This is a genomic window from Tumebacillus lipolyticus, assembly GCF_042682745.1.
GTDB classification, from domain to species: domain Bacteria; phylum Bacillota; class Bacilli; order Tumebacillales; family Tumebacillaceae; genus Tumebacillus_A; species Tumebacillus_A lipolyticus.
This window is the reverse complement of sequence record NZ_JBHUIO010000019.1, coordinates 1-57,671: the sequence shown is the minus strand read 5'-3', so window position 1 is coordinate 57,671 and position 57,671 is coordinate 1. Positions and strand designations below refer to the sequence as shown.

At 56.2% G+C, this 57,671-nt stretch carries 36 protein-coding genes (1 of these 36 running past the window's edge); 19 read left to right on the top strand and 17 right to left on the bottom strand.

What is annotated here, in order from left to right; all coding sequences use genetic code 11:
- The 5 genes from ACFSOY_RS19975 to ACFSOY_RS19955 all read right to left on the bottom strand — a co-directional run.
- Positions 1–274, bottom strand: the 5' end (the start) of a protein-coding gene (locus ACFSOY_RS19975) for a hypothetical protein (RefSeq protein WP_386049617.1). The gene continues 533 nt to the left of window position 1, outside the view; the window shows 274 of its 807 coding nt (coding positions 1–274); its start codon is at positions 272–274; its stop codon lies beyond the left edge, outside the window.
- Positions 267–986: an ATP-binding cassette domain-containing protein gene (locus ACFSOY_RS19970; protein ID WP_465337049.1), complete on the bottom strand. Its 720-nt coding sequence runs from the start codon at positions 984–986 to the stop codon at positions 267–269. The genes ACFSOY_RS19975 and ACFSOY_RS19970 overlap by 8 nt, the downstream gene beginning before the upstream one ends.
- Before the next feature lie 39 nt (positions 987–1,025).
- Positions 1,026–2,843 carry a TolB-like translocation protein gene (locus ACFSOY_RS19965; protein WP_386049615.1) on the bottom strand — a complete coding sequence of 606 codons (1,818 nt, stop codon included), beginning with the start codon at positions 2,841–2,843 and terminating at the stop codon, positions 1,026–1,028.
- A 519-nt stretch (positions 2,844–3,362) separates the two neighbouring features.
- Positions 3,363–4,328 carry a helix-turn-helix domain-containing protein gene (locus ACFSOY_RS19960; RefSeq protein ID WP_386049614.1) on the bottom strand — a complete coding sequence of 322 codons (966 nt, stop codon included), beginning with the start codon at positions 4,326–4,328 and terminating at the stop codon, positions 3,363–3,365.
- 351 nt (positions 4,329–4,679) lie between these two features.
- Positions 4,680–5,450: a GTP cyclohydrolase II gene (locus ACFSOY_RS19955; RefSeq protein WP_386049613.1), complete on the bottom strand. Its 771-nt coding sequence runs from the start codon at positions 5,448–5,450 to the stop codon at positions 4,680–4,682.
- 346 nt (positions 5,451–5,796) lie between these two features.
- On the opposite strand from ACFSOY_RS19955, the gene ACFSOY_RS19950 reads away from it, so the two are divergent.
- From ACFSOY_RS19950 to ACFSOY_RS19940, 3 genes are all read left to right on the top strand, one after another.
- Positions 5,797–6,444 (top strand): class I SAM-dependent methyltransferase, encoded by a 648-nt coding sequence (locus ACFSOY_RS19950; RefSeq protein ID WP_386049612.1) that lies wholly within the window; start codon positions 5,797–5,799, stop codon positions 6,442–6,444.
- A gap of 118 nt (positions 6,445–6,562) precedes the next feature.
- Positions 6,563–7,363, top strand: coding sequence for a formylglycine-generating enzyme family protein (locus ACFSOY_RS19945; protein ID WP_386049611.1), 801 nt, complete (start codon positions 6,563–6,565; stop codon positions 7,361–7,363).
- A gap of 28 nt (positions 7,364–7,391) precedes the next feature.
- Entirely contained in the window at positions 7,392–9,176 is a 1,785-nt protein-coding gene (locus ACFSOY_RS19940; RefSeq protein WP_386049610.1) for a WD40 repeat domain-containing protein, read from the top strand.
- 151 nt (positions 9,177–9,327) lie between these two features.
- On the opposite strand, the gene ACFSOY_RS19935 is transcribed toward ACFSOY_RS19940, so the two are convergent.
- Positions 9,328–9,813, bottom strand: coding sequence for a hypothetical protein (locus ACFSOY_RS19935; protein WP_386049609.1), 486 nt, complete (start codon positions 9,811–9,813; stop codon positions 9,328–9,330).
- A 276-nt stretch (positions 9,814–10,089) separates the two neighbouring features.
- Here ACFSOY_RS19935 and ACFSOY_RS19930 point away from each other — a divergent pair, with 276 nt between their 5' ends.
- The 11 genes from ACFSOY_RS19930 (at position 10,090) to ACFSOY_RS19880 (ending at position 42,648) form a co-directional block, all read left to right on the top strand.
- On the top strand, positions 10,090–10,530 hold the full coding sequence (locus ACFSOY_RS19930) for a hypothetical protein (RefSeq protein WP_386049608.1): 441 nt from the start codon (positions 10,090–10,092) through the stop codon (positions 10,528–10,530).
- A gap of 75 nt (positions 10,531–10,605) precedes the next feature.
- Positions 10,606–10,908: a hypothetical protein gene (locus ACFSOY_RS19925; protein ID WP_386049607.1), complete on the top strand. Its 303-nt coding sequence runs from the start codon at positions 10,606–10,608 to the stop codon at positions 10,906–10,908.
- A gap of 11 nt (positions 10,909–10,919) precedes the next feature.
- Positions 10,920–11,657: a TerC family protein gene (locus tag ACFSOY_RS19920; RefSeq protein ID WP_386049606.1), complete on the top strand. Its 738-nt coding sequence runs from the start codon at positions 10,920–10,922 to the stop codon at positions 11,655–11,657.
- Positions 11,658–11,809: 152 nt separating this feature from the next.
- Positions 11,810–11,980, top strand: a complete 171-nt coding sequence (locus ACFSOY_RS19915; RefSeq protein ID WP_386049605.1) for a hypothetical protein — start codon at positions 11,810–11,812, stop codon at positions 11,978–11,980.
- A 16-nt stretch (positions 11,981–11,996) separates the two neighbouring features.
- Positions 11,997–12,596, top strand: a complete 600-nt coding sequence (locus ACFSOY_RS19910) for a class I SAM-dependent methyltransferase (protein WP_386049604.1) — start codon at positions 11,997–11,999, stop codon at positions 12,594–12,596.
- Between the two features lie 72 nt (positions 12,597–12,668).
- Positions 12,669–13,043: a hypothetical protein gene (locus ACFSOY_RS19905; protein WP_386049603.1), complete on the top strand. Its 375-nt coding sequence runs from the start codon at positions 12,669–12,671 to the stop codon at positions 13,041–13,043.
- Between the two features lie 149 nt (positions 13,044–13,192).
- Positions 13,193–19,729: a MupA/Atu3671 family FMN-dependent luciferase-like monooxygenase gene (locus tag ACFSOY_RS19900; protein WP_386049602.1), complete on the top strand. Its 6,537-nt coding sequence runs from the start codon at positions 13,193–13,195 to the stop codon at positions 19,727–19,729.
- Between the two features lie 16 nt (positions 19,730–19,745).
- Positions 19,746–24,281, top strand: coding sequence for a type I polyketide synthase (locus tag ACFSOY_RS19895; protein WP_386049601.1), 4,536 nt, complete (start codon positions 19,746–19,748; stop codon positions 24,279–24,281).
- Between the two features lie 3 nt (positions 24,282–24,284).
- On the top strand, positions 24,285–30,845 hold the full coding sequence (locus ACFSOY_RS19890) for an amino acid adenylation domain-containing protein (protein ID WP_386049600.1): 6,561 nt from the start codon (positions 24,285–24,287) through the stop codon (positions 30,843–30,845).
- Between the two features lie 37 nt (positions 30,846–30,882).
- Positions 30,883–41,376, top strand: a complete 10,494-nt coding sequence (locus ACFSOY_RS19885; protein WP_386049599.1) for a non-ribosomal peptide synthetase — start codon at positions 30,883–30,885, stop codon at positions 41,374–41,376.
- Positions 41,377–41,604: 228 nt separating this feature from the next.
- Positions 41,605–42,648 (top strand): TauD/TfdA family dioxygenase, encoded by a 1,044-nt coding sequence (locus ACFSOY_RS19880; protein WP_386049598.1) that lies wholly within the window; start codon positions 41,605–41,607, stop codon positions 42,646–42,648.
- 166 nt (positions 42,649–42,814) lie between these two features.
- Here ACFSOY_RS19880 and ACFSOY_RS19875 read toward each other — a convergent pair whose 3' ends face one another.
- Entirely contained in the window at positions 42,815–43,111 is a 297-nt protein-coding gene (locus ACFSOY_RS19875; protein WP_386049597.1) for a VOC family protein, read from the bottom strand.
- A gap of 77 nt (positions 43,112–43,188) precedes the next feature.
- Here ACFSOY_RS19875 and ACFSOY_RS19870 point away from each other — a divergent pair, with 77 nt between their 5' ends.
- A complete protein-coding gene (locus ACFSOY_RS19870; RefSeq protein ID WP_386049596.1) occupies positions 43,189–43,698 on the top strand; it encodes a TetR/AcrR family transcriptional regulator in 510 nt (169 codons plus the stop codon).
- Positions 43,699–43,918: 220 nt separating this feature from the next.
- Here ACFSOY_RS19870 and ACFSOY_RS19865 read toward each other — a convergent pair whose 3' ends face one another.
- The 9 genes from ACFSOY_RS19865 to sigY all read right to left on the bottom strand — a co-directional run bounded on the left by ACFSOY_RS19865 (position 43,919) and on the right by sigY (position 53,730).
- Positions 43,919–45,127: an MFS transporter gene (locus tag ACFSOY_RS19865; protein ID WP_386049595.1), complete on the bottom strand. Its 1,209-nt coding sequence runs from the start codon at positions 45,125–45,127 to the stop codon at positions 43,919–43,921.
- A gap of 64 nt (positions 45,128–45,191) precedes the next feature.
- On the bottom strand, positions 45,192–46,082 hold the full coding sequence (locus tag ACFSOY_RS19860) for a LysR family transcriptional regulator (protein ID WP_386049594.1): 891 nt from the start codon (positions 46,080–46,082) through the stop codon (positions 45,192–45,194).
- 375 nt (positions 46,083–46,457) lie between these two features.
- Positions 46,458–49,553, bottom strand: coding sequence for an efflux RND transporter permease subunit (locus ACFSOY_RS19855; protein WP_386049593.1), 3,096 nt, complete (start codon positions 49,551–49,553; stop codon positions 46,458–46,460).
- Between the two features lie 77 nt (positions 49,554–49,630).
- Positions 49,631–51,001, bottom strand: a complete 1,371-nt coding sequence (locus ACFSOY_RS19850; protein ID WP_386049592.1) for a sensor histidine kinase — start codon at positions 50,999–51,001, stop codon at positions 49,631–49,633.
- Positions 50,998–51,669, bottom strand: coding sequence for a response regulator transcription factor (locus tag ACFSOY_RS19845; protein ID WP_386049591.1), 672 nt, complete (start codon positions 51,667–51,669; stop codon positions 50,998–51,000). The genes ACFSOY_RS19850 and ACFSOY_RS19845 overlap by 4 nt, the downstream gene beginning before the upstream one ends.
- Positions 51,670–51,739: 70 nt before the next feature.
- Positions 51,740–52,696: an alpha/beta hydrolase family protein gene (locus ACFSOY_RS19840; RefSeq protein ID WP_386049590.1), complete on the bottom strand. Its 957-nt coding sequence runs from the start codon at positions 52,694–52,696 to the stop codon at positions 51,740–51,742.
- A complete protein-coding gene (locus tag ACFSOY_RS19835; RefSeq protein ID WP_386049589.1) occupies positions 52,693–52,896 on the bottom strand; it encodes a sigmaY antisigma factor component in 204 nt (67 codons plus the stop codon). The genes ACFSOY_RS19840 and ACFSOY_RS19835 overlap by 4 nt, the downstream gene beginning before the upstream one ends.
- Positions 52,893–53,204, bottom strand: a complete 312-nt coding sequence (locus tag ACFSOY_RS19830) for a YxlC family protein (RefSeq protein ID WP_386049588.1) — start codon at positions 53,202–53,204, stop codon at positions 52,893–52,895. Before ACFSOY_RS19830 ends, ACFSOY_RS19835 begins: the two co-directional genes overlap by 4 nt.
- Positions 53,194–53,730, bottom strand: coding sequence for an RNA polymerase sigma factor SigY (gene sigY, locus ACFSOY_RS19825; RefSeq protein WP_386049587.1), 537 nt, complete (start codon positions 53,728–53,730; stop codon positions 53,194–53,196). The genes ACFSOY_RS19830 and sigY overlap by 11 nt, the downstream gene beginning before the upstream one ends.
- 279 nt (positions 53,731–54,009) lie before the next feature.
- Here sigY and ACFSOY_RS19820 point away from each other — a divergent pair, with 279 nt between their 5' ends.
- The 3 genes from ACFSOY_RS19820 to ACFSOY_RS19810 all read left to right on the top strand — a co-directional run bounded on the left by ACFSOY_RS19820 (position 54,010) and on the right by ACFSOY_RS19810 (position 56,731).
- Entirely contained in the window at positions 54,010–54,696 is a 687-nt protein-coding gene (locus ACFSOY_RS19820; protein WP_386049586.1) for an AlkZ-related protein, read from the top strand.
- 102 nt (positions 54,697–54,798) lie between these two features.
- A complete protein-coding gene (locus ACFSOY_RS19815; RefSeq protein WP_386049585.1) occupies positions 54,799–55,422 on the top strand; it encodes an acetyltransferase in 624 nt (207 codons plus the stop codon).
- Positions 55,423–55,834: 412 nt separating this feature from the next.
- Positions 55,835–56,731, top strand: coding sequence for an EamA family transporter (locus ACFSOY_RS19810; RefSeq protein WP_386049584.1), 897 nt, complete (start codon positions 55,835–55,837; stop codon positions 56,729–56,731).
- A gap of 73 nt (positions 56,732–56,804) precedes the next feature.
- On the opposite strand, the gene ACFSOY_RS19805 is transcribed toward ACFSOY_RS19810, so the two are convergent.
- Positions 56,805–57,239, bottom strand: coding sequence for a hypothetical protein (locus ACFSOY_RS19805; protein WP_386049583.1), 435 nt, complete (start codon positions 57,237–57,239; stop codon positions 56,805–56,807).
- A gap of 87 nt (positions 57,240–57,326) precedes the next feature.
- Between ACFSOY_RS19805 and ACFSOY_RS19800 the strand changes: the two genes are divergently transcribed.
- Positions 57,327–57,512 (top strand): hypothetical protein, encoded by a 186-nt coding sequence (locus tag ACFSOY_RS19800; RefSeq protein WP_386049582.1) that lies wholly within the window; start codon positions 57,327–57,329, stop codon positions 57,510–57,512.
- Positions 57,513–57,671 lie beyond the last annotated feature (159 nt).

Genomic DNA, 57,671 nt, shown 5'->3' with positions numbered 1-57,671 from the left:
TCAGATCGCTCTGTTGACGACCGATGCCTTTGAGTCCGATCAGCATCCAGAGCGGATAGGACAGCAAGGAGTAGACGACGAGCGTTTTCCACTGATAGCCGGCGAGGGAGCCGGAGGAGTACCACAGAAAGCAGTCGGTGACTAAGACGAGAGCCAAATAGTAGAGCAGCAGGCTCCATCCGATATCAAAAGGGGTAGCTCCGCGCGCCACGAGGTACACGCTCCGCAAGCGCAACGCGAGGGAGTATCGCGTCTGCAAAAGCTTCTCAGCCACTTCCGTACACCTCCCGGAAGCGATCTTCGAGAAGTTCTGAGTTCACATTCTGACTTGTGAAGAAATCGGAGACGATTCCCTGCTGCAAGAATCCTCCCCGCTCACAGATCTCCGTGATATCCTTCAGGTTGTGCGAGGTCAGGATTCCGCATCCCCCTTTAGCCTTTAAGTAGGCCTTGATGGCGTTGCGGACAAGCGAGATAGCCATCGGGTCCAAGCCGACGGTTGGCTCGTCTAAGATCAGCACTTCTGGGCAACAAGCCAGCGTCAGCGCAAGTTCGAATTTGGTGCGCTCACCAAAGGAGATCATGGTGGGGCGCTTGTGCAGCTTATCCTGAATTTGAAACTCTTCCAACTGCCGTTCAAACCAGACAGAATCAAAAGTGCGATACAGGTTTTTATAGAGCACGATGTGTTCGTGCAGATCCACCGTGGCGAACAGACGCGTCGCCGCGCCGGAGACCAGGCCGATTTTTTCCGACCAGTTGCCGTTGCTCAGGTTGGGGCGACTGTTCTGATACAGGACCTCACCGCGATCTGGTGGATAGACTCCGATGATCAGCTTGGTCAAGGTCGTCTTGCCAGAACCGTTGGGCCCCACCAGTCCGAACATTTCCCCCGCCTCGATCTGCAGATTTACCCCGTGCAAGACGGGCGTGACCGTTTCCTCCCGCCTGAACCAACGCTTTCGAGCGCGATAGGAGTAGTGCACATCCTGTAGGACTATCACTTTGTTTCCTCCACACTTTTTTTATAAGAATAATTCACGAACTTTATGAGGGACTCCTTCTTGGAGCAGGTAAACAGCCACATAGGGAGCACGACCACCGACGAGAAGCAAAGATTCACCCGTTTCCGCCTTTCGGGCTGCTATCCCTTTTGGAAAGTCGTGCGTCGAAAGCTGCACGTCGAAACCGTCTGTGCTCTCGTAATCGTAGCTGCAAATCATCAGATTATAACTGACCGTGTAAACGTTCTGCTCAAAGACGATCGCATTTTCTACAGTGGTCGTCACCCAATCGGTCCAGCGCTTGACCACTTCCTTCGTCGAGGTGTCAATTTCACAAACTCCCTCTGGGCCATTCATCAGAATGTTGCCGTTTTCCAATCGGCGGAAGCGCTTCACGTTGTCGCGGGGATAGATCTCGCTGACCGAATCAAAATCATCTTTATCAAGGATGAGGATTTTCTGATTCCGACAACCGATGTAGCGATTTCCTTGGTGGTCATAGGTGACCGCCCATACGGGCAGGTCGCACTTCAGCTCTTGGAGGAGCTCACCCGTTTCGACATCGAGCTCGGCCGCGTACTGCGCTTCTGTGCCGATCAACGCCTTAGTAAAATCGACGTTTAGGTCGACATCGCGCACGATGCCTGGCACTTGGCGACGCCAGCGGATGGTTCCCTCACCAGAAGCGAGAAACACCGTTCCACTGGTCGTGACCGCCAGATAGGAACCGTCTGGCAACGGGCGCGCCCGACGGACTCGACCGAATGCATATCGATGCCGCGTGACCTCGGAGAGTTCCACGGTCTGATAGCTCCCGATTCCATAGCGAACGATCGAAACGCTTCCATCTTCCAAAGCGCAGTACACGAGGCTGTCATCTTCAGGATGGGCGTCAACGCCCCACACGCAATTCCCCTCGAACGAAGTTTTCTCCAACTGGTTGCCATATTGGTCGATCTGATAGATCTCGCCAGACTCTAGCAAGATGTAGATCTGATGGTCTGACACATAGAGCACCTGTTTCAACTGGAACTTGAAAGGGCCGATCACCCGTTTTAACTCCGCTTGCTCGTTTTCGTTCGAATACACATAGAGGTGATGATCAAAGCAGGCGATGTACGCGGACGAATGCGATTCATCAAACGTGATCCATTCCACGTCGTCCAACGTCATTTTGTAATGCTGTTTCTCCTTGCCGTCAGCCGACACGATCGAAAAGCCGTAGGAGTTGTCGGTCGATGCCCAGTAGCGGTCATGGCGCTTGTCATACCGAACGCAATGGACAGGTCCGCGATCGACCCGAATGCGCTTTTCAAACTCCCCGGTTGAAAGATTGCCGAAGTAAAGCCAGCCTGAAAAGTCGGACAACACATGCGTATCGGGGCGCGACACTTCAATCGTTTCGATGAACGACGCTTTGTTCGGGTCGAGCACGCGCAGCAGTCGGCAGGTGTTCGGATCGATTTCCAACAGTTGCCCAAAGCCATTCAGGGCATAGACCTTACTGTCGAACAGGGTGAGCGCATGGTTGATGCTCGGCGTGATGGAGTCGTCCTCATCGAGCATAGCACGATCGGCATAAGCGCCCTCATACAGGATATCGATCGGACGGAGCGTATATAAGTCCCAGCGAACGATCTGACCGAAATTGCTTCGGGTGAAGATGTATCGATCGGTCGCAACCATCGCCGAGATCGGCCTGATGTTGTCAGTCTTCATCGAAGCTTGTACGCAGTTCAAATTTTGGTCGAGAAAATAGATGCCACCTTTCCTGCCCGAAACGAGCAACCCGTTCCGCTCTTTGGAGTACAGCATGTACTGAAAACGTTCTTGGACCATAATCAAGCCTCCTGAAAAGTATAGAATTGAAGCGATGGTTAGAATCTGGATTCGAAAATGAGTGAAAGGAGCTTGCTCCTTTCACTCATTTTCGAATTTCTTAGTCAGGGGTGACTTCACCTTTGCCAGCGATGCGCTTCGGCTGTTTTTTCATCGATCTCGACCTCCTTTCCACGCGGAATTCGAATTTCTTAGTTATCGGTAGGTTCACCTTTGCCAGCAACGCGTTTCGGTTGTTTTCTCATCGACCGACACCTCCTTCTGATTATTCTGAACTACGAAAATAGTCCGCAAATAAATATTATCCTTCCGTAAATATGGATTCAAACTGGGTGTTGATGACTCCTGATTCCTCCGTTAGTTTCGGGTACAGGAAAACCCTCTCATCGCAAGAAAGGACAAGGTCGGGAGTATGACTCACTATTTTTCTGAAAATACAGAATATTAACCATGAACAGAAATCCAAGCGGGATCTCCAAGCTTAGGAACCGGATGGCTCTCCCTACTGCGGTGGAGTGATCAAAAATATTGAGAGCTGTGAAACAAATCTTGGTGGTCAAATTGTGGGGACTCGACAGCTATTTTCGAAAACGTCGCATCTTTTTCTTGGCAATCCATCGCGAGATAGCAGTTGGAGATCAGGTGATGCGAAAGAGACGCTTTTTCTACATTGCCTGTAAACGTGTGGTAGGCGACCGCTTTTTCATAGTAGGGGATCGCTTGATCATAGATGTTCATCTTTTCGTAGCAGGCCGCAATCAAGGCACTGATCTCACCGTACATAAACATCGAGTTGTTCTTTAACAGTTGATCCAAACGAGTTATTAAGATGCGAACCACCTGGTGGAACTTGCCTTGACCATACAATGCTCGACCGAGACCGTAATAGATTTTTGTATGGGTGGAAAGAGGTAGCTCTTTGGGAATCGAGGAGAGCAATTTTTTGTATATCGCTTCCGATTTCTCGTATTTCCCAATCAAGTTCTTTAAGGCACCTAAGGAGATGTTTACCTCGGCTAAGATTTGCTGGTCGCGGCATTCTTCCGCATATTCGTGCGCTTTGCGCAAGTGGGCTTCGGCGCGTTCGTATTGCTCTTTCAACGCTTCAAGAATTCCAGCGTAACGAAAGAGGACCGCCATTTTACTTGGGGACTCCACGATGTCAGGGTGGCGCAGATGCTTGCGTATGAGCACCGAGCCATCGTAATATTGGCAATCATGGATCAGCGCCGCGATATGTTCAATCAGCAGGTCGAAAGAGAAAGAAGCCTCGCGGGACGGTGGAGTTACCTCTTGCAGAAGGTCGGGAAGCGCAAGCTGCAGCCTGGCTGCAATCTTTTCTAACAGGAGAATCGAGGGGGTGCACTTTCCAGCTTCGATCATGCTGATGTGGCTGCGATCACAAATTCCTTTGGCAAGTTGTACCTGTGTTAATCCTTGACGCATACGAAGTTTTAAAATCTTCGCACCGATAGGCTCTTTCATCAAAAAACTCTCCTTTCTGATCGGATGGAGCACGAAAGAATCGCTTTTTCATAAAATATTTTTGAGTGTTTTAAAAATCTGTTTAATTTATCGACAGAATATCAACATAAATCACGTTTGTCAATAATATTCTGTAAATTATGATCATATTTTCCTGATGTGAAAAAATTTGTATGGGGATTTGGGGTGATTTGAACGTGAATCGGATCACGTTTTTTATTTTGCGAAGACGTGATATCTCACATAGACATCAAGAAACCTAGAAGCGTCGTTATATGACGAATCCAGGTTTCGTTGTAGCTGCCGATCGCACAGAGAGATCGATGAAGTTGTCGAGATCGAGCTGTCCGTTTAACGATTTTCTGCGGGCTGTAGGAGCAAGGATTGCTGCTCTTCATTCATCTGGTGACCAGATTTCTTGATTTTAGTTTTGATGTAGTTCTGGTTATACTGCGTGACATCGCCCCACAGGCTAACCATCTTTGTTTCCTGTAGGCCTGCGTTGCGTAATGCGTTCAGCTTATTGGGGTTGTTGGTCAAGAGTGTCACCTGACCTTTTCGCAAATGCTGTAAAACGGTCAGCGCTTCCTCGTAGGTGCGAGCATCCTCTGGGAATCCGAGTGCAAGATTTGCCTCGACAGTATCGAGACCTTGCTCTTGGAGCAAATAGGTGAATGCTTTGCTAAAAAGTCCGATGCCTCGACCTTCATGATTGGCCAGATAGAAGAGCGCCCCTGAGCCAAACTCGATGATCTGTTGCAGCGATTTGCTCAGTTGTGATCCGCAGTCGCAGCGTTTGCTGCCAAAGATATCACCCGTATGGCAGATGCTGTGCATGCGGATCACAGCATTACTGCTCGACTTGAAATTTCCATATACAAGTACAGACGATTGCTGGAAGTTCTCCAATTGTAGTGATGGCAAGCGCTTCAGTAGAGTGCCGCAATCTTCTGGCAAATTCTCGCCTGACAACCAGGAATACCATTGAAAGGTTACCGTCTCTCCCTCTAGGGTGATCGGCAATTGAACCGGCCCAACTAGAAAGAGTTTCGTTCTCCCGCATTCCAGTTGCTGTACATGATCTTTCAGCAATTGAGAAAAATGATTGATTTGGTTCGCCATTCTGATCACCACCTCTTCCTTTTGCTCATCCATTCTTGTTCCTATACTACTACAGGAGCAAATCTGACAATGTTAACCTGTTACGCTCCGATCAGCTATGGAGTTGCAGTATTGACAACGATCAATCCATCTCTGCTGAAGGAGAGGGATGTGTAAAGGATTCACATATATTTTGAATTTTCAATTATATAGTGAGTTCCTTCCACACTTCTATCCAAGTATGGAGATCCTTTCGCCCAAGACGCACAACGACTCTTCAGATAATCGCATATGATCCTTCTGGGAAACGGCTGGGAATCAATCTTCCTATACTAAAGGATATTAAGTGGCAGAAGGGAGGGACATTATGGTTGAGAGGCATTCCCACCATGATGTTGAGCGGTATAAAACGGTGATAAAAGAAGCGTTCACCAAGCATTACGAAGAAGGGAGCGATGTCTGGTCGAACGATGCGTCGTTGGTGGATGCAACCAAGATCGCATTTGATACAGCCTTCAAGCGATTGAATCGTCGCCTTCATCTGTTGGACATCGGTTGCGGAAATGGACGACATCTGATGTCGCTGCCAAATCTGGCTTCCTATACAGGTATTGACCTGTTTCACCATGAAAATTGGGAATCTTATGATGGAACGAAACCATTTGAAGTGAAATTCATTCAAGATGATTTTCTAGCATGGGCCATGCGGCAGACTCAAAAATTCGATCTGATCGTCGACAATGGCTGTTTTCATCATCAACATCCGGATGAACATTTTGATTATCTGCAACAAATTTCCGAGTGTTTGCAGTCAGATGGACTGTTCAGTGTCGTGGTATGGGGCGAAGTTTTTCGAGAGGGAAACATTGACGATTATGGGCGCTATCACTGCTATTTCTCTCCTGAATCGATCGTTCAATTGATTGAAAGCACTCCGCTTGAAGTATTGCGAGTCATCGAATCGAAGGCGTTGATCGGCAAGAGTCAACTGCAGGTGATCGCGCTTAAGAAGTAAGCGTGATCGTTCATCAGCGATTCGGTCAAAAGCTAGATGATAAATTTTCTGAAAAATGAATCGAATTCGTCATGTTTATGTGCAATCCTATAATCTTTCAGTTCGAGAGAGGGGTATTATGCGCAAAGTCACAATAACTCACTTGGAGTGGATACGGATTCCGGCAGGACGAGCGAGAATCGGTAGCACTTTAGCAGAAATTGATCGTGCAAATGAAGAATGGAAGTCTCGCTTGCTTGAACCCCGATATGTCGAAGTGTTCAGAGACTGGTTGCTGAAAGAATACCCACAGCACGAGGTATGGTTGGGCAGTTTTGAGATTTCTGACATTCTCGTGACCAACCGCATGTATCGCGAGTATTCGGAGGCGACAGGAAACAGGTTGCCCGAAAGCATCTGGAGCCCCGAACTTGCAGGAATGGATGATCATCCGGTCTGGGGCGTGACTTTTGAAGAGGCGAAACAATATTGCGTGTGGTTGAGCGAGCAACTTGGATACGAGGTACGCCTTCCGAGCGAAGCAGAATGGGAATACGCAGCGCGTGGCGGAACTGATCGTGAATATCCTTGGGGCTCAGGGTTTGATCCGGCGCTTTGCAACACTCATGAAGCGGGAGTCGGCAAGACGACTTCGGTGCGCCATTATTCGGAAGGTCGATCCTTGTTTGGTTTGTACGACATGGGAGGCAACGTGGAAGAATGGGTCGACGACCTGTACGCGCCTTACCGAGGAGGCGATCTGGTCGTAGATGATCTGGTCGAAGCGCTTGGCATGAAGTACCCGGTGCTCAAAGGAGGCTCATTCGCGCGAGGAGGCGATTTGGCCCGGGTCGCACGGCGTCATGGAGGGTTTCCCGATCCTGTTTTCCGCTTTACCGGTTTCCGCTTGGTGCGCGATGCGCAAGGGGAGGGCAACTGAATTCTTAAAGTTGAAGGAGGAGATGAACTTGCATACTGGACCGATTACTGCCGTATTGGCGAGCAAGGATGGAAAAGAAGTCTACACAGCCGGATATGGTAAAGAGATCTATGTGTGGAACCGTCAAACTGGTCAATGCGAATTGCTTGGCAAGCACGAACATCTGATCAACTCTCTCGCTCTATCCGAAAGTGGAGAGCTGTTGGCGAGCGCATCGTCAGACTATACGATCAACGTTTATGATTTGAAGTCGCGCGCTTTGATCCGAACTCTGTTCGGACATGCTGACGATGTGGAAGCGCTCGCTTTTGCCGAGCACGATACTCTGCTGGTCTCAACTTCACGCGACAGACGGGCTATGGTGTTCAACCTCACGACTGGAGCGATTCAGACCGTATTTCAAGGTCACAGCAAAGATGTGCTCTCGTTGTGGGTCAATCAGGGACGTGCTTTTACAACAGGTGACGACGGACGAGCTTTGATCTGGGATCTTGCAACAGGTGCGGAACTAGGGGAAATCGGACCGTTTGACTGTGAGTTGGATGCTGTTTCGGGAAACGAATCGATCGACGCTTTTGCGATCGGGGCGGACGATGGACGTGTGATGATCTACAATGCGTCCTCTCTCCAATTGCAATCGACCTTGCCAGCGCATGATTTCGGCGTGAAAAAAGTGGTCTTCTCACCGACTGGACGCTTGTTGCTGACCGCGGGCTATGACCATCTGATCAAAATATGGTCTACTGCAACGGGCGAGTTGGTGAAAGAGCTTTCGACCTATAAATACCAATGGGAGCGCGCGCTGGCCTGGACGACAGATGAGCGGTCGATCCTCGGTGCGAGCTTCGGTGTGCGTTACTGTGAATGGTCTTTGGCGACTGGAGAACTGATTAGCCCGAAATGGGAATTGGCAACTCCTTCGATCAACGACCTCGCGATCTCCGAGAAATTTGAGTTCGCTACCGCTTCTGATGATGGTCGATTCCGCATCGACGGAAAAGATCTTGGAAGAGTACATGGCACGCTGACAAACGGTGTAGGCATTTCAGACGATGGACAGTATGTCGTGTGGGGCGATCACGCGAGCGAAGCGCACATCATGGATCGTACACACGAAGCACAGATTCGAACGATTCGCCTTGGCAGCGGCCCTGTCAACAGCGTCTTCTTCTGTTCAGAGGATCAAAAGTTCTATGTCGGGACGTATGGCGGTCATGTGCATGTGATCGACCCTGTCCGCGCTGAAGAAGTCGTCTCTTGGAAAGCGCATGGCGGTGCTGTAAAAGCGGTTCAGGCTGATGGACAATATGTGCTGACCTGCTCGTCCGACAACTCGATTCATCTATTCCAGAAAGGTGATCTGAAGAAGGCAACACGCGAATTTTTCGGCCCTACTGCCATCGTCAATGACATTTTTTTGGACAGTGTGAACGGTCGAGTGATCTCCGTTTCCCGTGATAAGGTTGTCCGCATCTACGATCTTGATTCTGCTAGGATTATCGCTCAACACGACGTACATCGCTATTCGATCAAGTCGGTGACGGTCACTGAAGATGGTCACATCGTATCGGCCGACTACTGGGGCTATGTTGTCATCTGGAATCCTCGGACAGGGATCTTGACGTCTGCCATTCGCGTGGCGGAGAACGGGATTAGCGCTCTTCGACGAAAGGGGAACTCCGTGTACGCATCCTCTTATGATGGAGGTATTTATATGATCAGTACGGATGGAACCACAAAGGAAGAATTGCGTTTGTTTCAGCAAGGCGATCCCAGCTCCTTGCCGAACACCCCGAACCTTCAAGCGATATAGCTGGTCGTTACACGATCCGCGACAATTGAAGAGCTTGTTGTCGCAGCGCCGAATCGAAACAAACACCCTGCAGTACCGTGAACGGATCTGCAGGGTGTTTTGTATTCTTCCCAGCTGTTTGATACGGGAAGGCATCTCGTTGGAAGGACGATTAAAAAGAGGTAGTAGCGACGTAGATGGTCACTGCCGGGTTGTTGCCCTCGAAATTCCCGATGAACGCTCGATAGTAACCGCTTCCGTCGCTAGGCGTAAACAGGGTCGCTGAGTCGCTGCCATTAAAAATGTTTGTTTGCGCGACGTATTCAAGATTGCTCGAGTCCATAAGACCCACTTGTAAGGTGGCTGTAGCAGGAGTCCACGAGGCGGTGAAGGTGACGGGAGAACCTGCTGGCAGATTCATCGGCCTGCCCATTTTTAAATAACCGTATGGAAGGTTCACGATGGTGCCGTAGAGAAGGTCTTCGGTTCCGAACATGGAAGCATCACGACCGCTGTTCTGATACAGATACGAGCTCCACGGTGCTTTCGTTTGTACGGCAGAAATTTGCAGGGGAGCGTCGATTGCTGCCAGCGAAGTTCCCGGTGCAAGTCCTGCCGCTAAAGCTGCTGCGATTGCAAAACATGTTAGCTTTCTCACAAGATCATCTCCTTTGCGATTGTGAGGTAGGTCGTCTTTGATCTATTTTATCATTTAAATAAAAAATAACAAGATGAAATATTGCGAGATTATTTGCTGAGAGAGTCTCAGTCGGCAGGCGGACTTTATGATATGCATAGAAGAATACATTTGAATGTATTGCGACGAGCAGGGGACGCGAGAGGATCATAATAAACCGACGCGGATGTCTATCGGAAAATCAAGAAATATCTGAATAGAGTAGAATGATATAAAAATATTAAGGAGTTGATGAAGATGAAGAAATTTGCAATTCTACTCACTGCACTGTCTCTTTCCGCGTTGATCGCGCCCACAGCATCGGCGCAAGTTGGTACGATGGACATCAAGATGGAGATTGAAAATAACAATAGTATGACGTATGCGACCAAGTGTCCATTCAAGTGTATCGGCACAATTTCCACGATTGACGATGTCGACTGGTATTCAGTCCAAATCGGATCCTTGTCAACAGCGACTTCGTTCACCTTCACATTGACTGACGTCCCGACTGGTAAGGATTACGATCTGTTCGTCTACAATGAAACGGGTCAATTGCTAGGCAAGTCCACCAATATGGGTTCTGCTTCCGAAATGGTCACGTTTCCAATCACTGCGGGGAAGAGTTACTACGCAAAGGTCTTTTCCGTTAGCGGATACAGTACGAGCGCCTTCTACATGCTCTCGGCAGATTTCTAAGCGTGACGCGACTCCACGAAAGCACCCGTAACGGGTGCTTTTTCGATTGCGACTTGTTCACTGGACGAAGTCTTTTTGCTGTATGAAATCGCCTTTCCATTGGCCAACCTCGATCGATTAATAGACTTTAGGCGATATGACGAGCATCGTGTACTGCTCAGAACAAAGAGATTGGGCGAAGTCGAGCAAAAAATTGATCGAAGGGGCATCTGTGATGCGGCTGGGCCAGCCGCATTGGACGGTCAACAAAAGCAGACATCGCCGATTGATAAATCCCAAATGACCGCTCCGAATGTTTCCGCCGAGCCAGAGCCGCATCTTTTGCTGTCGGCTCTTCTTTTTTTCTTCCGTCGCCATATCCATTGTAGAGATGGCTGACAAGCAGGAAGGTGGAGGAAGAGATGCTCGCCGATTCGTTTGTAACCGATTTGCTCAAACTGATCTTGATCAACGTCGTCCTGAGCTGTGACAACGCCCTGTTGATCGCCTTGGTCTGCCGCAACTTGCCCCCGCAGGTGCAGAAAAAGGCGTACTGGTGGGGCAGCATCGGGACGGTGGTGCTGAAGGTGGGGCTGACGTTTGTGGCAGCAAAACTGCTGCTGATTCCCTATCTGCAGGCGGCAGGCGGGCTGATGCTCGGCTACATCGCAGTCGGCCTGCTGCGTCAAGGCGAGGATCGGCCTGTGATGCAGCAACAATCCCACCTGTGGAAGGCAGTCCAAACGATCATGATCGCCGACCTTGTGATGAGCATCGACAACACGGTCGCCGTGGCGGCGATCGCGGGTGGCGATCTGTTGCTGATCAGCATCGGCTTTGTCATATCGGTGCCGCTGATCCTGTTCGGAGCGGATGTGGTGACCAAGCTGATGGAGCGCATTCCTTCGCTGATCTCGCTCTCCGCCGCCTTCTTGGGATATGCCGCCTGGGAGATGGTGCGGAAGGATCGCGCGGTCGGGCCGATGCTGACCGAACATCTCGCGACGCTTGAAGTGCTGATCCCCTGGTTGATCGTCGCCTCCCTCCTCCTGTACGGACGAAAGCAGGCTGCTCGCGTCGTCACCGTCCCCTTTTTCAAGAGCGGACATCACCGAAAGCGACACGTGCGGCCTGATCGGGAACGATAAGCGTGCGATGCGAAAATGAATCGGATCGAGATCGGCAGGACTTCGCGATCGAGCGAGCGTCGAGCGCAACCTTTGTGCGGGGTCACTCGATTGAAAGACGCTCCGAAATGCGATAGGCTGAGAGCACAGCAAGAGATGCAGGTGAGTTTGAGGTGATCGAGGTGGTGGCAGTTCCTGATGCTGATGAGCGTGAAAAGCAGGTCCGTTTTTGGAAGAAGCGGCTCCGCATCTCACCAGTCTACCTCGATCCGCCCAACTGTGAGATGACCGTCCTCGAAAATGAGGCTTGCACGGTCGATCTGAGATCGCCGTGTACGATCTAAAGGAGGAATCTTTACGATGACCAACCAATGGCATGAGCGCTTCAGCGCAGAAGAGTACGTCTACGGAAAAGAGCCGAACGCGTTCCTCGCGTCGATCGCACACCGCCTGCCTCCCGCGAGCAACCTGCTCGCCATCGCCGAAGGGGAAGGGCGCAACGCCGTCTTTCTCGCCGAGCAAGGGCACGCGGTCACCACGTGGGACTATGCGGAGTCCGGCCTGGCGAAAACAAAACGCCTCGCCGCCGAGCGAGGTGTCGAGGTGACCACCGAGCTGGTCGACCTGAACGATGCGCCGTGGCAGGCGGAAAAGTGGGACGGGATCGTCTGCTTCTTCGGCCATCTGCCCACTCCGCTTCGCCACCGCACCTTGTCGCAGGTGCAAGCGGCAGTCAAGCCGGGCGGCTACTATCTGACCGAAGTCTATTCGAAAGATCAGCTGCCCTACAAGAGCGGTGGGCCGAAAGATTTCGATCTCCTCTACCACCCAGAAGAGTTTTTACAGACGTTTTCCGACTGGAAGATCCTGCACTTTTTTGTGGGAGAAGTGATGCGTCACGAGGGGGACTCGCACCACGGGCTGTCGCATGTCATCCAGTTCTTCGGTCAAAAGCGATGAGCGGGCGGCTAAAAGGATAGCGGACAACCTTCGCAGGCTAAAGAAGCGACCTGCCGACACGCGAATCGCGAAATGCAAGTGAACAGACTGGCCCTTGCGCGAATGGAATGGCAAGCGGTTGATCAGGATGAGGAGAGCAGCAAGAGTGTCATCGCTTGCAAAGTTCAGCCAAGTGCAAACAATGGAGAAAAGCGTCAGGCAGGAAGAGCCTGGCGCTTTTTGCTGTGCTTCGCGGTTTTCGTTCATAAAAAAAGTAAAGTATTTATATGGATGATAAGGAGTGTTACATTTTCAATTTCCGAAGATTATCTTCAATTGAGATCATCAAAGTATAGATTTTTCATTAATTCATATTATAATAAAAATACAGAACTGATTTTAGTAGATCTACCACAGCGTAATTTGGTAACGGATCAATTATTTGACTTCTGGCATAGAAATTTATAATCAAAGAGAGGTAGTTCTATATTTAGTTTGCTAGATAACGGTGATCGAAACATCATTGTGATCTGTCCGCGGTGGTTCACAGAAGGACAGGCCGATTGATGCGAAGAGATAATTGAATGTTTTAAGAATTATAACGGGAGGTTTGGGGCGTGGCGAATTTGGTGCATAGATGTTGCACACTACCTGAATTATTGAGTTGGCGGGCGTCGGTGCAGACAGATCGACGAGCATTCACCTTTCTGACGGAGAGCGGGGAAGAGCACGCGATCACATATGGGGAGCTCGATCGGCAGGCACGGTCTTTCGCCGCGCGTTTACAAGATCGGAACGCGCATGGAGAGCGAGCTTTGTTGTTGTATCAGCCCGGATTGGAGTATGTCGGCGCCTTTTTTGGCTGCCTCTATGCGGGCGTTGTCCCAGTGCCCGCATATCCTCCGCGAATGAATGGAAACTTGGGCCGCTTGCAGTCTGTCGCGCAAGATGCGGGTGCCAAATTTGCGCTGACCAGCGCAGCGATCCATCAGGGAATCGAGCGGCGTTTTGCAGAGGCTGCGTGGCTTCAGGAACTGAGTTGGCTGGTGATGGAACGTTCGCTTGGCTCAGCGCGGGATGACAGCTGGCAACTGCCAGAGCTGAAGGGGGATCAGTTGGCCTTTTTGCAATATACTTCGGGATCGACCTCGCAACCGAAGGGAGTCATGCTCACACACAACAATCTGTTGAGCAATTTGGAAATGATCGAGCGGTCGTTTGGCACTACCGCCGAGGATCGCGGAGTGGTCTGGTTGCCACCTTATCACGACATGGGGCTGATCGGGGGCATCTTGCAACCGTTATACACGGGATATCAGATGACGTTGATGGCGCCAGTCGATTTCATTCAGAAGCCGCTGCGCTGGTTGGAGACGATCTCGCGACTGCAGGCGACGGTCAGCGGCGGGCCGAACTTCGCCTATGAGCTATGCTTGCGGAAAATCACGCCCGAGCAGCTCGACCGGTTGGACTTGAGCCATTGGAAGATTGCGTTTTCTGGAGCAGAGCCGGTTCGCAGCGAGACGATCAATCAGTTTTCTCATTATTTTGGTAAATCGGGGTTCCGCAGCGAGGCGTTCTACCCGTGTTACGGCTTGGCGGAAGGGACGTTGTTCGTCACCGGAGGAGCGCAGGAAGAAGCGCCGATCGTACAGACGATCCGCGGCGACATGCTGAAGCAAAATCAAGCGGTCACGGCGATTGACGGGCAGGAAGGAAACCGAACATTGGTCAGCAGCGGACGCCCCGCTTTGTCGAATCAGCAAGTTGTGATCGTAGACGCGAAGGAACTGACCGCGTGTGCTGATGATCATGTCGGTGAGATTTGGGTGTCCGGCCCAAGCGTGGCTCACGGTTATTGGGGACGACCTGAGCAGACCGAAGAGACGTTTCGGGCGTATCTGGCCGACAAGGGCGAAGGGCCGTTTTTGCGGACGGGCGATCTTGGGTTTATCCGGGACGGTGAACTGTATGTGACGGGACGCCTAAAGGATCTGATCATCATTCGCGGACGCAATTATTACCCGCAAGACATTGAATTTTGCGTACAGGAATGCCATCCAGCTGTGAAAAACAGCAATGGTGCCGTTTTTGCTGCGGAGGAGGACGGAGAAGAGCGGTTGGTGATCGTTCAAGAAGTTGAGCGCCAATACCGCAAGGGCGATCACGAGGAAGTCGTGCGGAAGATTCGTCAGGCGGTTGCTGAGCAGTTTCAATTGCAGGCATACGTCGTCATTTTGATCAAGCCGGCAAGCATCGCCAAAACGTCGAGCGGCAAGGTTCAGCGACATGCCTGCAAACAGCGCTTCCTGGACGGAACGCTGCAAGCGGTCTATGCGAGCCAGTTGGGCAGTAGTCAAGGATCGAGCTCGACAGGTGAAGCATCGAACAGCGACACAGCGACGGACAAGCTGACACGCGATCAGCTGATGTCGATGTCAGAAGCGGAGCGTTTCGGGGCGCTGCAAGCGCAACTGCTGGGAATAGCAGCGCAGGTGCTCAAGGTGTCACCAGTGCAGATCGAATTTGATCAGCCGATCAATGCGTTTGGCCTCGACTCACTGATGGCGGTGGAGTTGAAAAACGAGATCGAGGAGAACTTCGGCGTAGACTTGTCACCGGTTGATTTTTTGGAAGGAGCCAACTTGGCAACGCTCACAGCGAAGGTCATGGAGCAGATGGGCGAACGTGAAGTCATCGGGGAAATAGAGGCGGGCGAGCTGCTCCCGAGTGTCGCGAAGCAGGAGTTTCCCCTCACACATGGACAGCGTGCGCTGTGGTTTCTTCAGCGATTAGCACCCGATCACACGATGTTTAACCTTTCGCGGGCGGTGGCTCTGGAGGCGGAGCTTGATCTGGCCGCTTTCCGGACAGCGCTTAAAGGGGTGATCGAACGCCATCCGCTGCTTCGGGCGACGATCGTGGAAAAAGAGGGCGAACCTGTGCAGCAGGTGCAAGCGCAGGTGGAGCCGCACCTGCTGGTCGAAAACGCAGGTTCATGGAGTGAAGAGCAACTTCAGGAGCGATTGCAAGCGGAGGCGAACCGTCCGTTCGATTTGCAGCAGGGCCCGCTGCTGCGTGTGCATCTGTTTGTCCGAGCGGATCGAGCGAGCGTGTTGTTGTTGACCATCCACCATCTCGTCATCGACTTCTGGTCGTTCAACGTGATGCTCGATGAAATGTGGAGGGCGTATGCTGATCTAAAACGAGCGAAACTGCCAGTTTTCACAGCGACTCGCGGTTCGTTCGCCGATTATGTAGCGGAGCAGAGTCAGATGCTATCGGCCGCCAAAGGGGAAAAGCTCTGGTCTTACTGGCAACAGCAGCTCGGCGATGCCCAGACTGTGCTGAGCTTGCCGACCGATCGTCCTCGTCCTGCTGTGCAGACCTACAACGGGTCAAGTCACACGTTCCGCTTGTCCGAAGCGTTGACACGGCAGCTTAAATCGTTGGCGAAGGAACAGGGCGTTACGATGTACGTCCTGCTGATGGCAGCTTTCCAAACGCTCCTGCATCGGTATTCCGGCCAGACTGACATCTTGGTGGGCTCCCCAACCGCTTGCCGCCCCTCCGCGCGCTATGCGGAAACGGTCGGCTATTTTGTCAATCCTGTCGCGGTGCGGGGGAACTTTGCAGAGCAACCGACGTTTGGCGAGCTGCTGCATCAGATGCGCCATGCTGTGCTCGGAGCTTTGGAGCATCAGGAGTACCCGCTCTCGCTGTTGGTAGAGCGCTTGCAGCTCCCGCGCAACCCGAGCTACTCCCCCTTGTTTCAAGTGATGTTCACCTTCCAAAAATCGCATGTGCTCGACGAGCAAGGTCTGACTGGCGTGGCGATGGGGGATGCAGGAACTCGCCTGACCGTGGCAGGTCTGGACATGCGGACAGTTCCGCTTGCGCAGCACAGCACGCAGATGGATCTCTGGCTGACGATGGGCGAGGTCGATGGGGAATTGAGCGGTTCGTTCGAGTTCAACACCGATCTGTTCGAGCGTTCGACGATCGAGCGGATGATCGGTCATTTCCAAACTCTGCTCATGTCGGCGAGCCAAGATGTGGATCGCCCGGTCGGTGACTTGCAGCTGATGACCGAAAGCGAGCTTTCGGAGCTTCTGGTCAAGTGGAACGAAACATCGGTCGGTGATGCGGTGGGGTCATGCATTCATCAGCTGTTTGAAGCGCAAGTCGAGCGCACGCCGAATCGGACGGCTGTGGTGTTCGAAGGGCACAGCTTGACCTATTCGGAGCTGAATCGACGGGCCGACCAGTTGGCAGCACTGTTGCGTGAGCGGGGTGTCGGCGCAGAAAAAATGGTCGGGCTGTGCATGGAGCGCTCCCTGGAAATGATCGTTGGACTGCTGGGGATTCTCAAGGCAGGAGGGGCGTATGTTCCGCTCGATCCCACCTATCCGGCAGAGCGGATCTCCTTCATTCTCGACGACGCACAAGTCTCCTTGCTTCTCACGCAACCTCATGTGCTTCCACAGCTCTCCGCACAGCAGGTACAGACGGTGTTGCTGGATCACACATGGGAAGTGTTGGAGAACTACAGCGATGTGACGTTTGCCAGCGGGGTGAAGCCTGAGCATCTGGCTTACATGATCTATACGTCAGGTTCAACAGGTCTCCCGAAAGGCGTCATGATCGAGCATCGCAATGTAGCGAACTTTTTCATCGGCATGGATCAACGCATCGGCTGCTCAGAGGACGATACGATCCTCGCCGTCACTTCGATCTGTTTTGACATCTCGGTGCTGGAACTGTTCTGGACGCTCGTGCGCGGCGCGAAAGTGGTGCTCTTGTCCGAGCGGGAAGCATCGGGCGGACTCGCTCGCATGCAGACGAGGAAGACGGGCAATGGCATGGAATTCAGCCTCTTCTATTTTGCTAGTGACGAACAGGAGGCGAACGACGGGGAGAAATACAGACTGCTGATGGAAGGGGCCAAGTATGCGGATCGAAACGGATTTGCTGCCGTCTGGACACCAGAGCGCCACTTTCACCAATTCGGCGGCCTCTACCCGAATCCAGCGGTGATCTCTTCCGCACTGGCGATGGTGACAGACAACATCGAGCTGCGGGCGGGCAGCGTGGTTCTGCCCTTAAACTCTCCGATCCGCGTCGTCGAGGACTGGTCGGTGGTCGATCATCTGTCACGCGGTCGGGTGGCCCTGTCGTTTGCGTCCGGTTGGCATGCTGATGATTTTGTATTAGCACCGGAGAACTACAAGGATCGCACGAACAGGATGTTTGAAGAGATCCAGACGGTGCAGAAGTTGTGGCAAGGAGAAGCTCTGCCGTTTGTGGGCGGAGTCGGCCAAGAGGTCATGGTGCAGACTTTGCCACGACCGATGCAAAAAACATTGTCTGTCTATGTCACGTCGGGCGGGAATCTGGAGACGTTTCGGCGGGCTGGCGAGATCGGGGCGCACCTGCTGACCCACTTGCTGGGGCAGACGGTGGAAGAGTTGGCAGAGAAGATCTCCGTATATCGTCAGGCGCTGCTCGAAAACGGATATGATCCGCAGTCGCGACGTGTCGCGTTAATGCTGCACACGTTTCTCGGCGAGAGCGTCGAAGAGGTGCGTGAGAAAGTCAGAAAACCGTTTACCGATTATCTGCGCTCTTCCTTCGGTTTGGTTGAAAATCTGGTGCGCAGCGCGCAACTGGATGTAGATCTTAACAACCTGTCTGCAGAAGATCGCGAGGGAATTTTGGGCTTGGCGTTTGAACGCTATTTTGAAACGAGCGGGTTGTTTGGCACACCGGAGACATGCTATGCGGTTGCCGACCGCCTCAAACGGATCGGCGTCGACGAGATTGCCTGCCTGATCGATTTTGGTGTCGATAGCGACCAAGTGCTTGACAGTTTGGACAGGCTGAACGAACTGCGCAAACGGTGCAAGCCGGAGAACCGTCCGGCAGATGAGGAGATCGATTTTGCCAAGGGTGATACTTCGTTAGCCGGACAAGCGGCCGCTCATCGGGCGACGATGATGCAGTGTACGCCTTCGCTGATGAAGATCTTGAGTGCAGATCGGGACAAGATGGCGGCGTTGCGGTCGCTCCGAGCGCTGATGCTCGGCGGCGAAGAAATGCCGGCAAAACTGGCAGAAGAATTGCGCCACCAGCTGCCCGACGTCCGCTTGATCAACATGTACGGCCCAACAGAAGCGACCGTTTGGGCGACGACCTATGAAGTCACCCAAACGGAAACGGTCGATCGCGTGCCGATCGGCCGCCCGTTCGCCAATGTAAAAACGTATGTTCTCGATAGCCGGTTGCGTCCCCTCCCAATCGGGGTGCCGGGAGAACTGCATATCGGCGGTGACAGTTTGGCACGCGGCTATCACAAGCGTCCGGAGCTGACGGCAGAGAAGTTTATCGCCGATCCATTTGTGGAAGATCCGAGCGCACGGATGTACAAGACGGGGGACCTTGTTCAGTATCTCCCTGACGGCAACATCAAGTTCCTGGGGCGGATCGACGATCAGGTGAAAATACGCGGCTTCCGCATCGAGCTCGGCGAGATCGAAAAAGTGCTCGTCCAGCATCGGGCGGTGCGCGAGGCGGCGATCGTCGACCGCGAGGATCTACAAGGAGAGAAATATATCGCCGCCTATGTTGTGTTTGCAGAGCCGTATGCATCACAGCTACCAGAAAGCGGTGAACTGCGTGCGTTTTTGCAGGACAAGCTGCCCGATTATATGATTCCCTCCGTTTTTGTGACGCTCGATTGGTTGCCGCTGACGCCCAATGGCAAGCTGAATCGCAAAGCGCTGCCCGATCCAAAAGAACAGCGGGCGAACAAAGATGTTGCTTATGTGGCGCCTCAAAACGAGATGGAATTAAAGCTTGCGAAGATTTGGCAGGAAGTTTTACTTGTGGAAAAAGTGGGGATTCACGATAACTTTTTTGAGATCGGTGGACATTCGTTGCAGGCTGTTCAAGTTCACAAGAAGTTAACGGAATCGTTTTTCGTCGACATTCCGATCGTACAGCTGTTCCAGTACCCGACGATCAGCGCGCTGACCAAGTTCTTGAGTCAAGGCGAGCAGGGCAAGTCGGTCGCGAAAAAAGGGCGGGAGCGTGCAGCGAGCCGGCGAGAAATCCTGCAGGAGCGCGGACGAATCCGCGACCGGAAGAAACGATAGAGAGGGTGCGCGGTTGATGAGTAACCTTGAGGGGATCGCCATTATCGGCATGTCGGGTCGCTTCCCAGGAGCTGGCAAGGTAGATCAGTTCTGGCAGAACATTCGGGATGGCGTCGAGTCGATCACATTTTTTACGGATGAGGAATTGCGGGACGCAGGGGTGAGCCCTGCGTTGATCGCCAACCCGGACTATGTCAAGGCTGGTGCGGTGATCGAGGGGATTGAAGAATTTGATGCGCTGTTTTTCGGATATTCGCCGCGAGAAGCAGAGACGATAGACCCGCAGCATCGCCTGTTCTTGGAGGTCGCTTGGGAGGCGTTTGAAAATGCGGGGTATCAGGTGGACGAATTCCCCGGATTGGTCAGCGTGTTTGCCGGAGCCGGTCTGAACCGGTACCTTTTGCACAATCTGATGCACAATCAGGAGTTGATCGAGTCGATCGGTCAGCATCAGATGATGATCGGAAACGACAAGGATTTTTTGTCGACGCGGGTTTCCTACAAGCTCAATCTGAAAGGCGCGAGCGTGAATGTGCAGACCGCTTGCTCCACCTCGCTCGTCGCTGTGCATTTGGCGTGCCAAAGCTTGCTGAACGGCGAATGCGACTTGGCGTTGGCAGGAGGCGCATCGATTGAGGTCAAGCAGAAGGCGGGCTATCTGTATCAGGAGGGCGGAGTCGCTTCTTCAGATGGTCATACTCGCGCGTTTGATGCGTCTTCAAACGGAACTGTGTTCGGCAGCGGGGTCGGGGCGGTCGTGTTAAAGCGCCTAGAAGAAGCGGTGGAAGACGGAGATCAGATCTATGCGGTCATCAAAGGGTCGGCGATCAACAACGACGGCGCGACCAAAGTGAGCTATACGGCGCCCAGCGTGAACGGTCAGGAGGGCGTCATCTCCGAAGCGCTGGCGGTCGCCAACATCGATCCGGGCACGATCCGCTATCTGGAAGCGCATGGCACGGGAACGGCGTTCGGAGATCCGATCGAGATCGAAGCACTGACGCGCGCATTCCGTGAATACACAGACAAAACTGGATTTTGCGGCATCGGGTCGGTCAAAACAAACATCGGCCATCTCGATATCGCCGCCGGTGTGACCGGGTTGATCAAAGCCACGATGGCGATCTATCACCAACAGCTCCCACCGAGCCTCCACTTTGAGCAGCCGAATCCGGTCATCGATTTTGCGAACAGTCCTTTTTATATAAATTCTGAGGGGCAAGCGTGGGCGGCGGGAGCAGAGCCGCGCCGAGCTGGCGTCAGTTCATTCGGATTTGGCGGAACCAATGCGCATGCGGTGCTGGAAGAAGCGCCGGCCCTTGCGGAAGCAGATCCGTCCCGAGACTGGAAATTGCTGATCTGGTCAGCCAAGACGGATACCGCGCTGGAGAAAGCGACCGATCAGCTGCTCACACACTTGACGCAGCACGAGGAGCAAGATCTGGGTGATGTAGCCTATACGCTGCAAGTGGGGCGGAAACCGTTCGAACATCGGCGCATGCTGGTATGCCGCGATCGGGAGGACGCGATTCAGGCTTTGCAAGCACGCGATCCGCTGCGCCTGTTAAGCGGCGTTTGTGAACAGGAGATCACCGAGACTCCCGTCGCATTCATGTTCTCTGGCACGGGCAATCAATATGTGGGGATGGGACGAGATCTGTACGAAACGGAGCCGGAGTTTCACGATCAGGTCACCCGGTGTGCAGAGATCCTCGAACCGCTTTTGGGGCTCGACATACGCGATGTGATCTATCCGACAGACGATCAAGAAGAGCAGTATGACATCTATCAGATGAGTCTGGCGCTTCCCGCTCTGTTCGTGGTCGAATACGCCTACAGTCAACTGCTGATCAAGTGGGGTGTCAAACCGCGGGCGATGATCGGTCACAGCCTCGGCGAATATGTGGCCGCCTGCTTGGCGGGGGTGTTTTCACTTGCAGATGCCCTGTCATTGGTGACCAAGCGGGGTCGCATGTTCCAGGAGATGAATGCTGGCGCGATGCTGACGGTCAACTTGTCACCAGACGAGTTGAAACCGCTGCTCGGAACCGATCTGTCGCTGGCGACCGTCAATGCACCGACACAGTGCGCACTCGCAGGCTCGCTCGATGCGATCGATGCGTTCGAGCAGCTCGCGAAGGAACAGGGCATTTCATATTCGCGCCTGCACGTTCCGGCTGCCGCTCATTCGCATCTGGTCGAACCGATGATGGAAGTGTTCGCCAAATATTTGCAATCGTTCGAGCTCAATGCGCCAACGATTCCGTTTATCTCGAATGTTACGGGGACTTGGATTGCGCAGGAGCAGGCGACCGACCCGAACTATTGGGTGCAGCATCTGCGCCAAACGGTGCGTTTCGCAGATGGCATCGGTGAACTGTGTCAAAACCCGAACCTGCTCCTGCTGGAAGTGGGGCCGGGGAAGTCGCTGAGCAGCTTCGCGATGCAGTCCAAGCCACAGGGCGATCTGGGTCGTGTGATCATGACGTCGATGCGCCATATCAACGATGTGCAAGCGGATGATCAGGTGCTGATGAACACGTTGGGAAAATTATGGCTCTCCGGCGTTCGCATCGACTGGGACGCCTGCTACGAGGGGGAGAGGCGCCGGCGCGTCCCGCTTCCCACCTATCCGTTTGAACGTCAGCGCTACTGGATCGAGGCACAGCAAGCGATCTATACCGGGCCTGTTCAACGCATGGAGCGTTCGGTCAGCGATGATCCGTCCGGCTGGTTTTACGCACCGCTCTGGCAGCAATCCTCGCTGAAGCTGTCGGAGCAGAACGTTGCAGAATCGCGTCGCTGGCTGGTGTTTGTTGATGAATGCGGCTTTGCAAACCGGCTGGTGGAGCGCTTGACCGCTCTGGGTCATCAAGTGCTGACTGTCGAAGCGGGTGCGCAGTTTGGGCGTAAGAGCGACAGTTCCTATCTGCTCAACATGCGCCGCAGTCACGAATATGACGAGCTGGTTCGCGATTTGCAGCAGCGTGGACTGGAGCCGGATGCGATCCTTCATGCGTGGAGCGTATATGAAGAAGTGGGGAGTCAAGCGGACGAGGCGATGTTTTTTGAAGCAGCGCAATTTCGCGGCTTCTATTCGCTGATCTTCCTCGCGCGTGCGCTGGGCCGTCTGCTGCGCACCGAACCGCTGTCGATCTGGACGCTCGGCAACGCTCTTCAGCAGATCGAAAGCTCCGATGTCGCTCTGCCCGCCAAGTCCACCCTGCTCGGGGCATGCAAAGTTGTGACACAAGAATATTCGAACCTGATCTGTCGTTCCCTTGACGTCGCGTTGCCGAAAAGCGGAAGTCAGCAAGAGCAACAGCTGCTCGATCGCCTGCTCGCAGAACTTCTGGCGGCCACGCCGGAGCGAGAAATTTCCTATCGCGGTCACGTTCGGTGGGGGCGGAGCTATCAGCCGATCGAGGTGCCGCCACTTCCCGATCGTCCTGCCCGCCTGCGGGATGGTGGCGTCTATCTGATCACCGGAGGTCTCGGAGCGACGGTCGGGCAGTTGATAGGAGCGTATATCGCCAAGCGGGCCGATGCAAAATTGGTGCTCACCACTCGTGCGGGGATGCCAGCGCGTGCGGAGTGGGAAGCATGGCTGTTGCAACATGGGGAAGCGGAACGCACAAGCCAGCGCATCCGATATGTGCAAGAGCTGGAGCAGCTGGGGGCAGAAGTGCTCGTGGTGCAGGCGAATGTGACAGATGCGGAGCAGATGAAGCTTGCGTTTGAAACGGCGGAACATCGGTTTGGTCGTCTGGACGGGGTGATTCACGCTGCCGGCGTGTATGAATCGAGCGCTTTTACGCTGATCTCGGAGACTGGCTATCCAGAATGCGAACATCATTTTGCCACCAAAGTGCATGGAGCGATGGCGCTGCAGCAGGCTCTTGAGGGCAGGGAGCTCGATTTCTGCCTGCTCGTCTCTTCGCTGTCGTCCTTGCTGGGGGGCACAGGGTTTGCTGCCCATGCTGCTGCCCACCAATTTCTTGATGCGTTTGCCGAGCGGTTGAACGCAGCGAGCCAATATCCCTGGATCACGGTCAATTGGGATATCGATGTCCTGCAAGAGCATCCGGAGATCTTCGGCTATGCCTTGCATGTGACAGATCGACTGCCAGCTTTCATCGTGTCGAAACAGGATGTGAAGCTGCTGATCGACCAAATCGTCTCTGTCGATCTGACGGCCGAGACGGGAGGTCAAACTGGCGAGCGTACGTTCAATGCGCATGCGCGCCCGAGCCTGCACACCCCTTATGTGGAACCGGGCAACGAGACGGAAAGATTGATCGCCCAGCAGTTCGAAGAGCTCTTGGGCATTGAGCCGGTCGGCGCTCATGATGCGTTCTTCGATCTGGGCGGCAACTCGCTGTTGAGCACCAAGCTGGTCACCCGCCTGCGAGCCCTTTTTCAGATCGATTTGCCGCTGAGGATCATCTTTGATGCGGGCACGACGGCCGAATTGGCGCTCTATATTGAAGATCTGTTGATCGCTGCCATCGAGAATTTAAGCGAAGACGAATTACGAGCTTTGGAGGTTTAAAGCATGTCAGAGAAAACGGAAATGCTTGAACGCCTGATGCAGCGGAAATCGAGCCTGACGCCTGCACAGATGGCCTTGCTTGCCAAGCGGCTGCGGGGGGAAGAGGTGGGAGGCGGGGTCGATCAGAGGATTCCGAAGCGCCCGATCGACAGTCCGGCCGCCCTGTCGTTTGCTCAACAGCGTCTGTGGTTTTTGGATCAGCTCGAATCGGGAGGCGCCACATATAACATTCCGTCGGTGGTTCGGCTGGCTGGGGTGCTGCTGGTCGATGTGTTGGAGCAGAGCCTGAATGAAGTGGTGCGCCGGCACGAGGTGCTGCGCACTTCGATCGTGGAAGAACAGGGCGAGCCGGTGCAGTGCATCACCGATGGCCTCCGCCTGACGCTTCCTGTCGTCGATCTGCGCCATCTGCCGGAAACTGCGCGAGAGGAAGAGCTGCGGGCTTTGGCACGCCAAGATGCGCAACAAGCATTTGATTTGCACAAAGGCCCGATGATGCGCGCCACCTTGCTGCAGATGGCAGAAGAGGAGCATGTGCTGCTCCTGAGCATCCACCATATCGCTTCAGATGCGTGGGGGCTTGGCGTGCTGATTCAGGAGATGTCGGTGATCTATGCGGCGTATGCGACAGGCAAATCGCCGCAGCTGCCAGCATTGTCTGTGCAGTATGCCGACTTTGCACACTGGCAGCGAAAGCATCTGCAAGGTGAGGTGTTGGAAAAGGAACTCTCCTATTGGCGTGAGCAATTGGGCGACAAGCTGCCGATCCTGCAAGTGCCGACAGATCGACCGCGCTCGGCGGTTCAGACGTTTGCCGGAGCGGTTCACCGTTTCTTGATCGCGGAGGAATGGACAGACAGGCTGCGCGCGCTGAGCAAGAGCGAAGGCACGACGCTGTTCATGACCGTTTTGGCCCTCTTCAACGTCTTGCTGTATCGGTACTCAGGGCAGGAAGATCTGGCAGTCGGCACGCCCGTAGCGAATCGCACCCGCTCAGAGGTGGAGGGTTTGATCGGCTTTTTTGCCAACACGCTGGTGCTGCGCACTCGATTGAGCGGCGAGATGACGTTCCGCGAGCTGCTGTCGCTCGTTCGTCAAGTCACTCTCGACGCGCAGGAGCACCAGGATGTTCCGTTTGAAAAACTGGTCGAGGAGTTGCGACCGGAGCGCAGCAGGAGCCATTCTCCCCTGTTCCAAGTGATGTTTGTTCACTTTGAGGACCCCTTGACGCATTTTGCTCTGCCCAAGCTGACGATGCAGGTATTGGACACGGACAGCGGCACTTCAAAGTTCGACTTGACGCTCGATCTGCTGGAGAAAGAGGAAGAGGTGCTGGGCAAGTTCGAGTACAACACCGATCTGTTTGACGAATGTACGATCGCGCGGATGACTGAGCACTTTCTGAAGCTGATGCACCGCCTGCTTGAAGATCCGGATCAAAAGATCGCCCAGGTGGATCTGATCAGCGCCGAAGAGCGTGAACGCTTGCTTCGCGAATGGAACGAGACGGAGAGCGAGTTGGCAGCAGATCTGGAGATCGTCAAGCTCTTTTCCCAACAGGTGGAGCGCACGCCGGATGCGGTCGCGGTCGAGTTCTCCGGCGAGTCGCTGACCTACCGCGAGCTGAACCTCCGTGCCAACCAACTGGCCCATTATTTGCAAACGTTAGGCGTAGGGCCGGATGTGTGTGTAGGCATTTGCTTAGAGCGCTCCCAGCAGATGATCGTTGGGGTGCTCGGCATCTTGAAAGCAGGCGGCGCCTATGTGGCGCTCGACCCGTCGTATCCTCCAGAGCGGCTCGCCTTTATGCTCGAAGACAGCAGCGTGCCGGTGGTTGTCACCGATCGACGCCTTCGCGGATTGTTGCCGATCGGTCAAGCGACCGCCGTCATGCTCGATGACGATGCGGAGATGATCGCCAGCTATCCGCACACCGAGCCGGAGATAGGCGGGGATGTGGATCGGTTGGTGTATTTGATCTACACCTCGGGCTCCACAGGCCGGCCGAAGGGCGTCGCGATGCCCCAGCGCCCGCTCGTCAACCTGCTCGCTTGGCAGTTCAATCATTTTTCGCTCAACCGGCCTGCTCGCGTGCTGCAGTTCACATCATTGAATTTTGATGTGTCGTTTCAAGAGATTTTGTCTACGCTCTGTGCGGGAGGCACGCTGGTCTTGATTGGGGAGGATGTGCGACGCGATGCGGTGGAGTTGCTGCGCATCGCGGAAAGAGAGCGCGTTGAGCGACTCTTCCTGCCGTTTGTGGCTTTGCAGCAGATGGCGGAGACCGGTCTGGAGAGCAACATCGCGCCCGCATCGCTGCGTGAAATCATGACGGCGGGCGAGCAGTTGCAGATCACGCCAGCGCTTGCCGAGTGGATCGGGCGGCTGCCAGGCTGTGTGCTGCACAATCAATACGGCCCGTCAGAAACGCACGTTGTGACCGCCCTCACGCTGCAAGGCGCTCCAGAAGCGTGGCCAGCTTTACCGCCGATCGGGAAGCCGATCGACAATGTACAAGCGTACATCCTGGACACCAACCGCTGTCCCGTCCCCGTCGGGGTGATCGGGGAGCTGTATTTTGGTGGGGTCGCCTTGGCCCGCGGCTATCTGAACCGTCCTGATCTGACACAAGAGCGATTTATCGCCGATCCTTTTTCTGCGGATGAAGCTGCTCGGTTGTATAAGACGGGCGACCTCGCGCGTTGGCGGTCGGACGGTCAGATCGAATATGCAGGGCGAGCGGACGACCAAGTGAAGATCAATGGCTTTCGCGTGGAGCTCGGCGAGATTGAGAGCGTGCTCAGCCAGCAGGAGCAGGTGCGGGCTTGCGCGGTGACCACATGGGAGGATGCGTCGCGGCAAAAGCGTTTGGTCGCCCATGTGGTGCTGCATGAGCAGGGGGTGGATCACGGGGAACTTCGAAGCTTCCTCAAAGAGCGTCTGCCGCAGTACATGGTTCCGGCTGCGATCATGGTGATCGATCGCTTGCCGCTCACGCCGAGCGGAAAAGTGGATCGCCGTTCGCTGCCAGCCCCAGACCAGCTGCAGACGGAAACAAAATCTTATGTGGCGCCAGAAAGCGAGGCGGAGAAGCAAGTAGCGAAGATTTGGGGAGAGCTGTTGCAGCTTGAGCGAGTCGGACGCAATGACAACTTTTTCGACCTCGGGGGACATTCGCTGTTGGCAACCAAGCTCATCTCGCGGATTCGCACCGCGTTTGGAGTCGAGATGCCAGTCGGTGCGCTGTTTCAATTCCCCACCCTACAAGCTGTCGGCGAATACATCGAACAAGGGATTGCCAATGGGAAAGCTGCTGCCGAACTGCCGATGAAGAGGATTTCCCGCGAACAGCCGCTTCCGCTCTCGTTTGCCCAGCAGCGCCTGTGGCTGCTCGATCGGCTCGCTCCCGGACAAGCGGTGTACAACATGCCGTTTTCGGTGCGCTTTGATGGACAGTTGCACATCGAGGCGCTGGAGCGGAGCCTCAACCAGATCATCTGCCGTCACGAGTCGTTGCGAACTGTGTTCATCGAGCGAGATCATCAGCCGCTGATGCGCATCTGTCCGTTCACCGAGCAGCACATGCAGGTGATCGATCTCTGCGACCTGCCCGCTGGGGAGCGCGAGCGGGAGATGGAGCGCCTGATCTGCCGAGCGGCAGCAGAACCGTTCGATCTGAGCGCAGGTCCGCTGGTGCGCTTCGCTCTGCTAAAGGTGGAGGAACGGGCGCATATCCTGCTGTTAAACCTGCATCACATCGTATTCGATGGCTGGTCGATCGGCGTGTTTACCAAGGAGCTGTCTGCGCTGTATCAACAGCTGGCAGCGGGAGGCGAAGCGGCGCTTCCTGATCTCCCGATTCAATATGCGGACTACGCAGGCTGGCAGCACCAACAGCTCACACCGACCGTGCTGGAAGAGCAGCTCGCCTACTGGAAAGACCAGCTCGGCGGCGATCTTCCGGCGCTCGAACTGCCGACCGATCGCCCGCGCCCACCGGTGCAAACATACCGCGGGGACATCGCGACTTTCGTCTTGCCGCCAGATCTGGTGAGGTCACTCACCGCTCTGTCGCAGAGCGAGGGGGTCACGTTGTTTATGACGCTGCTCGCCGCCTATCAGACGTTGCTCGCCCGCTATAGCGGGCAGATGGATCTCTGCGTCGGGACACCGATCGCGGGACGCAATCGCGAGGAGACGGAGAACCTGATCGGCTGCTTCATCAATATGCTGACTTTGCGAACTCAGCTGGACGGACAACCGACGTTTGCAGAGCTGTTGCAGCGGGTGCGAGCGGTGACGCTCGGCGCTTACGCTCATCAGGACATCCCCTTTGAAAAGCTGGTCGAGGAATTGCAGCCGATGCGCGACCGCAGCCGCTCGCCTTTGTTTCAGACGATGTTCATTTTACAAAACGCTCCGCTCGGGCCGATCGAGCTGCCCGGCGTGCAGATCACGCTGCTCGATCCGCGTTCAGAAGTGGCGAAATACGACCTTTCCTTCTCGCTGTTCGAGAGTTCAGCCGGGTTGACCGGGTCGGTGGAATACAACTGCGACCTGTATGACCAGACGACGATCGAGCGCCTGATCGCTCATTTTTCCAACCTCTTGCAGGCGGTGGCAGCCGATCCGGTCTGCAACGTGTTTGAGCTCAACCTCTTTACGCCGGAGGAGCGAGAGCAACTGCTGTTCGGATGGAACGAGACGCAGGTGGAGTATCAGCTTGCGCCGAGCATCTCGGCACAGTTTGAACGCCAGGCCGCGCGGGTGCCGGAACGACTAGCGGTCGTGGCGGCTGGCGAGGGGCTGACCTACCGCGAGCTGAATGAGCGGGCCAATCGGGTCGCACATCATCTGCGCAGCTGCGGCATCGAACGAGATCAAGTGGTGGCGATCTGCTTGGAGCGCAGCACAGAGATGCTGGTCGCGATCCTCGGCGTGCTGAAAGCGGGTGGAGCCTATCTGCCGCTCGATCCAGACTATCCGCTCGATCGGCTGGTCTACATGTGGGAAGACAGCGGGGCAAGCTGGCTGCTGACGAGGAGCGGCACGGCCAAAGGGATGTCGATCGCCGGAAATGGCGGGGTGATCGATCTGGCAGAACTGCCTGACGGTTTGCCGACGCACAATCCTGAGCTTGTGAACGAGCCGCACGACCTCGCCTACTTGATCTACACATCCGGTTCGACCGGTCGCCCGAAAGGAACGCTACTTGAGCATCGCGGCGTTCTCAACCTGGCGAGTTGGATGGATGCTTCCTATCAATTTACTGATGATGAAGTCTTGGGGCAGTATTTTTCGTTCAGCTTTGACGGGTCGGTGTTCGAAACGTTCAGCGCGCTGCTGAGCGGCGTGTCGCTCTACCTGTTGACAGGAGATGAGCGACAGGACGTGCACAGGTTTGCAGAAGCTGTTGCGCGAGAACGACTCTCCTCCCTGACGCTTCCGACCGCCTTTTTCAATCAGCTCAGCCAATTGCTCACGGCGGAGGATGTGGACAAGCTCGCGAGCGTCAAACGGGTCTGGACGGCTGGCGAGGCTTTGACCGGCGAAGCGGTCGCCGCCTGGCAGAGCCGATTGGGCAGGCGGATCGAGCTGATCAACGCATACGGCCCGACGGAGGCGACCGTCTGTGTCAGCCTGTTTGCGATCGACGAACTGTGGGACGCATCGCGCAGCAGGGTGCCGATCGGGCGCCCGCTCGCCAATGTGCAGATGTACGTGCTCACAGCGGAGCTTGAGCCGTGCCCGATCAACGTGGTGGGCGAGATTTACATCGGCGGGGTCGGACTTGCGCGCGGGTATCTGAACCAGCCGGAGCGGACGAACGAAATGTTCATTCCAGATCCGTTTGCGCAACAGCCGGGAGCGCGCCTGTATCGAACTGGCGATTTTGGCCGCTTTTTACCGGATGGCACGATCGAATATGTCGGCCGCCGCGACAGCCAGGTCAAGATACGCGGGTATCGCATCGATCTTGGCGAGATCAGGGCGGCGCTGCAGGCGCACCCGCAGATTCGCGAGGTGGAGGTGATCGCCCGCGAGATCAGGCCGGGGGATCGGCGAGTGCTCGCCTATTTCCTGGAGCAGTCAACGGAGGGCGTCGATCTCGCCGAACTGCGCCGTTATGCGAAGCGGCGACTGCCGGAGCACATGGTGCCAGCCGCGTTTGTCAGGCTGACCGATCTGCCGATGACGGCGAACGGAAAAGTGGATCATCGGGCGCTCCCGCAGCCGACGATCGAAGATATGAGAGCAAGCCCCTATGTGGCGCCGCGCAACAAATTGGAGGCACAGCTTGCCGCCATCTGGTCAGAGCTGTTACAGGTGGAGCAAGTCGGGATTCACGACAACTTTTTTGACTTAGGTGGGCATTCGCTGCTCGCCACGCAGATCGCCTCGCGCATTCGGCAGGATTTTAGCGTGGAACTGCCGGTCAGCGCCCTGTTTGAAGCGAATACGGTCGCCGAGCTCGCCCTCCTTTTCGAGGAGCGGCAACTGTGGGCGACGACCGCAGATCTGGCGATGACGAGGGCACCTCGTGAAGGGCGCCGCCGCCGATAGGAAACATTTTGAGAGGAAGAAAGGGGAGGGTCTCCCAATGAACGAGAACCGGCTTGAGGGGCAAGAGCTTGAGCAGAGCCAATCGGCAGACGACGCTGAGCAAGAGGAATATGTGTTTCCCGCCTCCCATGCGCAACACCGGATGTGGATGATGGAGCAACTGGTCGCAGAGCGCGGGATGTACACCATTCCGACCGCCGTCGCGCTGAGCGGAGATTTGAACGTCGCCGCCCTCCGGCAGAGCTTGGACGAGATCATCGTGCGCCATGAAACGCTGCGGACGACTTTTGAACTGGAGGAGGGAGAGCTGATCCAAGTGATCACTTCCCCCTTCGCCTTGCGACTGCATCACGAAGATCTGAGCGATCAGTTGGGTGAGCGCCAATCGCAGGCGGTGCGGGAGTGGGCGCTGCAAGAGGCGAGGACGCCGTTCGACTTGGAAAAAGGCCCGCTGTTGCGCGCCGTCTTGCTCCGCCTCGGAGAGCAGGAGCATGTTCTGTTGCTCACGATGCATCACATCGTCTCAGACGGTTGGTCGATGGGCGTGTTGGTGCGCGAGATCGGGGCGCTGTATCCGGCGTTTGCTGCTGGGCAGAGGTCGCCGTTGCCAGAGCTCCCCCTGCAATATGCAGACTTTTCGGAATGGCAGCGCCAATGGTTGCAAGGTGAGGTGTTGGCCAAGGAGTTGCAATATTGGCGGGAGCAGCTCGGTGGCGATCTGCCAGTTCTGCAGCTCCCCGCCGACCGCACGGTCAGCGCCAGAACAGGTGCGGGGGCGAGACAGACCTTTTGGGTGCCACACGCTGTGCAAGAGCGGCTGCGCGAACTCGGTCGCGAACAAGGAGCTTCCCTGTTCATGACCCTGCTGACCGCGTACAAATCATGGCTGGCTCGCTACACCGGGCAAGAGGATCTCGTCGTGGGCACGCCGGTCGCCAACCGCAACCGCGCGGAGATCGAAGGCATGATCGGATTTTTCGTCAACACGCTGGTGATTCGAACGGAAGCGGCTGGCAGCCCTACCTTTCGCGAGCTGCTCGGTCGAGTCAGGAAGGTGACGCTCGAAGCGTATAAACACCAAAACCTGCCGTTTGAAAAGCTGGTCGAGGAGCTTCGCCCCGAGCGTCATCTCAGCCACACCCCGCTGTTTCAGACGATGTTCGCCTTGCAAAATGCGATGAATGAGCCGTTGGAGTTGCCGGGGCTGACGCTGAAGCCGCTCGATTATGGAAGCGAGCATGTGAAGTTTGATCTGCTCGTCACGATGGGAGAATCGCCAAGTGGCCTTAGCGGGGCGTTCGAATACAGCACCGACCTGTTTGATCATCAGACGATCGAGCGCTGGATCGAACATTTTCAAAACCTGCTGGCCGAGCTCGCCTTTCAGCCTGACGTTCCGATCTGTGAGCTGTCGTTTTTGTCAGCAGCGGAGCGGCAACGAATTCTGGTGGATTGGCAGGGGCCGAAGAGCGACTACCCGAGCGAGCGAACAGTTCACGAGCTGTTCGCCGAGCAGGCTCTGCGCACGCCGAACGCGGTGGCGCTCACCTATGAGCAGGAGCGCTTGACCTATCGGGAGCTGGATGCTCGCGCCAACCGTCTGGCTCGCCATTTGCAAAAGCGGGGCGTCGGGGTGGCAGACCATGTCGGTCTGATCATCGAGCGCAACCTCGACATGATCGTGGCGATGCTCGGAATTTTGAAGGCGGGTGCCGTCTATGTGCCGATCGATCCAGCCTATTCGGATGACCGTTTGCAGCATCTGATCGTCGACTCGGAAGTCAAGCTGTTGCTCACCCACAAGAGTTTCGAGCGGCAGTTGTCGCAGCAGGTGCCCACTCTGTACCTCGATTGCGAGCGAGCGGAGATCGACGAGGAAAGCGATCTGCCGTTGGAGCTGGCGATGACGGCAGATCACCTCGCCTACATCAACTACACGTCAGGCTCCACCGGGCTACCGAAAGGCGTCTGCATTCCGCATCGCGCTGTGGTGCGCCTCGTGATGCAGGATGCGTATGTCCGCTTTGCGGAAGACGACGTGTTTTTGCAGTTTGCCTCGATCTCTTTTGATGCTGCGACGTTTGAAATCTGGGGCAGCCTGCTGCATGGGGCGCGTCTGGTGGTGTTTCCAGCAGGGCAGGCATCGCTTGCGGAAATCGGTCGAGTCATCCGCCGAGAAGGTGTGACGACGCTCTGGCTGTCTGCCGGTCTGTTCCATCAGCTGGTGGACGAGCAGCTAGATGACCTGCAGAGTGTACAGCAACTGTTGGCGGGCGGGGATGTGCTCTCGCCACAACATGTGAAAAAAGTGCTCGATCGCTTGCCCAACTGTTGCGTGATCAACGGCTATGGGCCGACCGAAGCGACGACCTTCACCTGCTGCTATCCGATGACCGATGGGAGTGTTCTGGAGCACAGCGTCCCGATCGGGCGTCCGATCGCCAACACGAGCGTGTATGTGCTGGATCGTCACCTGCAACCGGTTCCGGTCGGTGTGCCGGGCGAGCTGTACATCGGCGGCGACGGGTTGGCTGCCGGCTATTGGAAACAGCCGGAGCTGATGGAACGAACCTTCCTCCCCAACCCGTTTGCTGAGCGAGCGGGCGAGCGGATGTATCGCTCCGGCGATTGGGTGCGCTTTCGTGCGGACGGCGTGCTGGAGTTTCTCGGGCGCATCGACAATCAGGTCAAAATCCGCGGATTTCGCGTTGAGCTCGGCGAGATCGAGGCGGCGCTCGGCCGCCAGCGAGCAGTTGCTGACGCGGTCGTGATCGTGCGCGAAGACGTGCCGGGTGACAAGCGACTGGTCGCCTACGTGGTGCCAGCGGAGGGAGCAGAGGGTGAAATCCAGGATCTGCGCCGCGAATTGAGCCGCGTCTTGCCCGATTACATGGTGCCGAATCATCTGCTGATCTTGGACAAGCTGCCCTTGACGGTCAACGGGAAGGTCGATCGGCGCGCGCTGCCAGAGCCGAATGTCGAAAGCGAAGGCGCGGGTCGAGGACAAGGGGAGCTGTCCACGCTGACGATGCGGGGCATCGCCGCCATCTATGCGGATGTGCTCCGCCTGAAACAGGTGGGGCCGGACGATCACTTTTTCGATCTCGGCGGTCACTCGTTGCTCGGCACACAGGTGATCTCGCGACTCCGAGCGGAGTTTCAGGTCGAGCTCCCGCTGCGCGCGCTTTTCGAAGCACCGACGGTGGCCGAATTGAGCGAGCGGGTCGAAGAACTGCTCGCAGAGGAAAGGCCAATCGAAGGAGGGCCGATCGTCGCCGCCGATCATCAGGGACACCCGCCGCTCTCGTTTGCACAGCAGCGCTTGTGGGTGCTCGATCAGCTGATCCCAGGGCTGGCAGCATACAACAGCCCGTTCGCGATGCGGCTGACCGGATCGCTGGATGAAAGGGCGCTCGTGGAGAGCCTCCAGCAGTTGGTTCTGCGCCATGAGATCTTGCGCACCACGTTTGTCGAGCAGGAGGGGAGAGCGGTTCAGAACGTCCAAGCACCTGTGTGCGCACCGCTCGACAAGGTCGACCTGCGACAGCTGGTGCCCGAAGCGCGAGAGGCGGAGCTGGTTTGCGTGATCGAGCGGGAAGCGGCACACCGGTTCGATCTGAGCCGTGGGCCGCTGCTGCGATATTTTCTCGTGCAGTTGAGCGAACAGGAGCATGTTCTAGTCGTGAACATGCATCACATCATCATCGACGGATGGTCGGTCAAATTGTTCATCGAGGAGCTGGGCGCCCTCTATCTCGCCTCTGCTGACGGCCAGCCTTCGCCGCTCGCCCCGCCAGCCTTGCAGTATGCCGATTATGCCGCTTGGCAGCATCGCGAGCTGCAGGGAGAGCGCTGGGAGCGGCAGTTGGATTATTGGCAGCACCAACTTCGCGATGTGCCCGTCTTGCAGTTGCCGACCGACCGACCGAGGCAGCCGGAGCAGACATACGCGGGCGCAGAGGAGCGGTTTACACTGCCCAAAGCGTTGCATCATGCGCTGAGCGAATTGAGTGAACAGCTCGGCGTGACGCTCTTCATGACGCTGATGGGAGCGTTCCAGACGCTGCTCTGCCGGTACAGCGGGCAGGTAGATTTCGCGGTGGGCTCGCCGTTTGCGGGGCGCACTCGACGCGAAATGGAGTCGATGATCGGCTTTTTTGTCAACACGCTGGTGCACCGCGCCGACCTGGCGGGAGAGCTGACGTTTGCTGAAGTGGCGACACGTGTGCGCGACACCGCGCTGTCAGCGTTCGAACATCAGGACATCCCGTTTGACAAATTGGTCGAAGAGGTCAGCTATGAGCGCCATGCAAACTGCTCGCCGCTGTTCCAAACGATCTTCGCGCTGCAAAACAGCCCGGTGGCGGAGATCCAATTGCCAGAATTGCGGCTGCAGACGGTCGAGTTCACCACGCATTTTTCCAAGTATGATCTCTCGCTGTTCATCCATGAGGAAGAAGCGGGCTTGGCGGCTGCGATCATCTACAATACCGATCTGTTCGACCGAGAGACGATCCAGCGCATGAGCCGCCATCTGGAAAACCTGTTGAACAGCATCGTGCAGGAACCACACCGTCCGATCAACGAGCTTCCGCTGCTTTCCGAAGCGGAGCACGAACAGCTGGTGCACGGCTGGAATCGGACAGAGCGAGCGTTTTGCGAAGACAAATGCGTGCATGAGCTGTTCGAAGCGCAGGTGGAGCGCGTGCCGGACGCGATCGCTCTGGTTTATGAGGAGGAGCGGCTGACCTACCGCGAGCTGAACGAGCGCGCCAACAAGCTGGCCCACTACCTGCGATCGCACGGCGTCGGCCCTGAGACGATGGTCGGGATCTATATTGAGCGCTCCGCTGAGATGATCATCGCGCTGATCGGAATCTTAAAGGCGGGCGGTGCCTACGTAGGGATCGATCCGGCCCTGCCTGCTGCGCGCATCCAGATGATGATGGAGGACGCGGGGCTGAAGGTGATCTTGGCGCAGTCGGAGCTGGCAGGCTCACTGCCGCCGCACGATGCGAACGTGCTTTGTCTCGACACCGAGTGGGATCGCATCGAGCAGTTGGACAGCCACAACCCAGTGAGCGGCGCGGGCTTGCACAATCTCGTCTATGTGCTGTTCACATCCGGTTCGACCGGGCGACCGAAAGGCGTCTTGGTCGAGCACCGCAATCTGTTGAACTACCTGTTGGGGATTGGCGAAGTGTTGCAGCTGCCGCCCGGTTCGAGCTATGCGAACGTCTCCACACTCTCCGGCGATGTCGGGCAAACGGCGATCTTCCCGTCTTTGTGCGGCGGAGGGACGCTGCACATCATCGCACAGGAGCGCGTGTCCGATCCGGAAGCGATGGCCGACTATTTTGAACGAAATCCGGTCGACTGCTTGAAGCTCGTCCCCACGCACTTGGCCGCCTTGCTCAGCGGAACCAGACCGACGAGCATTTTGCCGCGGCGGGCGGTCGTCGTGGGTGGGGAGATGTTGCGCTGGGATCTCGTCGAGCGCATCGAGAGCATCGACCCCGAGCTTGCCATCATCAACCACATCGCGCCAACCGAGTGCACATGCGGAGCGATCACCTACAGGGTGGAAAAAGATGCAGCGACTCGCTGCACCACGACGGTGCCGATCGGACTGCCGATCGCCAACATGGAAGCGTACTTGCTGGACAGCCGCTTGCAGCCGGTGCCGATCGGAGTTGCTGGCGAAGTCTACTATGGCGGCAAAGGTGTCACACGGGGCTACCACGGACGCGAGGATCTCACCGCTGAAAAATTTATTCGACATCCGTTTCGCGCCGACCCGCACGCTCGCTTCTACCGCTCGGGCGATCTGGCCCGACGCTTGCCTGACGGTCGCATCGAATTTCTCTCCCGCATCGACACGCTGGTAAAAATTCGCGGGTTCCGCGTCGAACTCGGGGAGATCGAGACGGTGCTCGGGATGCATCCGTCCGTCAATGAAAACATTGTGGTCGCGCGCGAGGACACGCCTTCGGACAAGCGGCTGGTCGCGTACATCGTCTGCAAGAAGGGCGCTTCTGTCACCGTGACCGAATTGCGCGCCCACCTGAAAGCGGAGCTGCCCGAATACATGGTGCCGTCCGCGTTCGTATTTCTTGATGCCCTGCCGTTGACCGCCAACGGCAAAGTGGAGCGGCGAATGCTGCCCGCTCCCGATCCGCTCGCTGTCGAGCTGGTGGAGTATGTCGCGCCGCGCACCGAACTGGAAGCGCAGGTGGCGGAGAGCTTCGCCGAAGTGCTGCGCATCGAGCGGGTCGGGATGAACGACAACTTTTTTGAAATGGGTGGACATTCGCTGCTGGCGACGCAAGTGATGACGAGACTGCACAGCAAACTTGGCCGGCACGTGCCGCTGCGCTTGCTGTTCGAAGCGCCGACCGCTGGCGAGCTGAGCGGAGCGATCGCAGCGAGCATTCGGCAGAAAAAGGGAGAAGATGTGTTACCTCCGCTCGTGCCGATGTCGCGGGAACAGAGCGCACCGCTTTCGTTTGCTCAGCAGCGCCTCTATCTGCTCGAACAGCTCGTGCCGGGCACTGCCGTCTACAACATGCCGTATCTGATGCGCTTGGAAGGCGCGTTACATCGTCAGGCGTTGGAAAAAAGCCTCAACGAGATTCGCCGGCGCCATCAGTCGTTGCGCACCACATATGCGGAGCAGGACGGCCAGCCTGTACAAAACATCGCGCCGTTCGCGTGGGAGCCGCTCATCTGCCAGGATCTGCGCGGGCAAACGGAGGAGCAGGTGCGGGAGCGGGTGCAACTGGAAGCGACACGCCCGTTCCATCTGTTGACAGAGACGCCGTTCCGCTATTCGCTCTGGCAGGTGGACGACGAGGCGCATCTGCTGCTGATCGTTTTGCACCACATCGCTTCTGACGGCTGGTCGCGAATGGTGCTGGCCCGTGAGCTGAGCGTGTTGTACGAAGCGTTCGCCAGTGAAAAGCGGTCTCCGCTGCCGGAGCTGCCGATCCAATATGCAGATTATGCTGCTTGGCAGCGGGCTTGGATGCAGGGGGATGCTCTGGAAGAACAGATGAACTACTGGCGGAACAAGCTGAGCGGGGAGCTTCCGGTCCTGCAACTGCCGACCGATCGACCGCGCCCGCCTGTGCAGACACATCGCGGGGCGGTACAGCAGTTCGAACTTGACGAAGCGCTGACCAAAGCGTTGCAAAACATCAGCAAAGAGTCGGGCGGCACCCTGTTCATGACGCTGTTGGCCGGCTTTCAAACGCTGCTCTTTAGGTACAGCGGTCAGCAAGATCTGCTGATCGGCACGCCGATCGCTGGGCGTCGCCAGGAAGAGGTGGAAGGGCTGATCGGCTTCTTCCTGAACATGCTGGTGCTGCGCGGCGACCTGTCTGGCGATCCGAGCGGCCGCGAACTGCTGCGCCGTGTTCGCGAAACATCGCTCGATGCGTATGCGCACCAAGATGCGCCGTTTGAAAGGCTGGTCGAGGAGCTGCAACCGAAGCGCGACCCGAGCCGCTCCCCGCTCTTTCAGGTGATGTTTGCGCTGCAGAACATGCCGGAGCGAGAAGTTGTCACCACCGATCTGGTGATGCGGCCGGTGGAGACGGTGGTGTCGACAGCCCGCTATGACCTCTCGCTGTCGATCGTCGAGCGCGACAGCACGTTGCTGGGGGCGTTCGAGTACAATACCGACCTGTTTGAGCAGAGCACGATCATGCGCATGATCGACCATTTGAAACGCCTGCTGTTCGGGCTGGCGAGCTGGCCGGATCGACCGCTGTCCAGTTTGACGATCTTGACCGAACAGGAATTGCAACAGTTGCAGCAAGAGTGGGATGGCGATGAGCACCATCCTGAAGCGCTGAGCGTGCCGCGCTGGTTTGAACGCCAAGCGGAGCAGACGCCCGATGCGAGGGCCGTTTCATTTGAGGGGCGGACGGTGACCTACCGCGAGCTGAACGAGCAGGCAAATCGCGTGGCGCATCGGCTCCAGACGCTAGGTGTCCGCGCAGAAGACCGAATCGGTCTCTGCATCGAACCATCGATCGAACGGGTCGCAGGTCTGCTCGGCATCTGGAAGGCGGGAGCGGGGTACGTTCCGATCGACAGCAGTCATCCGGCGGAGCGCATCTCCTTGATTGTCGAAGATGCGAGCCTGTCTGTCTTCGTCACAGAGGAGTCGCAGTTGCACCTGTTGCCGCCAGATGCGCTTCACATCTGTCTTGGCCACCTAAGCGATCAACTGGCCCAAGAGCCTGCTGAAAATATCGACCTTGCGATCTCGCCGCATCACCTGGCCTACATGATCTACACGTCAGGCTCTACCGGACGCCCGAAAGCGGTGATGGTCGAGCATGGCAACCTGTCCAGTGCGCTCTATGCGAGCCAACAGCAGTTTAAGTTCTGCTCAGCTGATGTGATGCCGTGGATCGCATCGGTAGCGTTTGACATCTCCTTGTTCGAATTGCTGAACCCGCTGTTGGCGGGAGGCACCGCCGTCATCCTCACCAAAGAGCATGTGCTCGACCTGCCGTGGTTGATCGGGGAGATGGAGAGCTACACGACCCTCCATGCGGTCCCGAGCCTCTTGCGCCAGATCGTCGAAACGGTCAGAGAGCAAGGTATCCAGCTGGAGCGCTTCGCACGCCTGCGCACCATTTTCACCGGGGGTGACGCAGTGCCGCCCGACCTGTTGCCCGCTGTGCAGGAAGTGTTCCCGGGGGCGGATGTTGTCGTGCTGTACGGGCCGACGGAGAGCACGATGATCTGCGCTCACCATCTCGTGCCGCGCGGGAAGCAGATCGCGGGCTTCCCGATTGGCAGACGAATGCAAAACGCCGCCCTCTGCGTGCGCGATGCGGCCGGACAGATCGTCCCGACTGGCGTGCCCGGCGAGCTGTACATCGGCGGTCATGGCGTCACGCGCGGCTATTATCTGCGAGACGAATTAAATCGAGAGAAATATGTGCAGCGCGACGGAAGGCGATGGTATCGCTCCGGCGACTTGGTGCGCCAACTTCAGGACGGTACGCTCGAATTTTTGGGCAGGATCGACGATCAGGTAAAAATTCGCGGGTTCCGCATCGAGCTAGGGGAGATCGAACAGGCGCTGATGCAGCATGAGAGTGTGCGCGATGCGGCAGTCGTCGTGCAAGAGCCTGTTGCGGGTGACAAGCAGCTGGTCGGCTATGTCGTGCCGCTTCCGGGCAAACTGCTTGATCGCGCCGAACTGCGCAGATCCCTGCAAAAATGTCTGCCTGAGTACATGGTGCCTTCCCATCTGCTCGCGATCGACAAGATCCCGCTCAACGCGAACGGCAAGGTCGATCGCCGCGCCCTGCCCGCGCCGCAGTGGAGCGAAGAGGAGCGCGACTCGCTGTTTGTCGCACCGCGGGATACGCTGGAGCGGGAAATCGTGCGGGTCTGGAGCCGTGTGCTCGGTCGCCCGAACATCGGGATCACCGACAACTTTTTCAATCTGGGAGGTCATTCGTTGCAAGCTGTGCGCTTGATGGCCGAACTGAAAAAGCAGTTCGGCGTCACGCTTCCGCTCTCCGTTCTGTATCAAGAAGGCACGGTGGAAGCGGTCGCCCGATCGTTGCGAGCGGGTGACGCATGGCGCGACTTTGCTTCGCTAGTGCCGCTGTCCCTTCCGATGGGGGTGGATCGACCAGAAGGGGAGCGCCAACTGCCGCTCTTCCTCGTTCATCCAGTCGGTGGAGTCGCGCATGTCTATGCGGAGCTGGCACAGGGGTTGACCCCGCATCCTGTCTACGCACTGCAATCGCGCGGGCTGGCAGGGGATGTGGAAGTCTCCGCAAGCGTCGAGGAGATGGCCGCTCTCTATCTGCGAGAGATGCGAAGCGTGCAGGCGCAAGGGCCGTATCTCTTAGGCGGCTGGTCGTTCGGCGGCGTCGTCGCCTATGAGATCGCCCAGCAGCTGATCGCACAGGGCGAACAGGTCGCGCTGGTAGCGATGATCGACGCGGTGGTGCCAACGCCTGAACAGCAAGGAGTCTCCGGCGGAGCAGAAGGGGAAGCAGCGAGGAGTCACACCGATCAGGAGCAGGAAGAGCGGATGGCACTGTTGGCGTTTGCGCAGGATTTCGCAAGGAGGGGCGGATTGGATATCGAGCCATTCCTCGATCATTTCAACGGGAATGCCACGGCGATCGCTGCAGAAGAGCTTTTCGAGCGGCTGCTATCGACGATGAGGCGAGAGAATGCTGCGCTGACAGCAGATGTCGAACTTGCTCATCTGCTTGACCTATTCGCGATCTTCCAAGCAAATGATCGCGCGTATCGAAGCTACAGCCCGCTACCGTCCACGGTAGAACTCACGCTCTTCCGGGCGGAAGCAGGTGCGGTGCGCCGCCATCCCGATCCGACCTTAGGCTGGGGTTCGCTCGTGCCAAACGTTGAGCTGCGCGATGTGCCGGGCGATCACTATACGGCGTTTCAGATGCCGCATCTCGCCATGTTGACGAAAAGTCTGCAAGACAGGTTGGCAGAGTATGTGGCGGTTCGGACAGATCGATAAAAGCGCGGGACGGGAGAATGCGGGCGATCAAGAGGTCGATCGCCCCCTTTCGACCGACTCGAACTTTCTTTGTGGGCTGGCAGCGCTTTGACGCATGCTGTTCAGCGAGGCGTTTTCGGTTGCACTTCAAATACGAAGCTGACGCAGCGAGCAAAGAGCATCTGGGAGCGGGCAGGCGCCTATGCATGCGGGCGTTTGAGCATCATTTTTCATCAAGGAGGGATGGACATGTTCGGAGAGCGACGATTGTCCAAACAGTTCGGGTATGGCAGGAACAGTTCGGATGAGCCGATCCTTTCAATTACAGAGGAAGAGCGAGCGGCGTTGTATCGGCTGGTTGAAACTTTAGGACCGATTGACAGCCGGAAGTTGAACGGAACATTTTTCACTCAGCTCGAAATGATCGGTCATCAAATTCCCGAGCGGATAAAAGAGGGTTTGATCCATTTCAGAAGGTATCCAAATCGCTTTGGCGCACTGCTGCTGCGCGGCCTTCCGGTAGACTTGAAGCTGCCGCCAACTCCGCAAGATGGCAACCCATCATCCGAAAAAACGTCTTTCGTCAGCGAGTATCTCCTGATGATCTCGATGTTGTTTTTGGGAGAGCCGATCGGGTATTCGGAAGAAAAGCGCGGCCAGTTGATTCATGACATTTGCCCAGTCCAAGGGCAGGAGGACAGACAGGAGAACAGCGGCTCCAGATCGTTGTTCGAGTTTCACACGGAAGACGCGTTCCACCCGCATCGCCCAGACCATCTGGCCTTATTCTGTCTGCGCTCCGATCATGACCAACAGGCGCGCACCGATGTGGCTTCGATCGTCAACGCCATGCAAATGATGCCGAGTGCGGCGATCACGCTGTTGCGGCAGCCGCTGTATCGATTGCGCGCCCCTTCCTCGTTTGGCACTTTGGAGTACGCGACGACAGTTCCTGTCCTGACCGGCAGTTTGCTGCAGCCTGAGCTTTGCATGAATTCGCATACGATGGAAGGGATCAATTCGGAAGCGCAGTGGGCGCTTGATACATTGATTGAAGCGTTCGAAGAGGTGTCGGTCGGATATGTTTTGCTGCCGGGGGACTTGATCATCATCGACAATCGACTCGCAGTCCACGGCCGATCGAGCTTCAGCCCGCGCTATGATGGTGAGGATCGGTGGTTGCAGCGCCTGTTCACGGTGACCGACATTCGCCGCTCCAGCTTCAGCAGAGCTCCCAACCAAAACGTCTGCGTGCCGCTGAATATCGAATTCGCGATGCAAGGCTCGCAGTAACAGCTCTTGCTCGGCGGTGGGAACCTCAAGTTCCCACACGCGCCAAGAGGCTCGATCATCGGGTCGTTTTGTGCAACTGAAGATGATCAAAAAGGGAGGCCGTCTGCTGGCCTCCCTTTTTGATCAGTTCTTCGTCATGTCCAAGATCCGAATCGGGTTGCCCGACTCATCTAGGTAGATCGCATAGCGGCCAGGCGGGATGTCCATCGGGTCGAGCACAAACTTCAACACTTCCCGCTTTTCCTCGTAAAGAGTCGACCGAATCGACGAGAAACACACCGCCGGAGGGCACACCTTCATCCTGATCTTCCAGCATCAGTTGCACCTCGCTGTTGCCCGGAATCTTCATCGCCGCCGTGTGTTCCCCTTCCCGCCACGCTTCCTCAAAACCGTGCGTTTCGCGATAATAGGCGAGCGCCTGTTTCAAGTCTTTCACGTAATGATGCAAGAAAACGAGCTTCATCAAAATCCCTCCATAAACGGTTTATGGAAATAGCATAATCGGTTTACGTTATATTGTCAACGTGTTATGATAGGAGCATGAAAGCGAACATTCCAATCCCAGGTACAGCAAAAGCGCGTTTGTTGGAGCATGCGATCGAAGATTTTGGCACGAAGGGCTATGATGGGGTGAACGTCGTCGAGCTCGCCCAAAAGTCGGGCGTGACCACCGGATCGCTCTACCACCACTTTGGCAACAAGCTGGAATTGTACAAGACGGTGCGTGCGGAGATGGAGCGGAGAGTTCTCGACCGGATGGAAGGCGCGTCAGCAGTCATCGAGCGGTCGACCGCCAAAATTCGCGCCGCGCTGCTGGTCGGTTTCGATGCGGCTGTGAAGTTTGATGCGTGTCGCCTGCTTGGGGAACAGGACCCGAGCGGTCGGTCCGATCAGGTGGCAGAGCTGCTTGCCGTCCTCCGCGAACAGGAGCCAGCAGGTGTTGAGCACCTGCTCGTCGCCCTCTGGCGTGCCGCGCTGCTCGCGGTGGCAGACGGTCAGCCTGCCGATCGAGCGCGGAGCGCACTCGCTTGGGCGTTGCCGTCCGAGTGAGGGCAGATGTGTGATCGCACCAGCGATTCTTTGCACGCTGACCGAAGCGAGCGCAGCGAGAACGCAGTGGATCGAAAAAATGAGAAAGACCCCTTTCGTCGAAAAGGGGTCTTTCTCATTTTGAGCATCAAGCAGCGCCGATTGCAATCGGTTCGATCGGTCGGCTCTCGCAACGATCGCAGGGGATGTTTTCCGGAACAACTGAATTGTCAACAGCCGATCAGGAGGGGGACACAGGTCGCTTCAGCGTCAAAATTCGCATCAGGACGAGCAGTCCGGCCAGAGACATGAACGAGTAGGAAAAGCCGATTCGATCGACGATCGCGCCGAACAGCGGAAAGATCAGCATGATGCCAAAGGAGGTCAGCAGCGAGATCATCGAAAAGAAGGTCGCCCGCACTTGGGAGCTCAGCCTCGCCTGCACAAAGTTGGAGAAGATCGGTTCCAGACCGGTGGAGGTCAACCCCATCCCGTAGAGGAGCAAGACGGCGATCCAACCTTGTCCGGCAGCAAACAGGAGCAAGAGCAACAAAAAGATCAGGTAGATCGATCGGAAGAGCGGAGCAAACTGAAACTTGCGCTCCACCCGGTGAGCAAGCTTGGCTGCCACCGCGCTCAGCAATGCTTCCAACATGAAGATAAATCCGATCTCGCCCGTCGAGAAACCCTGCCGCTTCAGATGTTCTTGAGCGTAGAAGATCACCACCGTCATGATCGTCACCAGCGACACGAACAGCACGACCGGCTTGCGCAGGGAAGGCTCCTTTTTCCAGACGAGAAGCGCATCGACGATCTGCGCTTTCCACAGCCCGATCGTCGATCTTTTCGGTTGGGAGCTGCTCGCATCTGTCAGCTCTGGAAGCGGCGGTGCCGGCTCTTTGATCAACCAGACCAGCAACATGGCGACCAGCTGGGCTACGATGATCGAGGAGTAGACGAGCGTCCAGCTCAGCTCGGCCATCAGCCCGCCCACCCATTGGGCGATCGACAGCGAGACGAGCAACAGCGCGGTCTCATTTCCGGCGATCTTCGTGTAATTGCTCTCCCTGCCGCTCGCCTGAAGCGTTTCATACAACAGCGCCTGTGAGGCGCCCGACTTGAACGTCACCGACAGCCCCATCAGAGCAAACGCGAGCGAAAAGGTGAAAAAATTCCCGCTGATCATCATGAACAGCGCGTAAAAGAGCGAGACGAACGTCCCGATCAGCATGCTCTTTCGCCGCCCGTACAGGTCGGCCACCATTCCGGTCGGAACTTCAAAGAGGAGGATCGCTGCGTGCAACAGCGACTCCAGCAAGCCGACCTGCGCCATGTTCATGCCGCGCTCCACCAAAAACAACACCCAGAGCGCACGGTCAAAAAACAGGCCGGTCGCAAACGTGTACGCATAGATCAACAGGATGTTGTTTTTTACCGACTTCTGGTTCACTTCGCTTCCTCCACTCTCATGCTGTCTGCGAAGTATGGCCACCGCTTGCTACCAATAGGTAGGATCAAGCATTGACGAAGCTCGGGCAGTTCTTTTTCACATACTCTTTCGCATGACAAATAAACTCAGCTCCTGCGGGAGAGATCGTCTGCAGACAGCGCACGCCAAGCCCGATCGTGCGCGTGGTCTCCGGCTGCAAGCGTGAGGTCGCCACATTGGGCAAGCTCGCCGGGATCGCCATCTCCGGCAGCAGGGTGACACCGATTCCCCCCTGTACCAGCGCCATGATCGTCGCCGTATCTCGCACTTCAAACTGCACCTGCGGCACCAACCCTTCTGCCGCAAACAGCTGCCGAATCATCCGATCATAGCCCGCTTTGGGCATGATGAACGGCTCGTTGGCGATCTGCTCGATCCGAATCAGCTCTTCATCGCGGAGCGGGTGGTTGGGCGGCAGGAACACGCGCAGCGAATCTTGCACCAGAGGAACCTCGCGCACCCCTTCGGCGGGCAAGGGCAAAAATCCTACATCGACGACCGAGTGGAGCACCCATTCGGACACCTCGCCCGCGTTTCCTTCAAACAGTGCGATCTCAACGCCGGGAAACTGACTTTTGAACGAGGCGATAATCCCGGGCAGCAGATTGGCAGCCGTGCTCGGGATCGAGCCGATGCGAAGCGTCCCGATCTCCAGCCCGATCGATGCGGACGCTTCCTGTTTCATCAGCGTGGAGCGCCGCAAGATCTCCCGCACATGCTGAAGCATCCGCTCGCCGATGCGAGTCGGTGTGATCCCGTTTCGGCTGCGATGAAGCAGCGTCACACCGAGCGCAGACTCCAGCGACGAAATCGTCTGTGAGACTGCCGACTGGGTCAGTCCCAAATGTTCACTCGCTTTTGTGAAACTTTTCGTCTCGATCACAGTAACATATACCTGAAACTGAAGTAGCGTCAAGTTGCACCTTCCCTCTATTAATACTTGATAACATAATGTATCGTAAATGGTCGTTTTATTTATAGAAAATACGTGTGTTAAGCTTATTATAGCAATCCCTGTAAAAAAGAACAGATCAGAATAGTATAAGTTTTGCATATAAATTGATTTTGGAAGATTTTTATTTGAATCAAGACCCTGCAATTCGAATTTGATGAGGGACGCTTGCAAGGAGTGTGCGGAAGGGTCACATGGCTGAACGTCAGACGAAAAGGAGACCGGAGAGCCAAGCAAAGGGCCAGCCTGAGCATGCAACACGTCGGGGATGCATGTATAAACAACAAAGGTGCCGACCCATCGCGGGTCGGCACCTTCGCCTATAGGAAAAGCGGTTGCTTACAACAGATCTTCTGTGCGCGGTTTATATTTTTTCGACACCATGCTGTAGAGCACCGGCACGAAGAGCAAGGTCAAGAAGGTCGAAGTGGTCAGACCCCCGATGACGGTGAGGGCGAGCCCTTTGGAAATCAGGCCGGCTTCTTCTTGGGACAGGCCGAGCGGCACGAGAGCGAAGATGGTCGCCAGCGCCGTCATCACGATCGGGCGCAGGCGAGTTTTCGCTGCCTCGACCACAGCTTCGGTCAGCTCAAGCCCTCTGTCGCGGTTTTTCTCGACCCGATCGAGCAGGACGACCGCGTTGGTGACGACGATGCCGATCAGCATCAGCAGTCCGATCATCGCGCTCATCGACAGCGATTGCCCGGTGATCAGCAGCGCGCCGAGTGCGCCGATCGGCACAAACAGCAGGGAGGAGAGGATGACCATCGGCGTCTTCAGACCGCCAAAGGTGAAGCTCAGGATCAGGAAGACGAGGAACACGGCGGTCACCATCGCGATGCCCAGCGAGGTGAAACCTTCGGTGATCATCTCCATACCGCCGCCCGTCTCGTAGGTGACGCCATCGGGCAGGCTGATCATCTTCAGATCGTCCAGCACCGAATTGGTGACTTTGGCCGTGTCATCGCTCTTGATCACGGCGGACAGTTGGGCATACGACTTGCCGTTGTAATGCGGGATGACGACCGGAGTCTGCTCCGTCTTGATGTCGGCGATTTCGCCGATCGTTTTTTCGCCAGCAGCCGTATGCAGTTTGACAGCGGCGAGCTGCTCTTTGTCTGCGATCGCTTTGTCATATTTCAAGAACAGATCCCACGACTTGCCGCCGAGCTTGTAGGTTCCGACTTCGACAGGGCGCAGCTGCTCAGAGACGGATGCCATCAGCTGCATCGCGCTCACGCCCGCCTCTTCGCCTTCGCGGTTGAGCGTGACAACCCATTTTGGACGCAGCTCGTTTAAGTTGTTGGTGATGTCTTTCAGATCTGCATTCTGCTTCAGCGCCTCTTCGACTTGAGTCGCCGCCTTGCTGAGCACGGTGAGATCTTCACCGTACAGCTTGATCGTGACGTTGTTGCCAGAAGGCGGGCCGCTCATCTCACCCGCTTTGACATCGATCTCCGCCTTTGGCTCCGCTGTTTGAACCAGTTGGGTCAGTTCTTTTTTCGCGTTTTCCATCCAGCTGTCGACCGAAGTGTCCGCTTGGAGGTTCACGCTAAATTTCGCTTGGTTTTCAGCGCTCTCTCCCTCCATGGCTCCCATCTCATTGCCCATGCCGATCGAGACTTGGGTGGTCTCGACTGCGCTTTGCTCTTTCAGATAGGCCTCCACTTTTTTGGCGACCTCATCTGTCTTTTGCAGGGAAGTGGCGTTCGGAAGTTTGAGGTTGATCTGCGCCTGCTTACCTTCGCCAGACGGGAGGAAGGAGACGCCGAGCACGGGTATCATCGCCAGCGAGCCGATCAACAGCACGATCGTCAAGGTCAGGACGAGGCCCTTTTTGCGCAGGGAAGCGCGGAGCAGGCGTTCGAACGCGCGGGTGATGCGACCCTCTTGATGCTTCAGCTTGATCTTGTTGAAAAACTTGCTGCCGAGCACCGGAATCAGCATCAGCGAGACGAGCAAGGACAGCAGGATCGAGGTGACGACGGCGATGGCAAACGGGCGGAAGAACTCGCCGATGATGCCGCTTACGACCGCCAGCGGCGCGAAGACGACCACCGTGGCGAAGGTGGAGGAGGCGATCGCGGTGGTCACCTCTTTGGTTGCGCGATAGGCGAGCGCTTTTCCGCTCAGCTGCTCGGCGCTTTCCTGTCGCCAGCGATAGATGTTTTCGATGACGACGATCGAGTCGTCGACGATGCGCCCGACGGCGACGGCGAGCCCGCCGAGCGTCATGATGTTCAGCGTGTAGCCGAACTGATTGAGCACGAAGATCGTGCCCATGATCGAGAGCGGCAAGGACAGGATGGAGATCAACGTCGCCCGCACGCTGCGCAGGAAGAGCAGGATGATGATGATGGTGAACAGCGCTCCGAGCAGCCCTTCGCGGACGAGCGCGGAGACCGATTTTTCCACTTCGTTCCCTTGGTCGAACACGACGTGGTAGGTCAGGTCTTTTTCGTTCTGCCATTTTTGCAGGACATCTTTGACGTGGTTGACCACTTCGGCGGTGTTCGCGTCCTGCGTTTTCATCACTTCTAACAGCAGGGAAGGCTGGCCATTGAAGCGGGTGATCGAGTTCTGCGAGGTGACCTCATCGATCTTAGCCACATCTTGCAGCAAAATAGGAGCGGGCTTTTGGCCGCCGGCAGCTGCGCCCTGGGGAGCGCCCGTCATACCTGGAAGCTGAGGAGATGCGCCGAGGGCGGAGGACAGCTTCAGGTTCTTCAGCTCGTCGATCGTGCCGATTCCCCCGATCAGGCGCACAGGGATCGAACTGCTCTCCGTTTTTACCGAGCCGAGCGGCATCGAATACTCTTTCGCTTGAATCGCCTCTCTGATCTGGGCGAGCGAAAGCCCTTTTTCGGCCGCCTTTTTCTGGTCGACGATCACTTGCAGGTCGGTGGTCTGCGTGCCTTTGAGCGTGGCGGAGGCGACGCCTGCCACCTGCTTGAGCTCAGGCAGGACGTTGTCTTCGAGCACTTTTTGCAAGCGGGTGGCATCATTGCTTGCGATCGCCACCTGATAGATCGGGATCGAGCCGCCCGATAAGCGCTGGACGGTCACTTTCACCTTTTCTGGCAGGTTGGTTTTGGCGATCGCCTCTTCCACCTTGCCGGTCATATCCTCCATGTCGGTGCCAAACGGGTAGGTGATAAACGTGCCAGACGCGTTTTCGCTGGCGGTCGACTGGACGCTGTCATACCCTTTTAGGTTCAACAGCGCTTTTTCCAGCGGTATGGTGACTTCCCGCTCGACGTCTGCTGCCGATTCGCCCGGATAGACGCCTTGGACGAGCAGGGCGGGGAAGGAGACGTCGGGGAACGTTTCGATCTTGATCTGGTTAGTCGAGTACAGACCGCCGACGAGCACCAGCACACAGAGGATGATGACGGCGATCGAATGTTTCAAACTTAGCTTCGTAAGTCCGCTCATAAAAAATGCTTACCCCTTTCTGTTCAAATCTCTGGGGTAAGCATAAAGCTTCATTGTGAACTCAGTATGAACGAGGTTCATGGTTTCGGCAGCGTGACTGAGAAGGTGCTCCCTTGTCCCACCGCGCTCTCCAGTGCGATCTCCCCGCCGTGGATCGAGATGATCGTCTTGACGATCGCAAGCCCGAGCCCGTTGCCGCCGACGCTGCGGTCGCGAGCCTTGTCCACTTTGTAGAAGCGCTCGTAGATCTTGTCCAGATCCTCCGCTGGGATGCCGATGCCCGTGTCGCGGATGGAGACGGTGACGCTGTTCTCCGCTTCGGTGAGCGACAGGGAGATGGTGCCGCCCGGTGGCGTGTATTTGATCGCGTTGCCCAGCAGGTTGGTCCAGACTTGGCTGAGCTGGTCAGAGTCGGCGATCAATATGATCGGCCGCAGATCGAGCTCGACCGTCAGCCCTTTTGCTGACCACAGCGGCTCTGCTGCGATCACCGCGTGGCGCAAACCTTCGTCCAGCGCATAGGGAAATGGGCGGAACGGGTGGTGCTTCGCCTCCAGCGAGGCGAGGCGGAGCAGGTTTTCACTGAGGCGGGACAGGCGCTCGCTCTCCTCGTGGATGATCTGCAGGTAGCGCTTGCGGGTGTCGTCAGGCAGTTCGCCTTCATGCAGCGCTTTGGAAAATCCTTTGATCGAGGTCAGCGGCGATTGGATCTCGTGGGAGACGTTGGAGACGAAATCCTGACGCATCTGCTCGATCTCTTGAAGCTTTTGCGCCATATGGTTGAAGCTGTCTGCTAGCGTGCCCAGCTCGTCTTTGCGCGTAAAGCGGATGCGCGCATCAAAATCCCCTTTGGCCAGCCGCTTGGTGGCAGATGTCATCTGGACGAGCGGTTTGACCAGATAGCGGGAGAAGATCAGGATCAGCAGGGAGCCGACGCCGAGGACGATCGAGAGCACGGTGACCAGATAGAAGATCGCCTTTTTTTCATGTTGCTGATTTTCGGGTGCGGGCTGGATGAACAGCGCGTAGCGCTTGCTGTCGATCTGAAGCGGGAGGCCGATCGTCGTCTGCATATACTCGACATTTTCGTCGAGCGGACTGCGATAGACGCCGCCCTGCACGACAGACCGCACCACATCGGGCGAGATCTCTCTTCGCTCTTTGATGTCATGAGGCGCAAACGCTTGGCGGCCTCCCGAATCGTCATAGAGCAAGAACCAATAGCTGTTGAACTTGGCGATGTTGCGGAAATAGACGTCCTTATCGGGGGGAGCTTGCGTTTCATAAAATGAGATCACCTGTTTCCCGACGACCGCCATCTCCTCTTGAAGCAGTTCGGTCATCTCCGTTTCAAACAGCGAGAGGGAGATAAAATACGAGGCGATGATGCTCAAGATCACAACGCCGATAAAGGTGAGGACGGTGCGCAGGTAGAGCGTTTTGATCATGTGCTGACCTCTAAGCGGTAGCCGAGCCCGCGCACGGTGGAGATCTTAAAGCTGCTCACCGGTTGCGTCCGCTCGCGAAGCCGCTTGATGTGCACATCGACCGTCCGATCATCCCCTTCGTAATCGATGCCCCAGATGTCGGTGATCAGCTGCGCGCGGGTGAAGATCTGACCGGGGTAGCTGGCCAGCTTGTACAGCAGTTCAAACTCTTTAGGCGGCAGCGAGAGGCGCAAGGTGGGAGCGATCACCTCAAAGGTGAGGCGGTCGATCTGCACATCGCCGATGACGATCTTCTGCGCGGCGTTGATGCGGTAGCGCTTGAGCAATGCTTTGACCCGCATCACCAGCTCCAGCGGATCGAACGGTTTGACCAGATAGTCGTCCGTTCCCAGCCGAAACCCTTTGATCTTCTGCTCCGATTCCCCTTTGGCGGTGACCATCAGCACGGGCATGTCATACTCCTGTTTGATCTTTTCGCAAAGTTGATAGCCGTCCATCTTCGGCATCATGATGTCGAGCACGATCAGGTCGGGCTGCTCCTGTTCGATCAGCGCGAGCGCCTCCACGCCGTTGCTCGCTTCAAGCGTTGCAAATCCCTCTTTATGCAAGTAGTGATGAATCAGTTCGCGAATGTGTGGATCATCGTCGGTGATGAGGATTTTGATCATCGACCATTCCCCCTTTTCGAGATCATGATAACAAAAAAGAAGCCCGGAGGCTTCTCTTGTTGTCCAGCTGTCAGGCGGTGGGCTGATCGGTTGCAGCCTGTTTTCGCAGCCAGGCGAGCACCATTTCGGTGAGCTCCGCATCGATCGGCAGTTGGGAGAGCCGTTTGTAGGAAGTCTTGAGCGAGAGCAGCGTGGCGCGACCTGGCTCCTTGCGCAAGATGTGAGTCAGATCCTCGATGATGTGCCATTCGGAAGGGCCGGCTGTCGCTTCGGCGATCTGCTGTGCCTGTTCGGGCAACACCTGAATATCTTTTGAGCCGGTGATGGCGATCGTCGGGCAGGTGACCTTGGCCAGCGTGTCGCGCACATCATATTGATAGTGTTCGCGGAACCATTTGGCGTTCACCTTCGCCCCTTTGAGGCGGATGGTGTCGGCGGTGGAGGCGAGGATTTTGGCAAACATCTTCTGGTTGCTCTTCCGCGCCAGTGGGACGACTCGCAACAGGCGGATCAGCAGCCCTTTCAATCCGGTCATCTCCCCGAGCTCCTGGAAGGCGATCTCGTTTTGCCGATCGACAGTCGTCCGCAGCGATTCGGCGATGCCGGCGAGCAGGACGAGGCCGGCGACCGGCTCGCGCTCAAACACCTGCGGAGCGAGGATAGCGCCTTCGCTGTGCCCGACGAGGAAGATGCGGTCTGGGTCGATGTCCGGCTGCGTTTTTAAGAACCGCACCGCTTCGACCGCATCATCGACCAGATCGTACATGCCGGTCGCGTGATAGTCGCCGCCGCTCGCCCCGATCCCGCGCTTGTCATAGCGCAAGGAGGCGAAACCGTTTTTGCCGAACTGTTCCGCCAACAGCTTGAACACGCCAAGCGGCATCCCTTTCGCGTCCGAGTTGCGGTCGATCGGGCCGGAGCCGTGGAGGAAGAGAACGGCTGGGTGCTTGCCCGCACCGGTTGCCGGCAGGGTCAGCGTGCCGAGGAGCGGATAGGTGGAAGCGATCGTTACATCGAGAGTTTTCAAGTGAGGTCACGTCCTTTTCGAAAGATCTTGCGAGCAAAAAACAGGTAGAACAGCGTGGGGAACGGGCATTGAATCAGCCCCCAGATGCCCCAGAACCAACGGTTGTGGCCATGCTTGCGAGCGTTGAGAAACAGCCAGGTGCTCTGTGCCAGCAGGATCGGAATGACCAAAGAGAGCACGAGGATCTCAGTCGGCGTCATCTTGCATCCACCCGCTTTCGAGCGCGCAGGAGCCAGACGGCAGGAACGAGGGTCGCCAGCGCTTGGAGGATCAGGTACAGACTTTTCGACTGCGTGAACAGGGTGAGGGTGACGGTGAAGATGACCGCTGCGACCAGCCAGAAGAGGAGCAGATCTTGGATCAGGCGCCGGCGCAGCTTTTTCTTTTCTGCGAGAATCTGCGCTTGAAACCACTGCAGATCGGGCGTGTAGACCGGATGAAGATCGTCGAGGGAGCGAAGCCCTCGATTCAGTTCGTCAAGCGTGTTTTGTTCGTCGTTAGCGCTCATCGGGGGACAACTCCTTTCGCAAGCTTTTGATGCCGTTGTGAATGCGGGACTTGACCGTCCCGATCGCCAGGTTCAAGATGTTGCCAATCTCTTCATAGGAGTAGCCGTAATAATGCTTGAGGATGATCGGCATGCGAACTTCTTCTGACAGGTGGCCGAGCGCATCGAGCACCAGCGGCCATTCCTCTTGGCTCCGCGCTGCTTGCCAGCGCATTTTCCGAAGCGCCTGCTCCTGCTCTTGCCAGTTGCGCTCGCGCTTCTTTTTGCGCAGGTCGTCGATGTACAGGTTGGTGGCGATGGTGATCAGCCAAGAAGAAAACTTGGAGGTGCTGTTATAGAGATGAATCTTCTCGATGCATCTGATCATCGTCTCTTGCGTCAGGTCTTCAGCAAGCGACGGGTTGAGTGTAACTTTGATCAAGTATTTGACCAGAAAGGAGTAATGTTTTTGCATCAGCAGCGACAAGGCCATCGTGTCGCCTTGCTTCGCTTGCAGGATTAAATCCTGTTCGTCTTTCTCTTCCATCAGAGGGGGCCTCCGTTGTTGATTTCGCAGATAGTACGTTTGAAATGATCTGATCGTTCATTTTACTTTAGCCGATCGAAAGATTTTTTGAAATCATGAAGCGAAGACTCGTTCGAGCGAGGCGTGATGATGGCGGAAGGTGAGTGCCGGCGGGCGGCGACAGTTTTTGCAGAATGGGGTCAGCGGGTGCTGGTGCGGCAGAAGAGGTCGGGATGCGGATCGCGATTTGTGATACAATCAGTAAAAATGGAATGTTTTGGAGAGCGAGGTCAACATCTGATGAGCACGGAAGTCAAAGCGGTTGTCACGTTCCAAGCGGCGAGTGCGGCGGTGCAAGAGTTCGGTGTCTTGCCGCTGTCGAGCTTTATCCCCGATCACCCTTCCTTAGAATCGATCACGACAAAAGAGAGTTGGCACACCGGGCTCGAAACTGATCCCTGGCTTTGGCGAGATCGGTTTGCCGGAGAGGGGGTTGCCGCCTATGGACGGTTTTTTGCGAAAAAACCGATTCTGATCTCAGCGGCGCTCTTTCCTCTGTTCAAGCTCGCGTTTGGCGAGACGCGCTCGGTGGAGGAGCGCTATGCGGCAGGCTTGGTGTCCAAGGCGGTGGTCGAGCTGTATCGGGCGATCGAAGCGAATCCGGGCATCGATGTGAAGTCATTGAAGAAACAGGTCGGGATGCAGGAGAAAGAGCGGAAGAGCGAGTTTGATCGGGCGCTGATCGACTTGCAAGCTTCGTTCGAAGTGGTCATTCTCGGCATTTCGGAGCGCTTGAACGAGTTTGGCAACAAAAACGGCTGGAACAGCACGTGCTATATCATGGCGGATCGCTGGCTGGAACTGCAAGGTCAATCCCTGCCAGAGCTGAGTATGACGGAGGCGCAGGAAGCGCTCTTCGCCCAGCTTGAACAGCAGGTGAGTCCGGGCGCATTCACCTATCTGCAAAAAGTGTTGCGCAAGCGATAGCGCGCGTTTCCGCAGCGAGCCAGATGTGAAAAAAAGCAGGGATAGCGTTGATCGCCGTCAAACAAATTGTTAAAGGAAAGTCGGCGCGAGGGAGTGGGAAGCGTGAATGGCAAGCTGATCATCGTCGGGATGGGCGGACACAGCAAGGTAGTGGCCGATGTGGCGCGAAGATGCGGCTATCAGGTGCTCGGGTTTCTCGACAGCAGGAGACCGGATGCACCGCACGGGCCGTACTTGGGCACGGTGGAGGAGCTTTCGGAGCGGATCATCGCGGACGTTGCCTTTTTTGTAGGGATCGGCAACAACGCGATTCGGCAAAAGGTGGCTGGTCAGCTGCGGGCGAAGGGAGCGCTTCTGGCGACGCTGATCGACCCGTCCGCCATCGTCGGCAGCGGCGTGACGATCGGGGAAGGGACGTTGGTGATGCCCGGTTGCATCATCAATGCGGACAGCGCCGTCGGACGGCAGGTGATCCTCAACACGGCGGCGACTGTCGATCACGACTGCGCGGTCGCAGACGGTGTGCACCTCTCGCCAGGCGTGCATCTCGCTGGGGCGGTGCGGGTGAACGAACTGTCCCATGTCGGGATCGGCGCGTCGGTGATTCAGGGCGTGACGATCGGTGCGCGTTCGGTGATCGGCGCAGGCGCTGCGGTGATCGGCGACATTCCGAGCGATGTGACTGCGGTCGGCGTTCCCGCCAAGGTGATCCGCTCTCACCGCTAAATGGCTGACCGAAGCGCGGGACAAGCTGTCGCTGCCGCGACAGGTTCCGATTTGCCGGAAGCAGGGGATCGGAAGCGTTTATGTGTTGCGCCTTGTGCGTTGGGCGGACAAACGATCTGAAAAGTGAAGCGCGAGGCCGTCTACTCAAGCGGAGTGGCGGTCTTTTTGTTGGCGTTGCTCGCTATATTCGTTCTGAAGGAGTGGACTCGCTGCATGCTCTGCCAGAATCAGTTGCGGGAGCGCGGGTGGAAACTGGGGAATGGTAGAGTGAGAGGAGCAGGAGGACTTTTCGCGCATTTGTTCGAATCTGATCGCTTTATTCTGATCATCAAAGGTCGTGCACGAGCGGATCATTTGGTGTATGATCGAATCTCGATAGGATGTGAAAGTGGAAAGTAGGTGGGGAATACGGATGAGCCGCACAGTGGCGATCTTATTCGTTCTGATCGGCGGGGCGAGTTACGGCTTGATCTCACCGGTGGTGAAACACGCATATTCACTCGGGTATTCTCCGGGCGATGTGACATCTGCACAATATTTTATGGCGACGATCGTGTTGCTATTGATCGCAGCTTTTCAATTCCGGCATTTTAAATCGTTGACGCGTCGCGATGTGTTGCTGTTTTGTTTTCTCGGGGTGCTCTCGACCGGCACCAGCATTTTTTACTATCTGGCTCTCTCTGAGCTCCCAGCTTCCCTGTCGATCGTATTGCTGTTCCAGTTTGCGTGGATTGTGATGCTGATCGATTATCTGGTCAAGCGCAACAAGCCGACGAAGGCGAAATGGGTGGCGCTTGCGCTGATTGTGATCGGAACTCTCTTCGCGGTCGATCTGTTCCATGCTGAGTGGGAAGGGGTTTCGACAAAAGGGCTGGTGCTCGGCCTGCTGGCATCGCTGACGTACAGCACTTTTTTGTATTCGACAAGCTATGTCCGGCAGGGAACGTCGCCGTGGGTGAACAGCGCGATCATTGCGACCGTTTCGATGGTGACAGTCTTCTTCGTCTTCCCACCCACCTTTCTGTTCAACGGCACGATGTGGAGCGGCCTGTGGATCTGGGCGCTGATCATCGGAGGGCTCGGTCAGGTCATCCCGCCGGTGTTTTTCAACATCGGGATTCCGAAAGTCGGCGGGGGATTGGCAGGCGTGCTCACCTCGATCGAACTTCCGGTCGCGGTGGTGGCCGCCTTCTTCCTCCTGCATGAACAGGTGACAGGGGTGCAGTGGGTCGGCATCGTGATGATCTTGCTCGGCATCGCGGCCGCGGAGTTTCGGAGGCGTTCGCGCAAAGGGTTTAAGCAGGTGTAGAGAAAAGGGAACCTCGATCGTTCGAGCTCATGAACGATCAAGGTTCCCTTTTTGTGTCTCCTGCGTGAAATCATCACTTGATCTCAAATTCTAGCTCATCTTTCACATCGTATGGTTGATGGTTATTCGTATGCAAGGTCGCTTCGATCTTATGCTTGCCCTTGCTCAAGCTTTGCAGGACGTAGACGTTCTCCTTGACGCTGATGCGCGAGGGGCTGCCATCGACGAAAAGGTGGATATGGCCTTCGCCGGGGACGTGCATCCCACTGTAATGTTCGGGCGACAGGTGAAAGTTTTCAGTGTGGAAGGTGATGGTCGCCTTGTCGCGGTTCACCTCCACCTTCATCTCCAAACTCGGCTTGTTTTGACCCTGGGGACTGAGGGCGGGTGCGGTGGGCGTGTTCCCTTGCTGCTGCGGCGTGAGCTTCTCCTTGGTGCCGCAGCCGGAGAGCCATGCTGCTGAAAGCAGAGCGGTCGCGAGGAGGATCGTTCTTTTTTGCGTATGCATCGTCAGGACTCCTTTTCAGTTTATTTGATGTTTTGTTGATAGTTGTTGTTTTCAGGATGGACAGCCGAACGAAGAGTTAGACATGCGTTGCCGATTGGATCGGTGTTGATGGGGGAAGAGGAAGAGAGGAAGAGAGGAAGAGAGGAAGAGAGGAAGAGAGGAAGAGAGGAAGAGAGGAAGAGAGGAAGAGAGGAAGAGAGGAAGAGAGGAAGAGAGGAAGAGAGGAAGAGAGGAAGAGAGGAAGAGAGGGGTGCTGTGCGTCTTGAGCTATGAGCAAAGTCGCCTCTGTTATCTGGAGGTTTTTGGCGATCGGTGATTTGTTGAAAAAAGTTGTTGACTTGCGGATACTAGCCGTGATACATTATCTCTTGTCGCCGCGAGAGAGCGGTTGACGCGAAAGAGCAAAACGATTGATCCTTGAAAACTAAACGA

Coding starts and splice junctions, on each gene's coding strand:
- ACFSOY_RS19905 (WP_386049603.1), top strand. CDS start 12,669: ATGCAAGTGAACAGACTGGCCCTTGCGCGAATGGAATGGCAAGCGGTT.
- ACFSOY_RS19845 (WP_386049591.1), bottom strand. CDS start 51,669: ATGATCAAAATCCTCATCACCGACGATGATCCACACATTCGCGAACTG.
- ACFSOY_RS19810 (WP_386049584.1), top strand. CDS start 55,835: ATGAGCCGCACAGTGGCGATCTTATTCGTTCTGATCGGCGGGGCGAGT.
- ACFSOY_RS19910 (WP_386049604.1), top strand. CDS start 11,997: ATGACCAACCAATGGCATGAGCGCTTCAGCGCAGAAGAGTACGTCTAC.
- sigY (WP_386049587.1), bottom strand. CDS start 53,730: ATGGAAGAGAAAGACGAACAGGATTTAATCCTGCAAGCGAAGCAAGGC.
- ACFSOY_RS19955 (WP_386049613.1), bottom strand. CDS start 5,450: ATGGCGAACCAAATCAATCATTTTTCTCAATTGCTGAAAGATCATGTA.
- ACFSOY_RS19850 (WP_386049592.1), bottom strand. CDS start 51,001: ATGATCAAAACGCTCTACCTGCGCACCGTCCTCACCTTTATCGGCGTT.
- ACFSOY_RS19820 (WP_386049586.1), top strand. CDS start 54,010: ATGAGCACGGAAGTCAAAGCGGTTGTCACGTTCCAAGCGGCGAGTGCG.
- ACFSOY_RS19805 (WP_386049583.1), bottom strand. CDS start 57,239: ATGCATACGCAAAAAAGAACGATCCTCCTCGCGACCGCTCTGCTTTCA.
- ACFSOY_RS19875 (WP_386049597.1), bottom strand. CDS start 43,111: ATGAAGCTCGTTTTCTTGCATCATTACGTGAAAGACTTGAAACAGGCG.
- ACFSOY_RS19960 (WP_386049614.1), bottom strand. CDS start 4,328: ATGAAAGAGCCTATCGGTGCGAAGATTTTAAAACTTCGTATGCGTCAA.
- ACFSOY_RS19830 (WP_386049588.1), bottom strand. CDS start 53,204: ATGAGCGCTAACGACGAACAAAACACGCTTGACGAACTGAATCGAGGG.
- ACFSOY_RS19835 (WP_386049589.1), bottom strand. CDS start 52,896: ATGACGCCGACTGAGATCCTCGTGCTCTCTTTGGTCATTCCGATCCTG.
- ACFSOY_RS19930 (WP_386049608.1), top strand. CDS start 10,090: ATGAAGAAATTTGCAATTCTACTCACTGCACTGTCTCTTTCCGCGTTG.
- ACFSOY_RS19895 (WP_386049601.1), top strand. CDS start 19,746: ATGAGTAACCTTGAGGGGATCGCCATTATCGGCATGTCGGGTCGCTTC.
- ACFSOY_RS19870 (WP_386049596.1), top strand. CDS start 43,189: ATGAAAGCGAACATTCCAATCCCAGGTACAGCAAAAGCGCGTTTGTTG.
- ACFSOY_RS19965 (WP_386049615.1), bottom strand. CDS start 2,843: ATGGTCCAAGAACGTTTTCAGTACATGCTGTACTCCAAAGAGCGGAAC.
- ACFSOY_RS19885 (WP_386049599.1), top strand. CDS start 30,883: ATGAACGAGAACCGGCTTGAGGGGCAAGAGCTTGAGCAGAGCCAATCG.
- ACFSOY_RS19890 (WP_386049600.1), top strand. CDS start 24,285: ATGTCAGAGAAAACGGAAATGCTTGAACGCCTGATGCAGCGGAAATCG.
- ACFSOY_RS19950 (WP_386049612.1), top strand. CDS start 5,797: ATGGTTGAGAGGCATTCCCACCATGATGTTGAGCGGTATAAAACGGTG.
- ACFSOY_RS19945 (WP_386049611.1), top strand. CDS start 6,563: ATGCGCAAAGTCACAATAACTCACTTGGAGTGGATACGGATTCCGGCA.
- ACFSOY_RS19880 (WP_386049598.1), top strand. CDS start 41,605: ATGTTCGGAGAGCGACGATTGTCCAAACAGTTCGGGTATGGCAGGAAC.
- ACFSOY_RS19855 (WP_386049593.1), bottom strand. CDS start 49,553: ATGAGCGGACTTACGAAGCTAAGTTTGAAACATTCGATCGCCGTCATC.